Source organism: Motilimonas cestriensis (assembly GCF_021295315.1).
Classification (GTDB): domain Bacteria; phylum Pseudomonadota; class Gammaproteobacteria; order Enterobacterales; family CBDFNC01; genus Motilimonas; species Motilimonas cestriensis.
Genome location: NZ_JAIMJA010000011.1, coordinates 115,343 through 160,011, shown reverse-complemented (window position 1 = coordinate 160,011; position 44,669 = coordinate 115,343). Strand labels below are relative to the sequence as shown.

The window sequence follows — 44,669 nt, the reverse complement described above, 5'->3', positions numbered from 1 at the left end:
ACAGCCAGCGGATGCATTCATACCTAAATTATCAAAGTCCTAATGAATTTGAACGTATGGATAAGTCGGTAAAAGAAGTAGCTTAACGAACTTAACTAGGGTGACCGAATTCAGTTGACCAGGTCAGTCAGTTACTTTACAGGACAAGATCATGAACGTATTTCAAACAATTTGTGATTACTTATTAGACGAATATTTGCGGCATGGATGCAGCAACTAAGCCATCAGGGATGATTTTACGGCGATTCGTATAATAATTAATCACTCATGCGTTCACCCTGAGTTACTTTACTGTTGAATATTGCTTGAGGTTATAGCGATTAAATATCACTTTTCTTAGCCGTGGAAAGGTTTTTTTTCGATCCATTAGGCGCTTTTAGGGTGGGATTGCGATTAGCGACTGTTTTTTCTTCGTTGCTGGGCTATAGTAATCGGCTTTATTCTCATCTGAAAATCGTTATGTTTACAATCCCTGAGTTAAATCAACAGCTTGATGCTGAAATTCAACATTGCCTCAATAATAAAACTAAGCCACTTGGCAGTTTAGGCAGGCTTGAATCCATTGCTTTGCAAATTTGTCGTATTCAGCAAACGTTAAAACCTTGTTTATCGCAGCCACAAATGTTGGTTTTCGCTGCCGATCATGGGGTAGTGGCGGAAGGGATCAGTTTATTCCCTCAGGCGGTAACGCAACAAATGGTGCTGAATTTTATTCAAGGTGGCGCAGCCATTAACTGTTTTTGTCGCCAACACGGCATTGAATTTCGCGTGGTTAATGCGGGTGTCAATGGTGAATTACCAGAAGATAGTATCTTAATTGACGCATCGATAGCCAAGGGAACACAAAATTTTGTGACTCAGCCAGCCATGACAATGGAGCAATGTGAACAAGCATTAACGAAGGGGGCTGAGTTAGTGGATGATCGTCATAAGCGCGGTGCTAATGTGATAGGTTTTGGAGAAATGGGCATAGGCAATACCACGTCTGCCGCGGCGTTAATGGCAGCGGCGTTAGGATTGAGCGCGGCTGAATGCGCCGGCCGTGGCACTGGGCTGGAAAAAACTGCGGTAGAGCACAAGGCTAAAGTAATTCAAAAAGCCCTCAAGCGAATCAAAGGTGAGAAGCTCTCACCACAACAAATGTTGGCTGAACTCGGCGGCTTTGAAATTGTAATGATGTGTGGTGCCATGCTAAAAGCGGCAGAGTTAAAGATGCTCGTGCTGGTGGATGGCTTTATTGCTACTAGTGCAGCCCTTATGGCAAGTAAAATGCATCCGAATTTTATTGATTACGCCGTTTTTTGTCATAAGTCTAAAGAGCAGGGCCATAAAAAAATGCTTAAAGCCATGGGCGTTGAGGCACTACTAGACCTTGATATGCGATTAGGTGAAGGCTCTGGCGTCGCCGTTGCTTACCCTTTATTGGTGTCAGCTGTTACCTTTGTTAACGAAATGGCTTCTTTTGATTCAGCGGGTGTTGATAATGCCTGATGTAGCCGCGCCTGAGCCTTCTATTTTCGCTCGGCAATGGCGCCGATTTATTCATGCGCTGACATTTTATACCCGAGTGCCTTGGCCTAAAGGCATGGCATTTGACGGACAAGACTTGGTTAAAGGGAATGTTTATTTTCCGTTAGTGGGTTGGCTGGTTGCCGCTGTTGCCTGTTTAACCTACTGGGCTGCATGTTTAGTGCTGAGTGAATCGATTGCGGTAATTATCTCAATGGTGGCAACTATCTGGCTAACCGGTGCATTTCATGAAGATGGCTTTGCTGATACTTGTGATGGCTTTGGTGGCGGTTACGGTAAGCAAGCCATTATGACCATCATGAAAGACTCTCGGGTTGGCACTTATGCCAGTGTTGGTTTATGTTTGCTGCTATTACTTAAGCATCAAGCACTGTTGAGTGTGCCTGATATCTTATTGAGTCTTTGGGTTGCCCACAGTGTCAGTCGCTTGGTGCCGCTGGTACTCATGGCATCGCTTCCTTACGTGCGCGAACAATCAGACAGTAAGATTGGTCAAACTCAGTTAGGGCTGCCTATTGTTGAACTAATGATTGCCGCTCTATTGGCAGCGATACCGCTATATTGGTTACCAGCAGCAGTGATTCTTGCCATCATCGTTTTGCTGCTGCTCACTTTCTTTATATTGCGCCATTGGTTTAAACGCGTTTTAGGTGGTATTACTGGCGATTGTTTAGGTGCTAGCCAGCAAATAACTGAAGTATTGGTGTATTTGGTCTTGGGGGCATCGCTATGGAATGTTATCTGATACGTCATACCCAGCCTGATGTGGCCGTTGGGACTTGCTATGGCCGTTTGGATTTGCCTCTTAGCGCTCACTTTACTGAGCATGCGAAACCCCTTGAAGCGTTAGTTAACGATATTTCACCTGATAAAGTGTATTCAAGCCCGGCGCAGCGTTGTCTTTTACTGGCGCAAAAGTTGACAGACAGACCGCTCATTGAGTCTCGCTGGCTGGAATTTGATTTTGGCGACTGGGAAGGGCGTTTATGGCGCGATATCGCGCAAGTTGAAATAGAGCAGTGGAATGATAATCTCGTTCATCACCGTTTACCCAATGGTGAAAGTTTAAAAGTGTTTCATCAACGAGTTGTACAAGCTTGGTGGGCGCTTTTTAATAGCAAACAAGATGCAAATGAAAAGATCGTGATTGTCACCCATGCTGGCGTGATCCGCTCTATCGTTGCTTCTTTACTGGCAATGCCCCTTGAGAATAGCGTGCAACTGGGTTTGGATTATGGATCGGTAACTAAAGTTATTTGCCAAGGTCAGTATCGCAGACTTGAATACCTCAATCGCTTGGCTTGATGAAAAGATGGATTGCACCTAGGTCAGGGCAATCCAATGTAATCAAGCTTTATGGGTTTCAATTGGTGGCTTCGCATTTTTTATCTTAATCAAAAAATACACCGCATAAAAAGTGCATAGGCCAACTGTGGTGCCAATAACAGCCATAGATGCAAGTCCGATAGGGTTGCCAAAAAGTAGGTCCATCCAAAGTTCCATCACCATCCCCTTATATTTAGTTAGTAACGAAAGTGTAAAAATATCTCGTCCTAGATGTGATGATCCCGATCAAGCAAGGATGTAAAAACTACTTTAACCAACGAAAGGTAAAAACGGTTCTTTGAATGGACTGGAATAATTTATTAATCCTTAATATCCAGTGATTCTGCGTCTAGCGGTAATCTTGTTACTTGATACCCAGCCTGCTCAAGTAATTGAATTAAATTGGATTGGCCCGTGAGATGCAGTGCGCCGACGACAACAAACGCGTTATTTTCTACTGGTAATGCTATTAGTTGCTCAAACCAGTCTTGATTTCGCTCTGACATCATGGCTTGAAAAGCGTTTAGACTCGTTTCTGGCTGGTCCTTCAAAACTAGTAAGGCAGATAATTTAGATAAGTCACCTTCAGACCAAGCTTGCAGCAAATGTGGTGCAAGTTGGTCGATTTGCGCTAACTCTTTCATGCTTTGCTCAACAAATTGTTCACTCTCTTGCGCTAACTGTGACATATACCAGATTTGTTTTTGCATGTTTTCAAGTTGGATAATAGGTTTGTTAGCTTTATTAGCGTTTTGAATGAAATGTTGATCAATGCCCATTGCGGCCAAATAACCCATTTGCTCTAACTTTAAATGCATTGCTGAAATAATCACAAACCAAGGTTGTAACGCTTTTACTTCGGGACGATTTAAGCCGAGCGGTTTTAGCATTGCCTTTAAAGCGCGATATTGTTCAATAGGCATAACGTCAGCTAGTTTTTGCGGATTGGGTAAGTGAGTTAAGCGTTGTACTTCCTGTAAATCTGATTTGGTTACTCGGCTCATATCGACTTCTACAATAAGTTGAGAGGCATCGTTGTATGCTTGTTCGATATGATCCGGAAGAGGATAAAGCTTCGCACTGCCTACATGAATAGAGCCTAAAATATGCAGCGTTGCATGGTCTTTTTTGGTCAGTTGCCAGAACGCAGGGCTGTTGCTAGCAAAACTGAATTGGGATACGAGGGTTGCAACAATAAATAATGCTATCCGTTTCACATTAGTTTCCTTAAAAGAGTGTGAGGTAATTAATCGCTTTTAATCAATAAATAATCGAGCCAACGTGTTGGCAATACTCGACGCAGCAATGCAAAAATATAGGTTGGCAAGGTAACATAATACCGCGCTTTGGGTTTAGGTGCTTGAATGGCATGTTTTAGTGCGCGAAATACTGCTATGGGTTCGAGAGTGAATGCACTGTTGCTTTCTGAGGCACTCAGTCGAGCTATCGTATTTTCATAAGCCTGCTGGTGATGGCTATTAGCGATATTAATATGCTTGTGAAATGCCTGTAGCGCATTATGTCTAAATTGGCTTCTGATGGGGCCGGGCTCTATTAAACAAACATGGATCCCTGAGCTCGCTAATTCTAACCGCAGGGTATCGGTTAACCCCTCTAAAGCAAATTTACTGGCGTTATAAGCACCGCGGTATTTCATCGCGACTAATCCTAACACCGAGCTATTTTGTATAATGCGACCTTGCCCTTGGCGGCGCATTACCGGGATAATAAGCCGGGTTAATTCATGCCAACCAAACAAATTAGTCTCAAACTGCTCCCTTAGCGCTTGTGTGGGCAAGTCTTCAACCGCGCCAGGTTGCCCAAAGGCAGCATTGTTAAACAGAATGTCAAGCTTGCCATTGGTAAGGTGAAGTATTTCTTCTACTGCAACCTTTATAGAGTGTGGGTCTGACATTTCCATATAAATAGCATGGCAGCCGATTGCACGTAGGTGAGCTAAGTGTGATTCTTTGCGAGCGGTAGCAAAAACCTGATAGCCAGCTTGCTGGAGTTGGCTGGCGCAATAAAGGCCGATTCCGCTAGAGCACCCGCTAATTAAAACAGTAGAACGCATTATTTTCTCTACTTATAGATATGAAAAGCAAAATTAATGAGGGTTAACTTATGCAAAAAGTCGAGCTAACTCAAATACTCAAACATAATTTGTGTTGAAAAGTTGAACACTTAGTTAAGGACGTTATAATCAACGCATCAAAAAAAGCGCCAAAAGTTTGAAAGGTGTTTAGTTAATTGCATGCTCCATAGTTAACTCCTTGTTATTTATGTCGAAAAAAGTTGTTCCCAATATTCACGAAAGCGAACTACAACAATGATTCGTGAGCCAAATATCAGCTAAAAATCCCTCTACTAACCATTAAATCTATCTAACCTGTTGTTTTTTATCGGCTTGATAAAAGTTCAATGTTTTTTTGTGATCAAACTCTGTTTTCTGTTCTTTGTTTAGTAAATTGTATTGATAATTTGTAATGCGAAGGTAGTATGAAATTCCATAAGGCATTGGACAAATGATTTGTAACAACGCCAACTAAGAATTTGTAACCAATTTGGTTACATTTAATGAAGAAATAAAGTTCCAAGTGTATAGGATTTATACACACAGGAACTGACTTAAAAACGCTGAGTCTATATTCAAGGAGCGACAAATGTTTAAGAAAACTCTAGTAGCAGCTGCTTTAGCAACTGCATCAATGGGCGCAAATGCTTACGAAATCGGCCAAAACAACGACTTTAGTGTTGAAGTTTACGGTGTTGCTGCAATTTCTATGGTTGATTACGGTAAACTAGCTGGCAAGCAAGGTCCTGTTCTAGAAAACGAATCTCGCATCGGTTTCCGTGCTGGTAAAGCAATGACTGATAACATCGAAGTTTTCATGCAAATCGAAGGCGGTTACGTTGATAACATCGACTGGGCTCACGGCGGCGTTGCTGGCGGTACTCTAGGTCAACGTGATACTTTCATCGGTCTTAAAGGCGACTGGGGTAAAGTACGTTTTGGTCGTGTTCTAACTCCTATGTATGAACTAATCGACTGGCCATACGCTAACCCAGGTCTAGGTGCTTCTTGGGACTGGGGTGGCGACGTTGCATACTACTACGATCGTCAATCAAACACTGTACGTTACGACTCTCCATCTCTAGGCGGTCTTACTTTCGCTCTAGCTGCTGGTCGTGATGACGATTCTTCAAATGCTAAATCAACTTCTGGTTCAGCTACTAAAGATTCTTACTACTTCGGTGGTAACGTAAACTACACTATCGCTGACATGGTAACTTTACACGGTGGTTTCGAAACTGCTGATAAATTTGCTGGTAACGACGTAGATACTTTTGGTTACCTACTAGGTTTTGAAGCTAGCCTACCTGCTGGTTTCGGTCTTGCTGGTGCATTCAAATCTGGTGAGTCAAAAGACAACGTAACTAAGATCAAGAGCACTCAAGATTCTTACTCAGTTATCGGTCAATACTGGGCTGGTTCACTAGGCTTCAAACTAGGTTACACAGCTAACCTAGAGCATGAAGTTGGTGGCGTTAAAGTTAAAGACATGGAAGACAACATCGTCTCTGGTCAAGTAATGTACGTAGTAAACGGTTTCGTACCTTACCTACGTGTTGCAGAGCGTGATCTAGATGGCGGCTCTAAAAAAGATACAGTTGTACGTGTTGGTCTAGAATACGGTTTCTAATATTACCTAATATTAAAAACTTTGAACGCCGGCTTATGCTGGCGTTTTTTTTGTCTGTCATCTCTATGATGACATGGTAGAATAAGTTACTTGTTTTTAGATGCTTTATTGGAAAATACAATGATAAAACCTTTGCTAATGGCTGTTGCTGTTATTGGGCTGTCTGCATGTGCAGCGAACCCAGAGAAGACCAGTGCTAATGAGTTTGCCAGTAATACAGAAGTTGAATTAGGGTATAACTCGGTAAAAATTGCAGGGTCAAAAATTAGCCTAAAGCCAACAGCTGAGCATGGCGTAAAGGCTTCAAATACAGTTCTATATCTGCTTTCTGAATTGCCAAGAGATAATCCGCAAGATTCTTATTCTTATGTTTTTTTAGATGTGAGCTACTTTCAGACCTCCAATGAATTTACTCATGCAAAAATTAACTCACAGTTAATTGATTTAGAAGAGCGCAAGGTTAGCAGCCAAATGTGTAATGACAACTGCGTTACGAACCAATGGTTAAAGTTTCCTGTGGCCACGGCTGATATAATCGATGCAAGAGAGCAAGGTTTACCTTTCGAACTGCTATTCGAAGGCTCTAGTAAAGGCCTAAAATATGTCATTCCTGCTGTTTATATCGACGGTATGATGTTGCGATACAAGCAAGCAAATATAGATTTAAATACCATTAATGGCCAAGCAGGTAACGCTGCGGTAGTGGCAACACCGGTTGCTGCAAAAGCCAAGTCTCAACAAAGCACTGCCGTAGAAATGACAGAGTATTGGTTTGGAAAAGTTTCTTCTGCAGAGCAAGAATCCTTCATTTCTTGGGCTCTTAAGAACCGTAAGAAAATAAGTTCACCATTAAAAGCTGATAGCAAAGAAATGGAAATGTTGGCTTACTGGTTTGCAGAAGCCACTGTTGCTGAACGTTCAGAACTACTAACTTGGGCGGTTGAGAACATCAACTAGGCTGGTCGACATTTGAAAAAAGTCGCTTAAAGCGACTTTTTTTATGCCTGTAAATCGTGGTTAAGTGGCTAATAGTAAGTGATCTTCTTCACTTTCTTCGGCATACTTTGCATTTCATTTATATAGTAGAGTTGCTCGGTATCTAATTCTAATTCAGTAGCATATACCTCACCCATTGGATAGCTTTGCACTACTCTGGCTCCTTTAATCAAGCCATCAACTCTTGCCTTTACTTTGTCTGAGCCAATCACGTAAGTGTTGAGACTGTTTTGGCTACTAATTTGCAACCCATAAACTTGCTCGGCTAACTCTCGATAGGCATCCAGTTTAGATGCGCGAATAGCATTGAGCATTTTTTGCTGTTTAGTGGCGCCGGGTTGTAAATCAATCGGGGCGTAACCCACTGCAATTAGAGTGGGGAATTTATCGGGTTTGACGGTTTCATACTCGATATGGGTATTCGCCACCTGCGAGCAGCCACTCAGGAGTAATGCTGCGGCAATGAGAGATGTTTTGAACATAGCAATGACTCCTACTTATTTGACAAACTCGACGGTGCGGCCATTCACTCCTGATGGCACGCTAAACCTTTGGATGTAGGCATCGTTATTGCCAGCATTTAGGCTGTTTTTGGCACCGATTAACAATCGATTGGGAATAAAGGCGCGTCCAGTAGACTCTACAAGTAGTGTTTGCATATTAATGGTTCTAACGTTAACCACTACTCCTTCATCATTGCGTGACATGGTGCCGGTAAAAATACGATATACAGGTATTTTACTGCGCAATTGATCCCACTCACGGCTAAATACAAAGTCACCCTCAGGGGTAACTCTTATCTTTCCCGTGGTTTTAAAGTCGATCACCGGTACCTCGCGAATATGTAATTCATGAATAAACGCTTCAGATATAGCTTGCCCGAGCCAGTTAGTATTTTGCAGATCATCAATATTCGATAATGAGGTCACTGCTACTGGCGTTTTGCTAGCGTTAGGGTCGCGATTTAAGGCCAGTTGATCAGCCAAGGTGCGTATGATGTAGTCAAGCTCGCGAGCTCGGTCGCCTGGTAACATATCGGGCCTTTTTGGCTCAACTTGGCGCCAACTTCGGTATCCAGGTGATACGTAGCTGCCATAGTATTGCGATTTAGCCTCATTATCAGCATGGGTAGTGGGTAATGTCGTCGAGCGAACATAAACCGGATTAAGCGTGGTTAGTGAATCGGCAGTATATTGCCGGTTGGTAGTGGAAATATTTTTAGGCACGTTAGGATCAATGATGACGATGTCATTTCTAGGTTGGGTAGCACAGCCAGAAAGCGTTATAGCTACACAACAAAAACACCAAGCTTGTTTGTTCATTTTATTCCCTCTATCGATCCGTCTATAAATAGCTATATCGACTCAGATGTTCAATTCTTTAGCCCAAAGAAAGCCTCAACACCTCAGCTGTTCTCAGCGATGAATATGATGATTTTTGACCAAATTATTTTATCTTGACTAAATATGGTTAGTCAGTCCAAGGTCTTACTAACCCTTAAGGTGGAAGTAATGCAATAAATGCACCAATCGCTAACAATTTGTGTTTTATTAATTTGCAATAGGTAACTATTTGGCCTAAATATTGCTTTGCTTTGTAGAGTGGTTTGTCGAGTTAGGTGTTGTTTTCGTTGTCGTGGCCTTTATTTATTCTGGGCAGCAGTCAATGGTATTTATAGCGGCTTGTTTTATTTTTGCATTAGTGGGGCTGTGTTATGGCTAGGTTTATCTGCATTTGTTGGTTAGTTATATTTACATGTTCAGCACAGGCGGCTTGGTTTGAAGCGCAAGGGCAAGCGCCTATTCTCAACGGCGATATAGACCAAGCTCGGGAAAGTGGCGTGAAAGACGCAGTCAGGCAAGCTTTGCTTTATGCGGGCGCTTCTATTAAAAGCTTGCAGCAACTTGATAATGGCGTTTTAGCTAAGCAGCAGTTACAGCTGGCAGGTGAGGGTGAAATTCGAGGCTTGAAAGTCACCAGTGAGCGAATTGAAAATGATTTTATTTATGTGTCGGTGCAGGTAGATGTGCTCGCAAGTGAGCAACCAAGTTGTGCACAGCAGCAGTACGCCAAATCTTTGGCACTGGTTCGCTTTAAACTTAGAAACAGAGAGCAAGCGATTAATGGTGGTATATTTCATCTTGATGGTGAGTTTACCGGCAAGCTAAATAATTTACTGAACCTTAATCAAAGCGCCTTTGATGTTCGCCAATTCATTAATCAAAATGTTAATTTTAATCCTAATTTGCTTGATTCTAGGCACCATGCCGTTCGTGAGCAAGTGATGGTTATAGCAAGTCGGGCTGACAGTCAGTTTGTGCTAATGGGTAGTATTGATGACGTCTCCGTTGAGCGTGATGAGAAACAGCCCTATGACTTTTTCTTTAAAGAGGCGCCAAGAAATTTTTATCTTAGCACTTATTTATTCGATGGTTTATCCGGTGAGTTACTCGACGTAAAACACTACCGCCAACGTGCGATGTGGACTTATAAAGAACAAGACATCGTTGATCTATCATCGAAAAAATTCTGGGATGCACCCTATGGCCAAAGTTTGTTATCCGTGATGGATGATGTGTTGATTAATACAACAGCTGCGCTTGAGTGTGTCGATACGATGGCAAAAATTATTGCCGTTCATGATGAAAAGGTGCAGATCAACCTGGGCAGTAAAAATGGCCTGAAAATTGGTCAAAATATTCAGTTGTCACACAATGGCAGTTATACGGATCAATTTGGCATTCCGCGCTTTCGTCAAGAAAGCAGTGCCATTAAAACAACGGTGATAGAGTTATATCGGGATTCTGCGGTTCTTCAGACATTCGACTCGCTTCCTGCGAGCAATATTCAATTAAACGATTTTGCTAATATTCAATAACGTTAAAGCGTATCGTGTTGCAATAAAAAGTATATTTAATAAAAGGGTTTAGTATAATTGCGCCATGCTTCCTTAGCTCAGTAGGATAGAGCGACCCCCTCCTAAGGGGTAGGTCACAGGTTCGACTCCTGTAGGAAGCGCCATTCTTGTACCGAAATTACGCTTTAATACCTTTACCTAGCAAACTGCCGCCTCGCGCTTGCCCTTTCGCATCGTATGTTAATGAGTTAGCCGCTTTCGCCTGATTGAGTACACTGGCCAGATGCTGGGTAGTACGTAAGCTCATTTCAATTAACTCACCGTTAACGGCGTTTTGTTGCTGGCAGGCAACAAACTGCTTTTTAATTTCACTTAATGTATGTTGCACTTCTTGATCGGCTTGCTCTGTTAATAAGCTCGATTCAGGGTGTTGCTGTATGTCGCTGTCCTGCTGTTCTATTTGTGCTAATAGCGTTTGCTTTTCTTGTACCAGTTGGTTGATCGAATCAGAGTCACGCTTTATTAGCGCCTGATACTCATCATCGATAACTTTGGCGAGTAAGATAGTGCTATCTAGTTGCTGTTTCAGCAGAGCTAAAATTGGTTCTAATATTGAATTAGGCATTATACACCAAAGGATTGGCCGAATTTAGCTTCAAATTCTGTCATATTTTTAGCTAACTTGTCTGCATCAATTTTGTATTCACCGTTAAGAATCGCTTTTTTGAGCGTTTCAACACGCTCTCGATTCACCGCTGGCTCGGACGATTGTTTTTTTAAGCTGTTTAATGCTTGCGCCTGTGGTGTTAAAGAAACTGAATCTTTACTTGCCGCAGGTTTGTTAGGTGCTTGTTCATTAGCACGAGTTAATTGCTCTTGCTTTTGTTGTTTTTGTTCTACATGAAGGTTGGACCTGTTACCAACGTTGTTCATATTAATAGCCATAATAACAACCTATCTAGATGTAATAAAACCGGTATTAGATGTATCGGCAGCGATAGCACTAACTTTAGCAGAAATTATAATTTTACTTCCATTTCGCTTATGCCCGTTACTTTTCCTACCACAACCTTGTCTGTCTGGGCATTTTTGACGCGAATGGTATCACCGAGTGAAGCACTATTTATAGCAATACCATTGGTTTTTATTTCAAGGCCGCTCACCCTCGCTTTAATTACCACATTGTCTCCTTTACAAATAAAGCAAACATCACGCATCTTTATGGTACGGCCTTTCGGGATCCTGCGTTTTGCTTTTACTCCATACAGCTGCAATGGGTCGGCGACCACATTTCCTCTTAGTGTATGTAGCTCCACAAATGAAATAGTAATGTTTTGCTCTGAAAGGATCGCCCCGGAGGCCAGTAGTCGCTTAGCAACGACAACGGGTGTGGTTATTTTGACGCGAACTTGAATATAAGTGTGCCAAGGGGTGGCATCATCGCAGGTGACTTTTACTACCGTATTCTTTCTAACTTGCTCATTCACGATGGCGACAGTTAGCTGCGTCTCGCATGGCGTTAATGATAATCGACTATCTAATGGGGTCGCTTTTATGTCAACTTTCCCATTGGCCGGGGACTGAATTTGTGCAGCAACTTCATCTTCTGCCATCTTTTCTATCAATATATGGTAATTAGGGCTAGCAAAAGCCTGATAAATACCTAAACTGCATAATAAAATAAAAATTCGATTCAGCATTTTGCTCCCAGCGTCGATACAAAGTTTGGTGTAAAAAAATCAGCGTATTAGGTTTAATTTCTCAACCTAGTACGAAAATAAGGTTTAAACTTAACTCATGAAATTTGCTTATTGCAACTAAACACATTTAAGCATGAGCGTTTGGATGCACATTTGCAAACTTGCAATAGCGATGCCATTGCAGCGAGGCAGATAGAATGCAGAAGCCGATTGAACTATAAACGGAGACAGTTATGGCAGGATTACTTGATTCGGTAAACCAGCGTACCCAGCTAGTAGGTCAAAACCGATTAGAACTATTACTATTTAAATTAGTGGGGCGCCAACGTTACGGTATCAACGTATTTAAGGTAAAAGAAGTGTTGCAATGTCCACCATTGACTTCTATGCCAAAACTACACCCAGTCGTTCGAGGCGTGGCCCACATTCGTGGTAAAACTATTTCAGTTATTGATCTTAGTTTGGCTACTGGTGGCCGACCAATTGAAGATTTGTCTAAGTGTTTTATTATCATCTCTGAATATAACCGCTCAGTACAAGGGTTTTTAGTGAATTCCGTTGAGCGTATTATTAACATGAATTGGGAGGCGATAATGCCACCACCGCAGGGGGCAGGGCGCTTTAGCTACCTGACTGCGGTCACTGAGGTGGATAACGAGTTAGTGGAAATCATTGATGTTGAGAAAATATTAGATCAAATTTCTCCCGTTAACACCGATGTCAGTGAGTCACTCAAAACGCCTGACACCAGTGAGAAAATCCATGGTAGAAAAATATTGGTGGCAGATGATTCCAGTGTGGCGCGCAATCAAGTGAAAAAGGCTGTGACATCGTTAGGTGTTGAATGCTTACTCGCTAAAGATGGAAGAGAAGCTTTAGTGATGCTAAAAGAGATGGCGAAAGAGGGGCCTATTACAGATCAAATTGCATTGGTCATCTCTGATATCGAAATGCCAGAAATGGATGGCTATACCCTCACTGCAGAAATTCGAGCGACACCCGCATTAAAAGGATTGCATATCATATTGCATACCTCGTTAAGCGGCGTGTTTAACCAAGCGATGGTTAATAAAGTTGGCGCTAATAATTTTATTGCTAAGTTTAACCCTGACGAGCTAGCGACTGCAGTGAAAGAAGCGGTGAACAGTTAAATATTAAAAGGGCATTAATTTGACTGCAAAAATGTTGTCTGATGAAGTATACAAACAATTTTCTGACTTTTTAGAAGTGCAGTGTGGAATTGTTTTAGGGGCAAATAAACAATATTTGGTTAAGAGTAGGCTATCGCCTTTACTTAGCCAGTATAAGGTCGATTCTTTACCTGAATTGATTCAGCGTTCAATGAGTTTTCGTGAACGAGACTTAAGAGCCTCGGTTATCGATGCGATGACGACGAATGAAACATTGTGGTTTCGTGATACTTATCCATTTCAGCTATTAGTTGATAAGCTTTACCCAGATTTAAGCGCTAACAAGCGGCCACTTAAAATTTGGTCTGCTGCGTCCTCGTCTGGGCAAGAGCCCTATTCCATTGCCATGTCGACAATTGAATACCAAATGAAAAAACCTGGCGCGATGCCACAAGGTGTTCAGATTTTGGGTACCGATATATCAAGTGCGATGCTTGAGCATTGCAAAAAAGGTGAGTATGACTCTTTGGCATTGGCTAGAGGTTTATCACCTGAACGTAAACGGCAGTTCTTTGAGGCAGTTAACGACGGCTCTGGACGCATGCGTATTTCCGAAAGAGTCAAAAAATTGGCTTCTTTTCGTTCGTTTAACTTACTTGATAGTTACACTCTGCTTGGTAAATTTGACATTATTTTTTGTCGTAACGTGTTGATTTACTTTTCACCTGAAGTTAAATCGAAAATTCTTAATCAATTTGCAGGGGCGCTTAATCCCGGCGGCTACTTAATGCTTGGGGCGTCTGAATCATTAACCGGTTTAACCGACAGGTTTGAAATGCAACGTTGTAATCCCGGTATTGTATATAAGCTGAAGGCTCCCGAGCCAAGGCGTTAATCCCACCATAAAAAAAGCGGCAATTTGCCGCTTTTTTTATGGCAAACAATTTCCTCTGCTGCACTTTATTACCTTTCTATACCGCTAATCACTAACACTTGCCCTCTAAAGGTTGAGAAATCTATCGCTATAAACTTGGCACACGAATTGCTTTGTATTTCTTTAGTAAGGCAGGAGGATATATGGCCATTAATTTTGAAAAAGCATTAGGCATCCATCAGTACACCTTAGGTATTAGATCTAAGCGCTCTGAGATGCTGGCAAGCAATATTGCCAATGCAGATACACCTAATTATAAGGCAAGAGATATTAGTTTCTCTGATGCCCTTGCTGCCGCTAAATCAGGGAATCAGTTTTCACTTGAGAAAACGAATACTAGGCACTTTACCATGCAATCAGATTTACAGCCGGGTATTAAATTCAGACAGCCGAATCAGCCTGACACTGGCGATGGCAACACCGTAGACGTTCAAGTAGAGCGCAATCAATTTATGCAAAACTCGATGGAGTACCAAGCGAGTCTTAGTTTTCTAAACAGTAAGATCGCCTCTCTCAGAAAAGCCATTAAGGGACAATAATTATGAGCTTATTTAGAGTGTTAGATGTTTCTGCTTCGGGGATGAGTGCACAATCTGTACGATTGAATACCACCGCGAGTAACTTGGCGAACGCCAATAGTGTGAGTAGTAGTGTGGATAAAACCTACCGAGCTCGCAACCCCGTTTTTGCGGCTGAGTTAAGTAAGGCTCAAGGCCAGCAAAGCGCTAATGTTAAAGTAAAGGTGCTTGGCATTGTTGAGAGTGACGCACCATTAACGCGTGAATACTTACCAAATCACCCGATGGCAGATGACAACGGCTTTATCTACCGCTCCAATGTTAATGTTGTTGAAGAGATGGCGAACATGATGAGCGCTTCTCGTTCATATCAAACCAATGTACAGATAGCGGATGCAGCAAAGCAAATGCTATCCAAAACCCTTCAACTTGGTAAGAGTCAGTAAAGGAGACATTAAATGAGTAGCGTAAATAATGTCTCGACCAGCAACTTATATTGGGAAGAGAAAAGCCTTACTGATAAGGCCGCAGAGGCGAATAAAAAAGAACTTGATCAAGAAGATTTCTTTTCGCTTTTATCACAGCAGCTTGCTTATCAAGATCCTTTCAAGCCTGTCGATAATGCACAAATGGTCGCGCAAATGGCGTCGTTTACCACTGCAGAAGGTATTGCAGATATGGGTAAGCAATTTGAGAATATGAACTCCATTATGAGTTCAACTCAAGCATTGCAGGCCTCCGGTTTAGTAGGGCGAAATGTGTTGGTACCCACCGATCAAGGTCATTTGGCTGCGAATAAGCCAATGGAAGGGGTGACCATCTCAGGTGAACCAATGCAAAACCTAACAGTACGTATTGAAGATGAAAAAGGTACTTTAGTTAAGGTTATTAAAATGGATGACCAACCAGCGGGAAATGTACGTTATAGCTGGGATGGTAAGAATGAAGCTGGCGAGTTAATGCCACCTGGCAATTATAAAGTAAAAGCCAATGCTCGTATTAATGGCAAAAGTACTGATTTACCAACAGCAAATTATGCTCATGTAGAAAGTGTTAGTTTAGCCGGCGGTGCTAACGGTGTGGTATTAAACTTGCAAGGTATTGGCAGTGTGATGTTGTCCGATGCTCTTGAGGTATCGCAAGTGGCGGGTAATTTACCCGTGGCCCCCCCTAAAGCACCCACGGATCCTGATGAAAATTCAGGGGAAAGTGTAGAGCAGGTAGCAGCAAGACTTAAAGAGCAATTGGGCGGCTAACAATGAAAACTCAATTGCCATCAAAGAATGATAAAGGAGAGTAGTTATGTCTTTTAATATTGCACTAAGCGGCATTAATGCAGCGCAAAAAGACCTTGATGTTACCGCTAATAACATAGCTAACGTCAATACATTTGGTTTTAAAGAGTCACGGGCAGAATTTGCCGATGTGTATGCCACATCGATCTTCTCTAACGGCAAAACAGCGACCGGTAACGGCGTTAAGACGGCACAAGTTGCCCAGCAGTTCCATCAAGGTAGTTTATTAACCACGCAGAACTCTTTAGATATGGCAATTGGTGGTGAAGGTTTTTTTGTAACCGCAGAAGATCCCACAACATTAACCCGAAACTTCACACGTGCAGGTGCGTTTAATTTAAACTCAGATAACTTTGTGGTGAATGCCAGTGGGCAGTATTTACAAGCTTATCCAGTTGATTCAAATGGCAGTCCATCTTCTGTGAGTATGGCGGCAACGCGTCCACTGCAAATTAGTACAAGTGTGGGCTCTCCAACTCCGACTGATCAAGTTGATATGACGTTCAATTTACCCTCTGGCGGCACAGAGCATGATATTGCTGACTTTAACCCAGGTAACCCTGATACTTATACTTCATCAACTTCTGTTACAACTTATGACTCGTTAGGCGAGCCACACGTTGCGCAAACCTACTTTATTAAAAGAACAGCCGATCCGGTTGGTCCTCCAGTAATAGCAGAAAACTCTTGGGATATATTGACGTATGTTGATAACAAGCCGGTAGATATTGCTGGTGGTTCAGCAAATACTCCTGCAGCGAGTAATCCAAATACAACGATTCCTCGATCTGCGCGAATGGTATTTGGCACTGATGGTCAGCTTGCGCCAGCGACGGCTCCAGCAACCAACCCGACGCCGCTGCCTATTACAACAGTTCAACTAGGCTCTACAAACGGGGCGGATCCAACCCAGACGGTAACCTTTAATTTTAATAATCCGACACAGTTCGGTGCTGCTTTTGAAGTCTCTGCACTGTCGCAAAATGGTGCTACCGTCGGTAAGTTGACAGGGATTGATATTGCAACCGATGGCTTAGTTAAGGCCACTTTTAGTAATGGCTCTACTGTATACATGGGCAAAGTCGCGATTGCGAAATTTAACAACACCCAAGGGTTAGCGCAAATTGGTGACACCTCATGGCAAGCGACGCAAAACTCAGGTGAGCCTATTGCGGGTGAAGGTAACTCGGGTACCTTTGGTAAAATCAATTCATCGAACGTAGAGCAATCTAATGTTAACTTATCGACCGAGTTGGTGGACCTGATAAGCGCACAGCGTAACTTCCAAGCTAACTCAAGGGCGCTGGAAGTAAATAGTACCTTACAGCAAACCATCCTACAGATCAGGTAACTAGAAAACCTCTCCTTTATTAGGCCACGTCAGTGGCCTTTTTTTATTCTATTTTGCTTACTGCTTACTTTTGGCATTGTGCTTGCATTAACCTAGATAAGGCATCAGTGCCAGAGAATTGACTAAGGTAAGCAGATGGACAATTTACTGTATATCGCCATGTCAGGCGCCAAAGAAAACATGAATGGGATTGCCGTGCGCGGTAATAACCTTGCCAATGTTAATACCACCGCGTTTAAATCGGATCTTGAGCAAGCTCGCTCGATGCAGGCTTTTGGCCCTGGTTTACCGAGCAGGGTATTCTCATTAACGGAAGTGACCTCACAAAATTTTGAGCCTGGGCCACTGCAAACCACTGGTAATAACTTGGACTTAGCAATCGATGGTCAAGGCTGGATTGCAGTGCAAAACCCAGCGGGTGAAGAAATGTACACCCGTAACGGTAAATTGACCATTGATGTCACTGGTGAACTAAAAGACATGAAAGGTAATTCGGTGCTCGGCATTAATGGTACACCGATAATATTTCCCCTTCCGTTAGAAAAAATTGAAATCAGTCGTGATGGCATGGTGGAAATTCGCCCTGAAGGTGCGCCGCCAAATGCGATGGAAGAATTAGGCACCATTAAAACGGTCAACCCAGACGTTAAAAATCTAATGCGCGGTGAGGATGGTTTTTTCCGTCGCGCAGATGGTCAACCTGAGCCAGCGGCATTGGGTGTCGAAGTGGTACAAGGTGCGCTAGAGGGCTCCAATGTTAACGCCGCCAGCGAAATGACCAGTTTAATGAACTTACAGCGTCAATTTGAAATGCAAATCAAAATGATGAAAACAGCAGAAGACATTGACCGCGCGTCAGACAGCTTACTGCGCATTATCTAATAATTTTTACTAGGAGGCTTTATGCATCCCGCGCTATGGATAAGTAAAACAGGGTTAGATTCGCAGCAAGTAAACGTTGCGACCATCTCTAATAACTTGGCAAACGCCAGCACCATCGGCTTCAAAAAAAGCCGCGCTGTGTTTGAAGATTTACTGTATCAAACCATTAATCAGCCTGGTGGTCGTTCGTCACAAGACACTAAGTTGCCTGCTGGTTTAATGGTGGGCTCTGGCTCAAAAGTAGTGGCAACACAAAAAAACTTTGACCAAGGCAATATTTTAACCACTGACAACTCTCTTGATATGATGATTGATGGTCGTGGCTTTTTTGAAATATTAATGCCTGATGGCACCACTTCTTATACCCGAAACGGTCAATTCATGCTCAATGATGAAGGCACGATTGTGACACCGGGGGCGGGTTATCCGCTGCAACCTGAAATTCAAGTGCCACAAGATGCACAATCCATTACCGTGTCACAAGATGGTGAAGTGTCGGTACAAGTACCGGGGCAAGCAGAGCCACAAGTCGTTGGCCAGCTTAACTTGTCTGATTTTGTCAACCCATCGGGGCTTGAGCCAATCGGGCAGAACTTGTACTTAGAAACGGGTTCAAGTGGTGCGCCATTGCAAGGTATTCCGGGTAATGATGGCATTGGCTCTGTTGTGCAAGGTGCACTGGAAACATCAAATGTCAATGTCACCGAAGAGCTGGTTAACCTAATTGAAAGTCAGCGAGTTTATGAAATGAACTCGAAGGTGATTAAATCCGTTGACGAAATGTTGTCATTTGTTAGTCAGCAGTTGTAAGGAGAGAGTCATGAATCTATCAACCATAAAGCAAATCACAGTATCTTTATTTGTCTTATCTTTGGCAGCTTGTACCTCTTTGCCTAATGATCCGGTTAAAAATGATCCTGAATTTGCGCCAGTTATCCCAGAAGATCCCGAAACACAAGTGGTGCAAACGGGCTCTTTGTTCCAAGACAAATACGCTAATAACCTTTATTCCGATATTAAAGCGCATCGTGTCGGCGATATTATTACGGTTAATTTAGAAGAGTCAACTTCAGCGAAAAAGAAAGCTAAATCTGGTTTAGATAAAAGCAATAGTTTTAACCTTGACCAGGTTACGATCCCAGGTGGTGTAGCTAAAATTGGCGGTAATCCGATTGAACTCGGACTTGGTCAAACCAGCGCCTTTAGCGCGCAAGGACAAGCTGACCAAAGTAACAGCTTGAACGGTAATATTTCCGTTAATGTGGTGAAAGTACTTAGTAACGGTAACTTGGTTGTTCGCGGTGAGAAGTGGATCATGCTTAATAACGGCGATGAGTTTGTTCGCTTAACCGGTATTGTTCGGGCAGAAGATGTCGCCAGTGACAACACGGTATCATCAATGCGCATTGCCAACGCACGTATTCAATATGGCGGCACCGGTGATTTTGCTAACACTCAGCGTCAAGGTTGGTTAACCAAATTCTTCAACGGCCCATTTTGGCCGCTATAAACGAGTGAAGGGATAGATTATGAAACGCTTACTTGCAATATTTACCTTCAGTGCACTACTACTTAGTTTTAATAGCCAAGCGGTACGGATAAAAGATGTTTCGTCTGTTGAGGGAGTTCGCTCGAATCAATTAGTAGGCTATGGTCTAGTGGTGGGTCTACCTGGTACAGGTGAAAAAAGCAGTGCGTTTTCAGAGCAGTCTTTTGCCACTATGCTGCGTAACTTTGGTATTAATGTGCCTCAAGGGGTGAAACTTAAAATCAAAAATGTCGCGCCAGTGGCGATCACAGCCGAGCTTCCGGCTTTCACTAAGCCCGGTCAAAAAATTGACGTAACCGTGTCAGCGATTGGTGAGGCTAAGAGCCTGCGCGGCGGTGAATTATTGCAAACCTTTCTAAAAGGGGTGGATGGTAACGTATATGCCCTTGCACAAGGTAGCTTAGTGGTCGGTGGTTTAGGCGCAGAAGGTGCAGATGGTTCAAAAGTGGTTATCAACACGCCAACCGTTGGCCGAATCTCTAATGGCGCGATTGTTGAACGTGAAATTGCGTCTCCTTTTGGTAATGGCGACTATCTTACTTTCAACTTAAATCGCCCTGACTTTAGCACCGCTAAACGCATGGCTGATACTATCAACCAATTAGTTGGCCCAAATACTGCAAAGCCAATGGATGCAACATCGATTCGAGTTTATGCGCCAAGAGATATTTCTCAACGAGTGTCTTATCTTGCGACGTTAGAGAACTTGGATTTTGAGCCTGCGTCAGAAAGTGCCAAAGTTATTGTTAACTCACGTACTGGCACCATTGTCATTGGTAAAGATGTTCGTTTATTGCCAACCGCCATTACTCACGGGGGGATCACGGTGACAATCGCAGAGGCGCAAACTGTGTCTCAGCCAAATGCATTAGCGGGTGGCGAAACAGTAGTAACAGATAACAGTACAATTAATGTCACCCAAGAAGACAGCCGTATGTTTAAGTTTGATACTGGCGTCAGTTTAGATCAGCTCGTTCGCGCAGTGAACCAAGTCGGTTTAGCGCCAGGTGACTTAATGGCGATTTTAGAAGCCTTAAAGCAAGCAGGTGCGCTGCAAGGTGAGTTAATTATTATCTAGGCGGTAACATGGATAAATTAGGCGCAAGCAATTTACAACCCAGCTCATATTATGATGTGCAAAGCTTAAACTCATTGCGTGAAGCCGCGCAAAAAGATGAGAAGGGTGCATTATCGGAAGTAGCTAAGCAGTTTGAAGCTATGTTCACTGGGATGTTAATCAAAAGCATGCGCCAAGCAAACGAAGCGTTTGAAACCGACAGTCCGTTTAATAATCGCCACACGAAGTTCTATCAACAAATGCAAGATCAGCAGCTATCCCTAGAATTAAGTCAGTCGGGGACCATGGGGTTAGCTGAAGTGCTGACACGACAACTTGACCCTACTTATGGCCATACTCAGCGTGAAGAGGGTGAGCCACTCAATATGCCCGGGCGTCAAACTTTTGCCACCGTGATGCCAGATAGTAACCCCGAAGCTTTTAGCGTGCCCGCGCGCCGCAGTGTTTCTAATCACGGACCACAGCAGCTGTCATCGCCTTCCGTTTTACCAGCCTCGCAACAAACTGATGCCCCAGCGGGCTCAAGTCGTGCATTAGAGCTGGCACTATCAGAAGCTGATCTGCTAAAAATCGAGGCCAGTAAGGCCGTTAAATTTGAAGATCCTGAGTCTTTTGTTCAGTCATTATTACCTTTTGCTAAAAAAGCGGCGCAAGCACTTGGTGTAAGCCCAACTATTTTGGTGGCACAGGCGGCCCTTGAAACGGGCTGGGGTAAAAAGGTTATTCAAACTATGAATAATGACTCAAGCTTTAACTTGTTTAATATTAAGGCGGATCGCCGTTGGGAAGGAAGCCACACTAATAAAGATACCTTAGAGTACTATGATGGGATTGCAGTAAAAGAGCGTGCTAAATTTCGCGTTTATCAAGATTTTGAACAAAGCTTTAGCGATTATGTGCAGTTTTTACAGCAAAACCCTCGTTACCAACATGCCCTCAAAACCACCGATGATCCCGAACGTTTTATGCGCCAGCTACAAAAAGCCGGCTATGCCACCGATCCGCGCTATGCCGATAAAGTGATGAGTGTACTAAAACGAGTCGAATCACATATCTAATGCCGATGCGGCAAGCGGTTGCCGCTCTTTTCCTCATCCACTTGATAACTCACCAAATATAATTGGCATATTTAATGCATTGCAATAACAAGTGATTGTTTTCCGTCGGTGTCCGTTTCGGGCCTGGGAAGAAACAGAGGTTGTTATGGCAGATCTATTACAAATTGGCACATCTGGTATTAATGCGTTTCAGCGCATGCTGGCGACCACAGGTAATAATATTTCAAATATTAATACTGAGGGTTATACGCGTCAGCGCAATATTGCCGTGTCAGACCAATTTAATGCCGGTGTATCAGGCATTGTTGATCGCCGCGTGTTAGATCAATTTGCTCAAGGTGAAATGCGCCGCGACACCAGTATTAATGCCTATGCCCAAGCGTTGAGCTTTGAGCTGCAGCGCACCGACGCCATGATGAGTGATAAGGCCAATAACTTAGGCACAGCCTTTGATTCGACTTACCAATCAGTTCATACCGCTAATGACGACCCCACTTCTCTCGATACGCGACAGCTCATGCTAGGCGAGCTGAAATCGCTGATCAGCACTTATAATATGCTGGCTAAAAATTACAGTGAGCAAGAAAAAATCGTCAATAAAGAGATTGGTACCGAAGTGTCTGAAACCAATGCTTTGATTAAGAACTTGGGCGAGCTAAACAAAGAAGTGATGCAAGCCAATAATTTACCGGGCGGCGCTTCGGGGGCTTTATTAGATCATCGTGACGAAGCGCTTCGCTTATTAGCTGAAAAGGTTGATATTTCGGTTATCGACGGTAAGAGTGGCGCAGTGCAGGTGATGCTTCGCAATGGCGAACCGTTAGTGATGGGTATTGAATATTCGCAATTTAAAGTTGTTCCGGGAGATCCAGATGGCCGTAAAAGTGATTTAGAGTATTCTATCGCCGGCGTCAGCGTTGGCATTAACGGTACCACCGCTGGTGGTAAGCTGGCCGCTTTGTTTGATTTTCGCGATCAAGAAATAGGCAAAGTTAGAAACAGTATGGGCCAGCTAGCCATTGCAATTACCGATGCGTTTAATACCCAAAACCGGTTAGGGATGGACCTAGATGGTAATATTGGTGGCGATATTTTTGAGTTGCCTACCACAACGTCTCACAATTACTCTGGCAATTCAGATTCTTCAAAAGGGATTACCAGTAGTTTTTTACCGGGCCTAGGCAGTGCTGTTACGGCTGCTGACTATGAAGTTAAGATGACAGGGGCTAATACCTTTGAGGTTTATGCATTAGAAAATGGCCAACGTAGCCTTATCCCTGCTGGCGATATAGTAGGGGCATTGCCCGGCAGTATTGAAATTCCAAGTCACGGGCTTAAATTTGATTTTGATCCGCCGCCGTATGTGGCAGGTGATCAATTTTTAGTTCAGCCAACCCGGGATGCCGCTGATTTAATTGATATCAGCATGGTGCGCCCTGAAGAGCTCGCGCTGGCGTCACCTATTCGAGTGGATACGACTTCTACCAATACCAGTAAAGCCCATATTGAGTTAGAAGGGGTAACGGCAACCGATACCTATGCTTTTAACGCAACGACGGGGCTAACTGCTGCTGCGCCACAGCAAGTATTGATAAATACCTCTGGCGGTAACATCGTTTATGAAATCTATGACGGCAATAGCCCCGCAAATTTACTGGGTAGTGTGACGAGTCCTCCTGGCAGTGGAGAGAACCTATTAGCGAACGCTGTGCCTGCTATCACAGATCCCGGTTATGAAATTAGCCTAACGGGCAATCCGCTCCATGGCGAGACATTCTCCATTGGATTTAACGACAACGGCTTTGCCGATAACAGCAACGGCCTAAAAATGGCAGATTTACAAAACCAAAGCTTAATGCGTAAAAATGTCGTCGCATCAGGCGACAATTTAATGACGTTGCACGAAGGCTTCTCTCGCATGCAATCGAGCATTGGTGAGCGCACTGGTAATGCCATTGTTGCGGCGCAAGCCTCGGTGGCCAAACTGGATCAAAGCACTAACTGGCATGAAAGCGTATCAGGCGTGAATCTTGATGAAGAAGCTTCTAATTTATTGAAATTCCAACAATCTTATAGTGCTGCAGCGCAAATAGTCAGTGCTGCTAGAGCCACCTTTGATACCTTATTGAATGCGGCGAGGTAATATTCATGCGTATCTCAACTAACCAAATTTTTTATGCTAGTACGGCCAACATGGCCAGTAGCACCAGCAATATAGTTAAGACTCAGCATCAACTTACTAGTGGTGAGCGCTTTCAATTGGCGTCTGAAGACCCAACCGGTTTTGCCAAAACCAATCGTTTATCAGAAGTGATTGAAGCGAATAAGCAATACATCAAAAATTCGACACTGGTAACAGGTGGCTTAAGTGTCGAAGAGTCGACACTAGATAAAATTCAGCGAGCGATTGATAGGGCGCGTGTATTAGCTATCGCTGTTAACAACGGCACCTTATCTGCACAAGAACGAGCATCAACAGCCACAGAAGTTGAAGGCTTGCAAAGTGAAATATATGACTTGATGAATGCACGTAATGCTAGCGGTGACTTTATTTTTTCCGGCAGTCAGTCAGGTACTCAAGCTTTTGCGAAAAACCCAGCAACTGGCCGCTATGAATTCCAAGGTGATGGTGTAACGAACCAAATTCAAATTTCGCCCAGTGTATTTGTACAGCAAGGCGATTCTGGATTGGACATTTTTGAAAAAGTGCCTGCACGTTATACCGCTAACGGCGTTCCTTCTGCAGGTAGCATCACCGTTGAGATTACAGCACAAGAGCAATTTGATAACTATCACAAGGGGAGTTATGACTTTGCTAACCCGAGTGCTAGTAGGTTGAACATAGTTACAACTGCTGGGACGCCAGATACTTTTATCATTCAGGATGCTGCAGGTGTGCCATTATCTCCAGCCGTTGGCGGCAACTATGTGCCAGGTGAGGCAATCAGTTTTGCCGGTATGAAAATAACCATGAATGGGGCTGCTGGTACAACGGCTCAAATTAACTTAGACCCTCCTAGAAATGAAAATGTGCTGAACCACTTGGAAGACTTTAAGAATGCTTTATTGAATCCCACCATAGTGCAGGCTGATTTACAGCCAATTCTAAAGGATGTCTCAGTTGGTTTTAAAAACACGGCTGACTCAGTACTGGGGGTCATAGGGCAAATTGGTTCTCGCATAAATACAATGAAACGGGTTGAAGCGTCAAACACTTCATTTGATATTTTAAATCAAGAAGCTAGGGCAGGGCTGTCTGAGACCGACTATGCAGAGGCATCGGCTAAGCTAGCCCAGCAAGAAATGGCGATGCAAGTCGCCTACTCAACCTTTAACAAAGTAACGAGTTTGTCTTTGTTTGATTATGTTTAGCTGATTTTTTAAATAAATGGCACATATGTTGCTTGTTTATTAGTGTTGGAAATTATGGAGATAAAAAAATGGCACTATATGTAAATACCAACGTTGCGTCTCTGAACTCGCAACGAAATTTAACTAAAGCGAGTAATGAATTAAGCACTTCTTTTACTCGTTTATCCTCTGGTCTTAGGATTAACAGTGCAAAAGATGACGCAGCAGGCTTACAGATAGGCACTCGTCTTCAAACACAGGTTAATGGCTTAAATCAAGGTGCACGAAATGCTAATGATGGCATTTCATTGGCTCAGACGGCTGAAGGGGCATTAGAAGAAACAACGAATATGCTACAGCGTATGCGGGTGTTGGCTTTACAATCGGCAAATGGTTCGAATACTTCTGCTGACCGTGCTGCGTTGAATAAAGAGTATACTCAGCTACAAAGTGAAATAGATCGAATTTCATGTACCACCACATTTGGTGGCGTAAAATTGCTAGATGGTACATATTGTGCGGCGTTCCAAGTAGGTCCAGATGCTAACCAGACTATTGATGTAAAAGTTACTTCAGCGATGCTAGTTGCGAATTTAGGCGTTGCAGCTGGAATTTCAACTGCCTCTAATGCCCAAACTGCAATATCCGCATTAGATGGCGCATTATCTGAAGTTAACGATGTACGGGCAGAGCTTGGTGCGAAACAGAACCGGTTTTCTTCCACCATTCGTAACTTAACGAACGTTGCGGAAAACGTTTCAGCATCAAAATCACGTATCATGGACGCTGATTTTGCTCATGAATCTGCAGCGATGGCAAGGAACACTGTTATGCAGCAGGCCGCGAGTACTATGCTTTCTCAAGCAAATCAGCAGCCGCAAATAGCACTATCTCTTCTAAATGGGTGAGGAGTGATCCTCAGCCCCATTTTTGGGGCTTTCCCTTTTTTCTTTTTATTAAATTCCGTTAACCCCTCCCCCTCAATAACTTTTATAGAGCTAATATTCTTTTATTTATCAATGGTATATATTTAATTTAAATAAAGTGATAAAAAATGTTCAAGGATTTTTCCGGCAAGCCGATACAGTTTATGAGCACGAAATAATGGTGCAAACAAACACAAAGGGCTGTGGCAACATCAAGTTTAAGCAGCAGACCCTAGATATCAAGGCTTAATAGGAGAAATACCATGGCTCTTTATGTAAATACCAACGTGCAGTCAATGAACTCACAACGTAACCTAACTAATTCAACTAATAACCTATCACAATCATTTCAACGTCTATCCTCTGGCTTACGTGTCAATAGTGCCAAAGATGATGCTGCTGGTATGCAAATTGGCTCTCGCTTACAAGCTCAGATCAACGGTTTGAACCAAGGTGCGCGTAACGCCAATGATGGTATTTCACTAGCACAAACTGCAGAAGGTGCGCTTGAAGAAACAACCAACATGTTACAGCGTATGCGGGTTTTGGCTCTTCAATCAGCAAACGGATCAAACACATCTGCTGACCGTGCTGCGTTGAATAAAGAATACACTCAACTGCAAAACGAGATTGATCGAATTTCAAGCACGACTACATTTGGTGGCGTAAAACTACTCGATGGTAGTTACACTGCGGCCTTCCAAGTCGGTGCCGATGCTAACCAAACTATTAGTGTGTCAGTTAGTTCTGCTATGACTGTTGCAACTCTTGGTGTTGATGCTGGTATTTCAACATCTGCTAACGCTCAAACCGCTGTTGCTGATTTAGACACGGCATTGGCTACAGTGAATGATGTACGTGCAGAATTAGGTGCGAAGCAAAACCGTTTCTCTTCTACTATACGTAACTTATCAAACATTGCTGAAAATGTTTCAGCGTCAAAATCTCGTATTATGGATGCAGATTTCGCGGCAGAGTCAGCTTCAATGGCAAGAAATACAGTAATGCAACAAGCAGCAAGTTCGATGTTGGCTCAAGCTAATCAACAGCCACAAATTGCGCTATCATTAATTGGTTAATAGTTATACCAATGAAAGTACCCGCGCTAGCGGGTACTTTACGATCTAGAGGATGAGTATTATGAAAACGACCAATCAGATTTACGTTGCAGATCCCTCTTTATTGACTGGTGCTTCTTCATTTAAAAATGATCCTCGAAAATCAGATAACTCAACAATTCTATCCAAAGACACAACTGGAATTGACAGTTCAGTAAGCGCAAGTGTTACCTCAACGAAGCGCGTAGAGGATACAGATAAATTAAAGGATCATAACAACGTTGAGAAAGTGGATAAAGTTGACGTTGAAGACGCAATTTCAACAGTACATAAGTTCATCGATAGTAATAAGCGTGGCGTCAGTTTTTCAATTGATGATTCAACTGAAAAGATGGTTATAAAGGTTATTGACAAAAACACTAACGAAACCGTAAAGCAAATGCCGAGTGAGGAGTTTCTCAAAATAGCTGAAAAAATTAAGGCCCTCGAAACAGATTTTTCCAGCAAAATAGGGATGTTGATTGACGGTATTGCATAATGTATTAGTATGATAATTTTATATAGAGTGAGGTCTAATCATGGCAACTATAGCAGGTATTGGTTCGGGCTTAGACCTTGAAAGTATTATTAACACTTTTGTTCAGGCTGAAAAGTCGCCAAAAGTGCAGAGGCTTAATCAAAAAGAGCTAGATCTTACCGCTCAATTATCAGGAGTCGGTACTCTTAAATCCGCATTATCAAATTTTCAGAAGACCTTATCAAAAATAAGCGATCCAGAATCGTTTTATCAAAACAGTGCTAGCTTTCGCTATCAAGGTAGTAGTTCAGATTCGAGTTCGCAATTAGGCGTAAAAACTGATGGTGTTGTATCGGGTGGTACCTTTAATGTTGAAGTTAATGCATTAGCACAAGGCTCACGCCTTGCTAGCAATTTAGGTGTAGGTACTAATGTTAAGACTGATACTTTAGGTGCAGGGTTTCTAAAATTTTCAGCTGGCTCTGAAGAGTTTGTTGTTGAGGTTGAAGCCGGAGATACTATTGAAAATATTCTGAACAAAGTAAACGATGCTGATAGTAATTTTGGCGTTAAAGCAAATATTATTAATTCTGATGCTGGACCTGTTTTAGTATATAACTCGGAGCTCACTGGCAGTGGGAATACTTTAAACGTTAGTGAAGTTGGCGCTTTAGACGGAACTGGTGTCGGCAGTGGCAACTTGGCATCATTAGCAGCCTCTCTAGATCCTGCTCTCGAGCCTGCAGATCCAGCTGCGGCTGCTGCAGCAGGTTATGCAACGAGTGCGAAAATTTCAGTGGATGGTCAAACCATCACTAGTAATACAAACACATTTGAAAACGCTATTTCTGGTATTACCCTTAACACAACAGAATTAACAAACGGTAGCGCCATAAGTTTGACAGTGGGTACTGACACTGAAGCTATAAAAGAAGTCATCAATGAATTTATAGCGGGTTATAATAAGCTACAAGATACGATGTCAGCTTTAAGTGAACCAAAGAAAGGGGTTATGGCGTTTGACTCTAGTTTGCGCCAGCTTGAATCGACCATGCGAAGCGTTGTTGGTGGCTCAGTAAAAAGCCTAGTAGAAGCTGCAACGGATACCAATGGTGATGGCATTAAAGACCCAACTATGAGTATGCTTTATGATATGGGCATAACCATGAATGAAAGTGGCAGATTGGAAATATCATCAATTGGTTTGGGTGGACAACCCAGCGGACAGCAACGTTTAGATGATGCGATAAAGAATAATCTTTCGAATCTTGGCAAAGTTTTTGCAGGTGGAGATGGTGTTGCGACTAAGCTTAGTAGCCTAACTGGGTCCTATTTGGCTTCAGATGGTGTTGTTAAGAAACGAGAGCAGGCACTAAATGATTCATTAAAAGATATTTCGGATGACCGTATTCAGTTAGATCGTTATATAGAAGACTATGAATCAACACTAAGGAAAAAATACACCGCATTAGACGCAACTGTTGCAAAATATAATGCCACAGGAGCATATCTAGAAAGTGTGCTAAATCCACCTAAAAAAGATAAATAGATCGGAGAGTAAAGATGCGAGCTAATGTTAGGGCTTATAGCCAGATAAGCAAAGAATCAGGAGTGATAGCTGCTGATCCCCACCGAGTTATCCTTATGTTAATGAAGGGATTATTAGACTCTGTAGCAACAGCAAAAGGCTGTATCCAGAGAAAGGATTTTGAGGGAAAGGCAATTGCAATAAATAAAGCCATTAATATAGTTGCAGGTCTTCAAGATGGCATCAATATGGATGTTTATCCAGAGATAGGTAACAATTTTTATCAACTTTACGATTATGTAATCCGCCGGCTAAGTGAGGCTGACTCATCGGGTACTCAACTTGATGAGGTCTATCAACTGATCTCTCCTTTGAAAGAAGCTTGGGCAAATATTTCAGAGTCAGATAAGCAAGAAGCCGAAGAGTTAAGAGCAAAAATGTCAACACCAGAAGCAAAGCATGGCGAATGATCCAAACAGCTTACTTGCTCAAATTGCTTTTTTTTCAGAGCAATCAGAGCAGGCTGTCGAAAAAGGAATGTTTGATGATGCCACTCGCTTACTGGAGTTGCGTCTAGTTGAAATAAAGTCATTTTTTCAAAGCCTCCCTGCTGATACATCTAATCAACACTACGATTTTTTTGTTGCTTTATTAAAAAGCGATCGTAAGAACTTAAAAAAATTAGAACTGCATAAACAAGCCTTAAAAGCACAAGAGCTTAATACTAATAAAACATATAAAGCCATTAATAAGTATATCAATATAAAAGGCTTGTAAGTTACAATTTTAAGGATAGATAATGGAACAGACAGTCCATGTGTCAATTGAAGAAAAAATAGCTCAGATTAAGTATCAAGCACCTGACTACCATGCTCGATTCCAAAAAAATATAGCTGCTTTTGCTGATTATATTCCTGATATCGCAAAATGCTTTGAGCATTACCAGCCGACCAACTTTGAAGTTGCTCTGACAAAAAGTAGCGTAGACCTTGTAAATATTCACAATGATGAGTTACTGTTTCAAGGCGATGCGTATAGAGCTGCATTGATGGATTTTGAGTATTTTCGGGAATTGCCAGAAATTAGTAATTTTACAATAGCTCAAAACGCTTGGAACCCAGCTAAATTTATTCATGTTGATCAACTTTTTAAGTTGACAGAGCTAGAAAAAGATCACTGGCAAAGAGTGGGTAAGCAGCGTAATCCATTACCTGAATCTTTTGGTTTATTGATATGCTTCGGGTTAGGAACGGGGTTTTTCCTAGAACCACTAATGGCAGATCACAAAGCTAAACGTATTTATATTTATGAACCTAATCAGGATTTTTTCTACTCTTCTCTATATCTAATTGATTGGGCATCTATTTTAAAACAACTTGATGAGCAGGGGAGCTCTATACACTTATGCTTGGGGGGTAATGAAAATGAATTTTTCTCAGACTTGGGCAATGAATTATTTGTGAAGGGACGTTATGATTTGTCCCTTAGCTTTTTATATAAGCATTATCAAAGTGTGGAAATTGATAAAGCGTTTAAACTCTTTCAGCAAAAATCTTACTCACTCGTTTATGGCTTTGGTTTTTTTGATGATGCCCTTATTGCGGTTTCTCACTTCTATCACCTGCTCGAACAAGGCGTATCTTGTATAGAAAAAAAATCTCCAATTGAGGACAATGTAAATATTCCTGTATTTATTTGTGCCAATGGGCCTTCACTTGATAAAAATATTGCTTTAATTAAAAAATTCAATTCTCAGATTATAGTTGTTAGCTGTGGTACTGCCCTAAGGGCTTTATTGAAAAATGATATCGTACCTGATTTTCACATTGAGCAAGAGCGAACCGCGACTACTTACGGTATTGTTAGCGCTTTACCGCATGATGTCTTAAAACAAATAAACTTCCTCGGCAGTAGTATTTTATCACCAGATGTCCCTAGCTTATTTAAGCGGAGCATGTTTTCACTTAAGGTTGATGAACCATCAACTATATTGGCTAATCAAGTTGGTGGTGAGGCTGCTAAAATACATCAGATGTTATTCAGCAACCCAACAGTAACGAACTGCGCTTTAAGTGTTCTTCATGCCGTTGGTTTCAGAACCTTCTATTTTGTTGGCACTGATCTAGGGTTTCCAAAAGGTCAGCATCACAGTAAAGACAGTATATATTACGACCAAGAGGGTAAAGAGAAAGGTTTGTTCAATATTAAGAATAAAACTTCTATAACCGTTCCTGGCAACTTTGGTGGGGAAGTGGAAACTAGTAATGTTTTTGGTTATTCGATGGAGTCTCTCAGTGGGTTTATTCGATTGGCTGGTGATGTTCGTTGCTATAACTTGAGTGATGGGGCATACATTCATGGTGCCAACCCTATGCGAGCTGAAAATGTGTACTTTGAACCTGTCGCATTAGACAAACAGCAGTTAATTGATAATATTTATGAATATTATTCTTTGGCACCTGAAGGAATTGCGCAGGCGATTAAAACGAAGTTAGATACTCTTGATTTTGAATCGTTTGTTGATGATGTTATTGCGTATACAGAGGTTGAGGTAAATGATCGTTTTGAAGCTATAACTAATATGTATAGCCAATTCTCATATGTCGTTGCAGGTGGCCGTGACAAGAATATTTACTTTAGAGATATGATGCGCGGTAGTTTATTATATACTCACACCCTTATTTCTCGAATGCTTATTTCAGCCGAAGACCAAGACGATGGTTTAGAGTCTTACAAAAAAGGCATGAAGATAGTTGCTGAATATATGCGAAAAGCTAAAGCTAAGTATAAAGAAGAGTTACTTTCAGTTGACCAAACTCCGGTCCATGAACTCTGGCGTAAATAATAGTAGGAATTATATTTTGCCTTTTTTAAATCATGAATTATTTGTGATTGCCGAGTTATCCGGCAATCACAATCAAGATTTTGATTTAGCCATCCAAATGGTCGAGGCGGCGGCGCAAGCTGGCGCTGATGCGATTAAGTTACAAACTTACACCGCAGAAACCATGACCCTAGATTTACGTCAAGGTGAATTTGTTATCCAAGAAAAGGATAGCCTCTGGTCTGGCCAATCTTTATATGATCTTTATGGTAAAGCTTCTACACCATGGCAATGGCATAAAGCCTTGTTTGATAGAGCACGTGAACTGGGCATGCTTGCCTTTAGTTCACCCTTTGATAGTAGTGCGGTAGATTTTCTCGAATCGCTAGATGTCCCTTGTTATAAAATAGCGTCATTTGAAAACACCGACATTCCGCTGTTAAAAAAGGTCGCCGCAACGGGCAAGCCTATTATTTTGTCAACTGGTATGGCTAGTTTAGCCGAAATAGATGAAGCAGTTAGCTGTTTACGCCAGCATGGTGCGGGCGAAATAGCCTTATTAAAATGCACCAGTACCTATCCTGCAGCGGCGACTGACACTAATTTGCTGACTATTCCACATATGCAGCAAGCCTTTGCTTGTCCTGTTGGTTTATCTGATCATACCCAAGGCATCGGCGCAGCAATAGCATCTGTTGCCTTAGGTGCAAGGATTATCGAAAAACACTTTGTGCTGGATCGTAGTCAAGGTGGTGTTGATGCAGAATTTTCCATAGAGCCTAATGAACTTAAGAGCTTAATTATAGAAAGCCGCCGCGCCATTGATGCCCTTGGCCAAGTTACTTATGGTGGTACGGCAAAAGAGGAAGCGGCAAAACGTTACCGTCGCTCTATTTATGTGGCAAAACCGATCAAGCAAGGTGAGCGTTTTAATGAGCAGAACTTGCGCATCGTTCGTCCTGGGTTAGGCCTTGCTCCCAAATATTGGGAGCAAGTGCAGGGTAGAGTAGCCGCCCAAGATCTTGAGGTGGGAATGCCACTTGATTGGACTTTGTTAGACTAAGGATATGGCAAACCTGCAGATATTAGTTCGTGTCGATGCTAGTCATGAGATAGGCTTTGGTCACTTAATTCGCTGTCTTGCATTAGCTCAGGTATTAGTACAACAAGGTGAAAAAGTCAGCTTTACTGGTCATTTTTGCCTGCAAGCCAAGGAGTTACTAGCAAAATACTCAATTCTTCCCTTCGCCGATGAAGCGACAGCTATCTTGCTAGCAAAGCAATTTGATGGCGTCGTCTTAGATAGTTATCAACTGACAGGCCAACAAATTGCCGCTTATGGCCAAGCAACTGTAAGCCTACTACTGGATGATGAGGATAATCGAGGGGGCCTTTCCGCAAGTATGTTGACTAACCCTATTGCTGGCAAGGCTTACGCTCATTTTACTGGGGATAAATTGATCGGCTCATCATTTGCCATATTAAGGCAGCAATTTTGTTTAACTCCATTTGTTGAAGTAACCAGCCGAGACCGGATATTAGTTATGATGGGCGCGAGTGACGTTGCCAAGTTGACGTTACCCGTTTGCAAATTATTGCAAGCTTGGAGCTATGCTGAGTTATTGGATGTCATCATAGGACCTGCGATATCTAATGCCGATGAAATAGTTAGTTGGTGTCAACGTCATCAGGTTAGCTATTTCAATAATGTGGAGAATATGGCGCAGCGTATGCAAAATTGTCGTTTTGCTGTGACCGCAGCTGGCGGCTCTTTATTTGAATTGGCCAAAGCGGGCATACCTTGTTTTGCGTATGCCGTTACGCCAAATCAATTGCCGGCAGTGGAGCAAGGCAAACAGCAAGGTTGGCTCGACTTTCAAATGGTTGAAAATGCAGAGCAATTAGATCATGTAAGGCTGAAATCCTTTTTAGAAGATACCTTAAATAGCCCAAGTGAGTTGCTACAACGTAGTCAAGCTGCGAGTGCTGCCGTGGATGGCCAAGGTGCGATGCGCATTGCAACCTTGCTTATCGAGCAAATTCTGGTGACAAAAAGGTAAAAACTTTAGTGCTAGCGCATATTGCTTGCTTGCTAACCTTCACAAAGCAGTGAAAACATCTCACAATAGCTAGCATAGATAAATCAATGGATTAGCTGGTCATGAAACAAGCAATCTCAGCATATAAAATGGTGCTTCGAGACATTGCCGCAGACGATATCGAAACGTTGCGGCAATGGCGTAACCAGCACGATATTCGCAGCCAAATGCTAGATCAGCAATTAATTACAGTGCAACAACAGCAGGTTTGGTTTAAAGGGTTAGCTCAGCAAAAGTCGCAGCAACATTTTGCGCTGGAATATAAAGGGCAATTGGTTGGTTATGCCAATATAAAATCACCAACTAAGATGCCTTTACAGCAAGCTGGGCAAATTCTGGAAACTGGCTTATACCTAGGCGCGGCTAAATACCGGGGCACATTTCTTGCTTTTTGTGTTGCCTTGGCCTTAACCGATTATTGTTTTGATGAACTCAAGGCGAAGCAGCTGATCGCCACTGTGTTGCCCAGTAATCAGGCGGCTTTAAATTTTAATCAGCAATTGGGCTATGTGATAGATAATCAAGATAATGAGCAGGTTTCAATGACGTTGGCATTAGCTGACTATGAGGCCAGCAAAGCGAAATTAACACGGTTTATTAGATAATGACAAATAACGAAAAATTAGTGCATTTATTCAGTGAAGCCTTAACCATAGCGCCAGAGCTGGTGGTTGATTCATTACAATACAACACTATCCCGCAGTGGGATTCAACGGCACACATGGTGCTGATAGCGCAGCTTGAGGCCGAGTTTGAAATCATGCTCGATACCGATGACATTATCGACATGAGCTCGGTAGCCAAGGCCCGCGAAATTTTAGCGCGTTACGATATCGAATTTTAATATGCAGCGCCTTGTTAATAAAACCGTTGTTATCATAGGGGCCAGTCAGGGTATAGGTTTAGCCATGGCTGAGCTGATGCTAAGCGAAGGCGCAAAAGTGATAGCTGTTGCGCGCAGCAAAGACAAACTTGAACAGCTAGCTCAGCGCTTAGAAAAGTTAGACATTTATCCTCTGGATATTACCCAAACCGACAACATCAAGCCGTTTTTTGTTTGGCTGCAAAAACAAGGAGGGCTTGATGTGTTAATTAACAATGCGGGTATCATGGAGCCCAAGGGGTTTGGCTTTATCAAGAGTGATAATCTGCAGCAAAGCTTTGCCACTAATCTGTTTGCTTTATTTCCCCTTAGCCAATTTGCCGCCAGATTGATGAGCAAAAAAGGCGGCAGCATTATTAATGTAAGCTCGGTGCTGGCACAAAAAGCCACCTTAGGCCAAGCCGTTTATAGCGCTAGCAAGGCAGGTGTTGAAGCTTTGACCAAAAATCTTGCCCTTGAGCTGGCCGGTCAAAAAGTACGCGTCAACGCCATTGCCCCTGGCAGCATAGACACATCGTTACTGGACAATTTAACTGAGCAGACTTTGGCGCAAACCTTAGCCGACATTCCCATGCAGCGTTTGGGTTTACCTCAAGAGGTCGCACAATTGGCACTATTTCTTGCCAGTAATGAAAGCCAATATATCACTGGGCAAGTGATCGCTATCGATGGTGGCTGGAGTTTATGAGGTATCTTGCCCCTCATTTTCAGCACCAAGGTATTGCATTGATTGACAATGAGCTGCAGCTGAAATTCAGTGAGCTGACTAATCATTTTGCGCACTGCCTTTTGCCACTTCAAGGCAAGCCTAGGCAGCTAATTGCCATTGAAATGGATAACTCGTTAGCTGCAACCTTGATGTATCTTGCCTGCCTTGATGCCGGCCATGTTGCGTTATTGCTCGATGCCAAACAAGCCCGCGAACAAAAAGCGGCGACGATTGCGCATTTTCAAGCCAATTACTGTTATTCAAGTGCTGCAGGGCTGGAATTACAAAGCGAACTCACTCATAGCTTGGCCAATGAACTAGCCCTGATGCTAGCCACCTCGGGCTCAACAGGGACGGTAAAATACGTCTGTTTATCGCTGCAAAATATTATCAGTAACGCCCAGTCCATCATTGAATATTTAGACATAACGCCAACAGAGCGCGCGATCACTAGCTTGCCCTTGCATTACTCATATGGTTTATCTGTGTTGCATTCCCATTTATTCGCTGGGGCGCAAACGGTATTAACCAGTGAGTCGGTCATGAGCAAAGGCTTTTGGGCGTTAATGAAAGAGCAGCAAATATCCCATTTGGCGGCGGTACCCGCGCAATACCAAATGCTCGCTCGGCTTAAATTAGAACAAATGGACTTACCCCATCTAACCACGCTCACCCAAGCAGGTGGTCGCTTAAGTGATTCATTAGCTAGCCATTTTGCGACTTGGGCCAAACGAAGCCAAAGACGCTTTTTTATTATGTATGGCCAAACCGAAGCCACGGCGCGTATAGCGTATTTAAATCCAGCTAAAGCAGGCACTAAACCGGGTTGTATTGGCCAAGCGATCCCAGGTGGTACTTTGAGTCTGCGAGGGGATAATGGGGAGTTAATAACAGTAGCCAAACAACAAGGCGAGCTGGTTTATCAAGGTGGTAATGTTATGCTGGGGTATGCAGGCAGCCTGTCTGACTTGAGTCATTTTCCCCCTCTGGAGCAACTGCATACGGGGGATCTTGCATATCTGGATGACGACGGTGATTTTGTTATTAGCGGCAGAATTAAACGCATCATTAAATTACAAGGCGTGCGCTTTAGTCTGGATGAGTTAGAGCAGAGGCTGCAACAAGACTGTTATTCAACTCTGGTCACCTTGGGTGAAGATGAAAACCTGCTGGTGGTGAGTGTGGGTGATGTAAGCCAACAAGAGATAAAACAGTTTTTGCGGTTAACCTTTGCCATCCACCCGAGCTTGGTTCGGATCAAACAAGTCAGCGAATTGCCGTTACTCAGCAATGGCAAAATAGATTATCAAACCCTGTTGCTAAATAGCAAAGTGGACACTTGAGCATGATTGAGATTGATTTTGATGCCATTTATAGCCAAAGCAAGGAGCAAAAAAATGCGACTTTGTTGGCGCAGTTCAATCAATTGACCGAATTTCATTATCAGCACTGCCAGCTATATAAAAATATTATTGATACCTTAGGATTAGCGCCCACCAATGGCTGCCTAGAGCTGGTGCCGTTCTTAAGTACTCAGTTGTTTAAAGAGTTAGAGCTGGTGTCTGTACCTAAATCGCAGATCATTAAAACCTTAACGTCATCGGGTACGACTTCTGCCAAGGTGGCTAAAATTTATCTCGATGCTGATACCGCGAAACTGCAAGCTAAGTCTTTGGTTAAGATCATGCAGTGCTTTAGCGGTAAACAGCGCTTGCCTATGCTGTTTATGGAGCCGAGTAACTTGATTGCTGATCGCCGTGGCTTTTCGGCGCGTGGCGCTGGTGTGCAAGGGTTTGCATTATTAGGGCGCGATCATCACTATGCGTTGAACCCTGATATGTCAATTAATTGGCAGCAACTTGAGCAATTCTTTACTAAGTATCAAGGCCAAAAAGTCCTTATTTTTGGCTTTACCTTTATGATCTGGCAATATTTTTACCAAGCTGTTAGCGCCAGCGGCAAAACCTTGCCGCCACTTGATGCTATTGTCTTTCATGGTGGTGGTTGGAAAAAACTTGCTCATTTAGCGGTTGGTAAAACGCAGTTCAATCAAGCCATGCAGCAGTTATTTGGCAAAGCCAAGGTACACAATTTTTATGGCATGGTGGAGCAAACCGGCTCCATCTTTGTGGAATGCGAACATGGCCACTTGCATGCCCCCAATTGTGCCGACATTATTTTGCGTAGCGAACAAGATCTCTCTGTGATTAATGATTTTGGCCAACAGGGCATCATCCAAGTGTTATCGGCATTACCCCACAGCTACCCAGGCCACAGTATTTTAACCGAAGACTTAGGGCGCATATTAGGTGAAGACACTTGCTCCTGTGGCAGAAAAGGGCGCTATTTTGAAGTGCTAGGCAGGATTAAAAAGTCGGAAAACCGAGGCTGTAGCGACACTTACCAAGAGGTGAGTCATGACTGACGCCGCTATATTACAGCAAGTAAGGGCCTGTAAAACTCAGCCGATCTTAGCCCCGTTTTCCCCTTTGATTATTGAGTTTTTGCAAACTCTAAGTCAGCGTTTATTACAACAGCGAGATAAGCCTGAGGTGATGAGCTTAGGCTTTTGGCTGCGCCGCGCACAAGTGATGCAAATGGCAAAAGATTTGCCGAACAATGCCAAAGCGCGCGGGTTAGCATTTCATATCACCCCTGCGAATGTAGATACGCAATTTGTCTATTCTTGGGCGCTTTCATTACTTTGCGGTAACCTAAATGTCGTCAGGCTAAGCCAGCGTCGCGGTGACGTGGCGTTTTTACTTGAACGTATTATTAAGGAAACGCTAGCGAAACCTGCTTATCAAGCTATTGAGTCGGGCAATATATTTGTTGAGTATCCCAATAACAGCCCACTGACCGCCGAGCTCAGTAGTTTTTGTGATTTAAGGATCATCTGGGGCGGTGATGAAACCATCAAGCGGATCCAAAGTTTCCCGATACCTGCCCATGCTCACGAAGTCAGCTTTGGCAACAAAATATCCGGCGCTTTATTGGATGCAAAAACTATCTTAGAGCTTGATGACATAAAGTCCTTAGTGCACAACTTCTATAATGATGTGTATTGGTTTAATCAACAAGGGTGCTCATCACCTAAATTGATATTTTGGTTGGGGGCCGACGATAATATTGCTAAAGCAAAGGTGAAATTTTGGAGTAGCTTAAATGCATTGTTTATAAGTAAACAAACGAGTTTCATTGCCTCTGTCACGGAGCGCTATGCATTAAAGCAACAATTTGCTGCGGCGCATATCCCTTGTCCAGACAACATAGATTCAATATTTTTGCGCTTTGCTTTAGTGAATGGCGTTCAATATCAGGATATACCACGTCATTTAGGTCAAGGCTTGTTCTATGAGCGAGATATCAACACCATCGATGAGTTAGAACAATACCTGCCAGCTTATTTCCAAACGTTAATAACCAATGTTCTAACTGATTCTGCGTTAACTTGTGTGCGGCAAGATAAAGCTATCTTGAGGTTAGCCGATATTGGCCAAGCCTTAGCATTTTCCCATCACTGGGATGGGATGAACTTGCTAGAAGAGTTTTGTGACAGGAATTGATATCAAAAGCCTTAGGCTAGTCTTGCCAGTTATGATGCCAACTGGGTAGCTTGACCTTTGCTTCATAAAGCGCCGCATCCGTTGGTGTATCCACCTCAACCCAGCCACCATCTATAGCAACGGCACCGACTTGAACACCGATGGTAATAAGCTTGGAAATGAGGGTTGTCATGTCTAGCAGATTAAGTTTGTTTTCACTTAAACTGAGCAAATAGCGTTTAATTCTTTGCCATGCAGGTGGCGTTATTAACATTAGCCCCATATATTGACCTTGAATGTCGTTAAGTTGGTCAGTTTTATTGCCTATTTCGGTTACTAACCCTTGCTGCTGTATAAAGGTTTCGGCATCGGAAAGAGGATCATCAAATCGCTCTGCCCATAAAGCGTGCCAAGCAACGTCATAGCTAATTGCAAACTCATGGTGGCAATTCATCAAGGCACTGACTATTTTTGACTGATAGGCTATATCACCATAGGAAATAATAGTAGGCGCTTGGCATAAAACTTCATCTCCACAAAGCAAACTTCGCACCATGTTACTGGTTTGCCAGTTAGGGTTTTCAATCATGTTATCGCCATAACCCAAAAGGTGGTGGGATTGATATCCGCCAATGAGAGTAATATGTTTAACGCTGGCAGTTTTTAGTGAACTGATCTGCCACTCAAGTAATGGCTTACCGGCTAACTCGGTAAGAGGCTTAGGTTTGTCCTTGGTCATTGAGCCAAGGCGTGAGCCTCGCCCTGCAGCTAAAATAATGGCTTGCACATTAACTCCTTAAGAAAATAGCCAGTTAAAAAGGTGGCGATCAAATTCACTTATTCTGTCATCGCGCTCTGGATGCCACATTATACCTACAATGGGAAGACCTTTGTGACGAATGCCTTCACATTCTTGCTGACAGTATGCAAAGCCGATGAGTTCCTTTGGGAGCGGCGCAGCGAGTGACAGACCATGATAAGAATTAACCTCGTGGAGGCTATTACACACCCATGGAAAAGCCGAGGTGATATTGATTGCATGGCGTTTCGCTATATGAATAGCGGGATCCGCCTGAATTAGCTTACCTGAAAAATAGTGGTGGATTAGCTGTGCGCCTCGGCAAATGCCAAGTACAGGTAACTTGTGCTTGATACAGTGTGCAAGCAGTGCGAGCTCTGTTTCATCACGCAGGGGATCATCACCGATGGAATCTCCTCCAGACAAAATAAGCCCAGCCAATTCCCATTGTTGAAAATATGCCACTGTTTCTTTGCCTAAGCTCGGGAGCAAAAGCCAATTATGGTTATCATTTAATTGGTTAAAAAACGTATACCAATCGCGTGCTAAACCATCGCGAGGCTCATGATATTGGCTGGCATTACATGTTCTTAGCGTGATCCCTATTCGTTTCATGGTTACAGTTTTACTCTAAAATTTGACTATGGTCTTGTCACGGCAATTAAGTGAAACTTTGCCACCCGTATTGAGACGTTGAAATAGTTGCTCGCCACAACCAATTGCCGCGGCGATGGAGAACTCGGCACAGCGGATCGCCATATGTGAGTTCGTACCTCCATATTGGGTGATTAAGCCTGCGATATTTTTAGTAAAAATCCAATCATAACCAGGATCAGCATTCTCGATACAAACTATTTTTCCAGTTAGTTCAACAGATACAGGTGTATGTTGGTTTAATCGAAACACTTCGGCCTCAACGACATTCGCAGTGATGAAGTTAGGTTGTGCACGATGTTGTGGTATCACATAGATATCATTAGGGTGGCTGATAATGTGCCCTAACTTTAGGTAAGCGGATTGCTGATACAGCTGTTGGTTTTGATTAACCAGATTAAGCCAAACCCTGTCTGCATCATCAAGAACAGGGGCATAGAGTGAATCGACTATGGTTCGTATGTCTAAAAATGACAAATTATCACGAGATAGGCCAACGCGGGCTCCCCAAAGTGTTAGGCTAGCTAATGCATCGGATAAATCGCGAGTGAAGACAAATTTGGCATATTCCCTAGCTTGGATGGCCTTTACTGCATACTCAATGAGTTGATTAGCATTGATCGGCCAGTTTTTTTCTGACAACAATTTTTGTAACTTTGATAATTCCTCTGGCTGCCAATGCTGACTTATTGCTTGCCTCGCAATAGTCTTTGCATCATGGTGCTCAAACAGATCACTACGTTCATCGTAACGAAGGGAGGTGATGTCATAGGTACCAGGGCGAAGGTGGCCAAATTTTTTCAAAAATGATACTTGAGAGCTAGAGCCTGTGGTGACTTGGCTATAAGCAGTGGTTAGTTCGGTAGAGATTGTATGTATAGAACGCTTCCATTGCTGCAGTTTGTCATACGAGATGACTGTTTTGCGACTTGCGGAGCGGAGTATGGACTCGGCAATGAAGGCATGACGAGCTAAAATAGCAAAAAAGTGCGCGCCCGTTTTAGCCATATCTAAGCGTGTTTTAATATCGCTAAGATCGACAGTGATTGCGGGGTCTTTTTTCAACTGTTGTTGTTTTATTTTGTTGATCTCATTTAGCGCGTGCTCAAGTGTTCCTAAGCCTCGCCCTTGAATGCATTTAAAGGTTAATGCACTTAATGTATTAAAGTATGTTTCTTTTTCATCGTTTGAGAGAATATTTTGGTAACGGGAGTCGAATTCTTCCAAGCTACAAAAATCGAGGCAAGTTTGAGCTATTTCAAATTCAACTTTATCGTGCCATTGTGGGTGTTGTTGCAATCGGGCCAGCCAAGCATTTACCAGTTTTTCACCGATTTTGCTCGGTAAATTGGCGGGTAAAAATGAATTAAAGCTTAACCTAACATCCACGTAAGGTTGATGTCCAAGCATTACCATCAGTGGTTCATTGCGTGGTTGATGGTAGCCCATGTTATGTCTAGCGACCCGCCATGTTTCATCAGTGATCAAGTAGCGATAAAGTGAGCTAGCTAAGGGGTTTGGACTCGTACCTATGATCTCCGCGGGGTTCCAATCAGGCATATTGGCTAACATGCCTTGCTCGCCATACACCCCCTGTTTAGGGCTTAGCCGCTGTTTGAGGTAATCTTTAATGTGTCCGAGTTGCCTTTCGACACAACGCTCAGACAATGGGTGCCATGTCTTATATAACGAGATTCGCCGAACTTGCAGTACATACACTTGCTCCTGACTGTCAACAGCAAACTCAATATCTAATGGCACATGATTGAACGCCGATTCAAGTTCTTTACAGGCTTCGATTACAGCGATAAGACGCGGTGACTTTAATTGAGATAACGGGGTATTACGATATATGTGTACGGTTTTTTGGATACCAATACCACCGGTGATGGTATCAGTAAGGCCACTTTCATCATCGTAGTTAACAATATAGTAGGGGGCGCCGTGTTGTAAATCATGGGTCATCACCACACCACTCATTTGGATATCAAGCAGCATGGGCTGAATCAAAACCTGATTTTGGCTATGAGGGTGATGACGGAATGAGTCAATTACTTGTTCAATTGCGTGACGCAAAGCTTGGCTATCTGAAGCACACACATTGAGTACGCTGACAAATGCACCAGCCATTGAATGTTCAGCACCATCTTCATTTTGCGCGCTGCTGCGCACGACCAACTCTTTAGAGGCTGGTAGGCGGGCAATCTTAGCTAAGCATTGCTGTGGCGATGCTAACCATTGTTGCTCGGTGAAATACACTAAAGGCAGCACCTTCGATTTATCGACTCGTTCAATGAGTCGCTCAAGGGTTTCTGACTTAGTGCCAAAGTGAAGTGGACTGTTTTGCATCTATGGCTCCTGCTCATCTATACGTTGCAAGGCTAAGTGTTTTAATAATGGATGAATAATGTAGTATGCCGGATAAGTTGTAGTTTGTTCTACAGGGACTATCTCATTGGGGCTAAGCTGCCAGTGTAGTAGTGTTTCAACTAAAAGATCTGCTCTGATAGCATTGTCATACAAGTAATCAACATCCATATTCGCAGGCGGTAACGGATACTTTTTTCTTGCAAGGATTGGACCTGTGTCTATTTCTTGACGCAAATAAATAGCGCTAGCGGCACAAGATTGGTGCTCTATTACCTCATGATACAAGGTGGTACTGCCGCGATATTGTGGCAGCCAGCCACTGTGTATGTGTAAAACTTGGGTTAAATTAAGTAGCTCATTTGGCACTATTTGGCCACCGTAACCTGAATAGACCCAAACTTCTGAATTTGAGTCTTGTATCTCTTTAATCAGTGAAGATGACTTTAAACTTGTTTCAGATACGCTCACAACGGGGCAGTTGAACTCCTTGGCAATATCAAATCCATTTAAGGTGAGATTAGGGCAGTACACAGAGCCTAGAGCTCGAAGCCCTAAATCACGATTTGAGCTGATTGGTTTTGTTATCTGGCCATAAAAAATGATCTTTTCGGGGATAAGGTTTGCCTTGAGCAGGGCTTGCAAATAGGCTGACGATCTCGCTGTATGGGCACATAGCAGGCTAAATTGTTTCATCTTTATTTCCTGTCATGAGTTGCAACACCATCGCTTGCTCTTTTTCGAGTAACCATGCGAAATGGCAGGATTGTGAAGAGTCCATTAGAGCTAACTGGCTTGTTAAGCTATCACATAACTTGAGTAAGCAACTTAATAAGTAGCTAGCTTGAGTTTGTTGCCACTGATGCACCAAGGCTTCACCCAATAATAAATAGCAAGTAAGTGAATGATAGCCCGCGCCTTGAGACGGGCGAAAAGGAAGTGAAGTTTCATACTCAGTAAATAAACGCTTACTCACCTCAAATTTTTTAATAAAAATGACGAGCCAATCTTCATTTTTTTGGCATATCTTCCCTTGTCTGAGTTCTAAACAGATATTTGTAAGTAGTAACTCACTTGCATAGTTTGCTTGATTAGTTAAGTTAACAGGCTTGACTAAAGATAATGGGCGTGGATTATCTAACTGCTGAAGAGTGCTTTGCCGAGCCCGTTGCCATTGTGCTAAGAGATCGGGTTGATAAGCTGAATATTGGTAGCTTTGCGGTTGGTCAAATAAATTTCCCTGATCATAGGGGTAAGTCATCGTTAAATCCTGCATACATTTCTTATTTTTTCTACATATTCGTCAAGTCGCTGCTCTTCAAATGTATTAGATATTATTAAATCTGGCATGTTGGGTGGGGTGTAGGGAATATCAATTCCAACGACATTACTTTCTTGCTTGTTTATGGCTTTTTCGTAAAGCCCTTTGTTATCACGTTCAATTAGTGTTTCTATGGGAACGTTGATAAATATTTCTTTATAATCAGTAAATAAGCTTCTG

48 protein-coding genes and 1 tRNA gene (1 of these 49 cut by a window edge) are annotated in these 44,669 nt (G+C 42.8%); 35 read left to right on the top strand and 14 right to left on the bottom strand.

The window, feature by feature from the left end:
- Positions 1-459 precede the first annotated feature (459 nt).
- The 3 genes from cobT to cobC are packed head-to-tail and all read left to right on the top strand — an operon-like array spanning position 460 to position 2,835.
- On the top strand, positions 460-1,491 hold the full coding sequence (gene cobT / locus K6Y31_RS12450; RefSeq protein ID WP_233053135.1) for a nicotinate-nucleotide--dimethylbenzimidazole phosphoribosyltransferase: 1,032 nt from the start codon (positions 460-462) through the stop codon (positions 1,489-1,491).
- Positions 1,484-2,275, top strand: a complete 792-nt coding sequence (gene cobS / locus K6Y31_RS12445) for an adenosylcobinamide-GDP ribazoletransferase (protein WP_233053134.1) — start codon at positions 1,484-1,486, stop codon at positions 2,273-2,275. Before cobT ends, cobS begins: the two co-directional genes overlap by 8 nt.
- Positions 2,260-2,835 (top strand): alpha-ribazole phosphatase, encoded by a 576-nt coding sequence (gene cobC / locus K6Y31_RS12440; RefSeq protein ID WP_233053133.1) that lies wholly within the window; start codon positions 2,260-2,262, stop codon positions 2,833-2,835. Before cobS ends, cobC begins: the two co-directional genes overlap by 16 nt.
- Before the next feature lie 42 nt (positions 2,836-2,877).
- Here the strand turns inward: cobC and K6Y31_RS12435 are convergent, their stop codons facing one another.
- The 3 genes from K6Y31_RS12435 to K6Y31_RS12425 all read right to left on the bottom strand — a co-directional run bounded on the left by K6Y31_RS12435 (position 2,878) and on the right by K6Y31_RS12425 (position 4,930).
- Positions 2,878-3,033, bottom strand: coding sequence for a DUF3149 domain-containing protein (locus tag K6Y31_RS12435; RefSeq protein WP_233053132.1), 156 nt, complete (start codon positions 3,031-3,033; stop codon positions 2,878-2,880).
- Positions 3,034-3,176: 143 nt separating this feature from the next.
- Positions 3,177-4,073, bottom strand: a complete 897-nt coding sequence (locus K6Y31_RS12430; protein WP_233053131.1) for a TraB/GumN family protein — start codon at positions 4,071-4,073, stop codon at positions 3,177-3,179.
- A 29-nt stretch (positions 4,074-4,102) separates the two neighbouring features.
- Positions 4,103-4,930, bottom strand: a complete 828-nt coding sequence (locus tag K6Y31_RS12425) for an SDR family oxidoreductase (protein WP_233053130.1) — start codon at positions 4,928-4,930, stop codon at positions 4,103-4,105.
- 589 nt (positions 4,931-5,519) lie between these two features.
- Between K6Y31_RS12425 and K6Y31_RS12420 the strand changes: the two genes are divergently transcribed.
- Positions 5,520-6,560, top strand: coding sequence for a porin (locus K6Y31_RS12420; protein WP_233053129.1), 1,041 nt, complete (start codon positions 5,520-5,522; stop codon positions 6,558-6,560).
- A 120-nt stretch (positions 6,561-6,680) separates the two neighbouring features.
- A complete protein-coding gene (locus tag K6Y31_RS12415) occupies positions 6,681-7,517 on the top strand; it encodes a hypothetical protein (RefSeq protein WP_233053128.1) in 837 nt (278 codons plus the stop codon).
- Positions 7,518-7,585: 68 nt separating this feature from the next.
- Here the strand turns inward: K6Y31_RS12415 and K6Y31_RS12410 are convergent, their stop codons facing one another.
- Both K6Y31_RS12410 and K6Y31_RS12405 read right to left on the bottom strand, forming a co-directional pair.
- Positions 7,586-8,038 (bottom strand): LPP20 family lipoprotein, encoded by a 453-nt coding sequence (locus K6Y31_RS12410; protein ID WP_233053127.1) that lies wholly within the window; start codon positions 8,036-8,038, stop codon positions 7,586-7,588.
- A gap of 15 nt (positions 8,039-8,053) precedes the next feature.
- Positions 8,054-8,878, bottom strand: coding sequence for a FlgO family outer membrane protein (locus K6Y31_RS12405; protein WP_233053126.1), 825 nt, complete (start codon positions 8,876-8,878; stop codon positions 8,054-8,056).
- A 392-nt stretch (positions 8,879-9,270) separates the two neighbouring features.
- Here K6Y31_RS12405 and K6Y31_RS12400 point away from each other — a divergent pair, with 392 nt between their 5' ends.
- Together K6Y31_RS12400 and K6Y31_RS12395 are read left to right on the top strand one after the other, a co-directional pair.
- Positions 9,271-10,434, top strand: coding sequence for a flagellar assembly protein T N-terminal domain-containing protein (locus tag K6Y31_RS12400; protein WP_233053125.1), 1,164 nt, complete (start codon positions 9,271-9,273; stop codon positions 10,432-10,434).
- A 66-nt stretch (positions 10,435-10,500) separates the two neighbouring features.
- Positions 10,501-10,577, top strand: a tRNA-Arg gene (locus K6Y31_RS12395).
- Between the two features lie 14 nt (positions 10,578-10,591).
- On the opposite strand, the gene K6Y31_RS12390 is transcribed toward K6Y31_RS12395, so the two are convergent.
- The 3 genes from K6Y31_RS12390 to flgA form a co-directional block, all read right to left on the bottom strand.
- Positions 10,592-11,038 (bottom strand): flagella synthesis protein FlgN, encoded by a 447-nt coding sequence (locus K6Y31_RS12390; protein ID WP_233053124.1) that lies wholly within the window; start codon positions 11,036-11,038, stop codon positions 10,592-10,594.
- Positions 11,038-11,358 (bottom strand): flagellar biosynthesis anti-sigma factor FlgM, encoded by a 321-nt coding sequence (gene flgM, locus K6Y31_RS12385; protein WP_233053123.1) that lies wholly within the window; start codon positions 11,356-11,358, stop codon positions 11,038-11,040. The genes K6Y31_RS12390 and flgM overlap by 1 nt, the downstream gene beginning before the upstream one ends.
- 74 nt (positions 11,359-11,432) lie before the next feature.
- Complete coding sequence (gene flgA, locus K6Y31_RS12380; protein WP_233053122.1) at positions 11,433-12,113, bottom strand: flagellar basal body P-ring formation chaperone FlgA; 681 nt, start codon at positions 12,111-12,113, stop codon at positions 11,433-11,435.
- Positions 12,114-12,346: 233 nt separating this feature from the next.
- Between flgA and K6Y31_RS12375 the strand changes: the two genes are divergently transcribed.
- From K6Y31_RS12375 to K6Y31_RS12240, 28 genes are all read left to right on the top strand, one after another.
- Positions 12,347-13,264: a chemotaxis protein CheV gene (locus K6Y31_RS12375; RefSeq protein WP_233053121.1), complete on the top strand. Its 918-nt coding sequence runs from the start codon at positions 12,347-12,349 to the stop codon at positions 13,262-13,264.
- Between the two features lie 19 nt (positions 13,265-13,283).
- The gene (locus tag K6Y31_RS12370) at positions 13,284-14,138 is read left to right on the top strand and encodes a CheR family methyltransferase (protein WP_427901898.1); all 855 of its coding nucleotides are present in this window, start codon (positions 13,284-13,286) and stop codon (positions 14,136-14,138) included.
- 182 nt (positions 14,139-14,320) lie between these two features.
- Entirely contained in the window at positions 14,321-14,716 is a 396-nt protein-coding gene (gene flgB, locus K6Y31_RS12365; RefSeq protein ID WP_233053120.1) for a flagellar basal body rod protein FlgB, read from the top strand.
- Positions 14,717-14,718: 2 nt separating this feature from the next.
- Positions 14,719-15,141: a flagellar basal body rod protein FlgC gene (gene flgC / locus K6Y31_RS12360; RefSeq protein WP_233053119.1), complete on the top strand. Its 423-nt coding sequence runs from the start codon at positions 14,719-14,721 to the stop codon at positions 15,139-15,141.
- 12 nt (positions 15,142-15,153) lie between these two features.
- On the top strand, positions 15,154-15,951 hold the full coding sequence (locus K6Y31_RS12355) for a flagellar hook assembly protein FlgD (protein WP_233053118.1): 798 nt from the start codon (positions 15,154-15,156) through the stop codon (positions 15,949-15,951).
- Between the two features lie 46 nt (positions 15,952-15,997).
- Positions 15,998-17,341 carry a flagellar hook protein FlgE gene (flgE, locus tag K6Y31_RS12350; protein WP_233053117.1) on the top strand — a complete coding sequence of 448 codons (1,344 nt, stop codon included), beginning with the start codon at positions 15,998-16,000 and terminating at the stop codon, positions 17,339-17,341.
- A gap of 135 nt (positions 17,342-17,476) precedes the next feature.
- Positions 17,477-18,223, top strand: a complete 747-nt coding sequence (flgF, locus tag K6Y31_RS12345; RefSeq protein ID WP_233053116.1) for a flagellar basal-body rod protein FlgF — start codon at positions 17,477-17,479, stop codon at positions 18,221-18,223.
- Between the two features lie 21 nt (positions 18,224-18,244).
- Positions 18,245-19,033 (top strand): flagellar basal-body rod protein FlgG, encoded by a 789-nt coding sequence (flgG, locus tag K6Y31_RS12340; protein WP_233053115.1) that lies wholly within the window; start codon positions 18,245-18,247, stop codon positions 19,031-19,033.
- Positions 19,034-19,058: 25 nt separating this feature from the next.
- Complete coding sequence (gene flgH / locus K6Y31_RS12335; protein WP_233053142.1) at positions 19,059-19,733, top strand: flagellar basal body L-ring protein FlgH; 675 nt, start codon at positions 19,059-19,061, stop codon at positions 19,731-19,733.
- A gap of 19 nt (positions 19,734-19,752) precedes the next feature.
- On the top strand, positions 19,753-20,850 hold the full coding sequence (locus K6Y31_RS12330) for a flagellar basal body P-ring protein FlgI (protein WP_233053114.1): 1,098 nt from the start codon (positions 19,753-19,755) through the stop codon (positions 20,848-20,850).
- An 8-nt stretch (positions 20,851-20,858) separates the two neighbouring features.
- Entirely contained in the window at positions 20,859-21,908 is a 1,050-nt protein-coding gene (gene flgJ / locus K6Y31_RS12325) for a flagellar assembly peptidoglycan hydrolase FlgJ (RefSeq protein ID WP_233053113.1), read from the top strand.
- A gap of 145 nt (positions 21,909-22,053) precedes the next feature.
- Entirely contained in the window at positions 22,054-24,051 is a 1,998-nt protein-coding gene (gene flgK / locus K6Y31_RS12320) for a flagellar hook-associated protein FlgK (protein ID WP_233053112.1), read from the top strand.
- Positions 24,052-24,056: 5 nt separating this feature from the next.
- Positions 24,057-25,280, top strand: a complete 1,224-nt coding sequence (flgL, locus tag K6Y31_RS12315; RefSeq protein ID WP_233053111.1) for a flagellar hook-associated protein FlgL — start codon at positions 24,057-24,059, stop codon at positions 25,278-25,280.
- A 68-nt stretch (positions 25,281-25,348) separates the two neighbouring features.
- Positions 25,349-26,167: a flagellin N-terminal helical domain-containing protein gene (locus K6Y31_RS12310; RefSeq protein ID WP_233053110.1), complete on the top strand. Its 819-nt coding sequence runs from the start codon at positions 25,349-25,351 to the stop codon at positions 26,165-26,167.
- A gap of 281 nt (positions 26,168-26,448) precedes the next feature.
- On the top strand, positions 26,449-27,264 hold the full coding sequence (locus K6Y31_RS12305) for a flagellin N-terminal helical domain-containing protein (RefSeq protein ID WP_233053109.1): 816 nt from the start codon (positions 26,449-26,451) through the stop codon (positions 27,262-27,264).
- 61 nt (positions 27,265-27,325) lie between these two features.
- Positions 27,326-27,781 carry a flagellar protein FlaG gene (locus tag K6Y31_RS12300; protein WP_233053108.1) on the top strand — a complete coding sequence of 152 codons (456 nt, stop codon included), beginning with the start codon at positions 27,326-27,328 and terminating at the stop codon, positions 27,779-27,781.
- Positions 27,782-27,821: 40 nt separating this feature from the next.
- Positions 27,822-29,309: a flagellar filament capping protein FliD gene (gene fliD, locus K6Y31_RS12295; protein ID WP_233053107.1), complete on the top strand. Its 1,488-nt coding sequence runs from the start codon at positions 27,822-27,824 to the stop codon at positions 29,307-29,309.
- A 14-nt stretch (positions 29,310-29,323) separates the two neighbouring features.
- Positions 29,324-29,758, top strand: coding sequence for a flagellar export chaperone FliS (fliS, locus tag K6Y31_RS12290; protein WP_233053106.1), 435 nt, complete (start codon positions 29,324-29,326; stop codon positions 29,756-29,758).
- Positions 29,748-30,065, top strand: a complete 318-nt coding sequence (locus K6Y31_RS12285) for a hypothetical protein (protein ID WP_233053105.1) — start codon at positions 29,748-29,750, stop codon at positions 30,063-30,065. Before fliS ends, K6Y31_RS12285 begins: the two co-directional genes overlap by 11 nt.
- 22 nt (positions 30,066-30,087) lie before the next feature.
- Entirely contained in the window at positions 30,088-32,133 is a 2,046-nt protein-coding gene (locus tag K6Y31_RS12280) for a motility associated factor glycosyltransferase family protein (RefSeq protein WP_233053104.1), read from the top strand.
- 16 nt (positions 32,134-32,149) lie between these two features.
- The gene (gene pseI / locus K6Y31_RS12275; protein WP_233053103.1) at positions 32,150-33,175 is read left to right on the top strand and encodes a pseudaminic acid synthase; all 1,026 of its coding nucleotides are present in this window, start codon (positions 32,150-32,152) and stop codon (positions 33,173-33,175) included.
- A 4-nt stretch (positions 33,176-33,179) separates the two neighbouring features.
- Positions 33,180-34,172 (top strand): PseG/SpsG family protein, encoded by a 993-nt coding sequence (locus K6Y31_RS12270; protein ID WP_233053102.1) that lies wholly within the window; start codon positions 33,180-33,182, stop codon positions 34,170-34,172.
- A 101-nt stretch (positions 34,173-34,273) separates the two neighbouring features.
- A complete protein-coding gene (locus K6Y31_RS12265) occupies positions 34,274-34,816 on the top strand; it encodes a GNAT family N-acetyltransferase (RefSeq protein ID WP_233053101.1) in 543 nt (180 codons plus the stop codon).
- A complete protein-coding gene (locus K6Y31_RS12260) occupies positions 34,816-35,055 on the top strand; it encodes an acyl carrier protein (RefSeq protein ID WP_233053100.1) in 240 nt (79 codons plus the stop codon). The genes K6Y31_RS12265 and K6Y31_RS12260 overlap by 1 nt, the downstream gene beginning before the upstream one ends.
- A gap of 1 nt (position 35,056) precedes the next feature.
- Complete coding sequence (locus K6Y31_RS12255; protein ID WP_233053099.1) at positions 35,057-35,782, top strand: SDR family NAD(P)-dependent oxidoreductase; 726 nt, start codon at positions 35,057-35,059, stop codon at positions 35,780-35,782.
- Positions 35,779-37,146, top strand: coding sequence for an AMP-binding protein (locus K6Y31_RS12250; RefSeq protein ID WP_233053098.1), 1,368 nt, complete (start codon positions 35,779-35,781; stop codon positions 37,144-37,146). Before K6Y31_RS12255 ends, K6Y31_RS12250 begins: the two co-directional genes overlap by 4 nt.
- A gap of 2 nt (positions 37,147-37,148) precedes the next feature.
- Positions 37,149-38,228, top strand: coding sequence for a LuxE/PaaK family acyltransferase (locus tag K6Y31_RS12245; protein WP_233053097.1), 1,080 nt, complete (start codon positions 37,149-37,151; stop codon positions 38,226-38,228).
- Complete coding sequence (locus K6Y31_RS12240) at positions 38,221-39,369, top strand: acyl-CoA reductase (RefSeq protein ID WP_233053096.1); 1,149 nt, start codon at positions 38,221-38,223, stop codon at positions 39,367-39,369. Before K6Y31_RS12245 ends, K6Y31_RS12240 begins: the two co-directional genes overlap by 8 nt.
- A gap of 16 nt (positions 39,370-39,385) precedes the next feature.
- Here the strand turns inward: K6Y31_RS12240 and K6Y31_RS12235 are convergent, their stop codons facing one another.
- The 6 genes in view from K6Y31_RS12235 to K6Y31_RS12210 are tightly spaced (at most 15 nt apart) and all read right to left on the bottom strand, a layout consistent with a single transcriptional unit that may run on beyond the window.
- Positions 39,386-40,135, bottom strand: coding sequence for a phosphocholine cytidylyltransferase family protein (locus tag K6Y31_RS12235; RefSeq protein WP_233053095.1), 750 nt, complete (start codon positions 40,133-40,135; stop codon positions 39,386-39,388).
- 9 nt (positions 40,136-40,144) lie between these two features.
- Positions 40,145-40,762: a gamma-glutamyl-gamma-aminobutyrate hydrolase family protein gene (locus K6Y31_RS12230; protein WP_233053094.1), complete on the bottom strand. Its 618-nt coding sequence runs from the start codon at positions 40,760-40,762 to the stop codon at positions 40,145-40,147.
- 15 nt (positions 40,763-40,777) lie between these two features.
- Positions 40,778-43,150 (bottom strand): PEP-utilizing enzyme, encoded by a 2,373-nt coding sequence (locus K6Y31_RS12225; protein WP_233053093.1) that lies wholly within the window; start codon positions 43,148-43,150, stop codon positions 40,778-40,780.
- Positions 43,151-43,864 (bottom strand): formyltransferase family protein, encoded by a 714-nt coding sequence (locus tag K6Y31_RS12220; protein WP_233053092.1) that lies wholly within the window; start codon positions 43,862-43,864, stop codon positions 43,151-43,153.
- Positions 43,851-44,429: a hypothetical protein gene (locus K6Y31_RS12215; protein ID WP_233053091.1), complete on the bottom strand. Its 579-nt coding sequence runs from the start codon at positions 44,427-44,429 to the stop codon at positions 43,851-43,853. The genes K6Y31_RS12220 and K6Y31_RS12215 overlap by 14 nt, the downstream gene beginning before the upstream one ends.
- A 2-nt stretch (positions 44,430-44,431) precedes the next feature.
- A protein-coding gene (locus K6Y31_RS12210) for an adenylyl-sulfate kinase (RefSeq protein WP_233053090.1) crosses the window boundary here: on the bottom strand, positions 44,432-44,669 show its 3' portion. The gene runs 278 nt beyond the window's last position; only the last 238 of its 516 coding nucleotides appear in the window; its start codon lies beyond the right edge, outside the window; the stop codon is at positions 44,432-44,434.

Coding starts and splice junctions, on each gene's coding strand:
- K6Y31_RS12435 (WP_233053132.1), bottom strand. CDS start 3,033: ATGGAACTTTGGATGGACCTACTTTTTGGCAACCCTATCGGACTTGCA.
- K6Y31_RS12255 (WP_233053099.1), top strand. CDS start 35,057: ATGCAGCGCCTTGTTAATAAAACCGTTGTTATCATAGGGGCCAGTCAG.
- K6Y31_RS12270 (WP_233053102.1), top strand. CDS start 33,180: ATGGCAAACCTGCAGATATTAGTTCGTGTCGATGCTAGTCATGAGATA.
- fliD (WP_233053107.1), top strand. CDS start 27,822: ATGGCAACTATAGCAGGTATTGGTTCGGGCTTAGACCTTGAAAGTATT.
- K6Y31_RS12300 (WP_233053108.1), top strand. CDS start 27,326: ATGAAAACGACCAATCAGATTTACGTTGCAGATCCCTCTTTATTGACT.
- K6Y31_RS12215 (WP_233053091.1), bottom strand. CDS start 44,429: ATGACTTACCCCTATGATCAGGGAAATTTATTTGACCAACCGCAAAGC.
- cobT (WP_233053135.1), top strand. CDS start 460: ATGTTTACAATCCCTGAGTTAAATCAACAGCTTGATGCTGAAATTCAA.
- K6Y31_RS12280 (WP_233053104.1), top strand. CDS start 30,088: ATGGAACAGACAGTCCATGTGTCAATTGAAGAAAAAATAGCTCAGATT.
- cobS (WP_233053134.1), top strand. CDS start 1,484: ATGCCTGATGTAGCCGCGCCTGAGCCTTCTATTTTCGCTCGGCAATGG.
- K6Y31_RS12400 (WP_233053125.1), top strand. CDS start 9,271: ATGGCTAGGTTTATCTGCATTTGTTGGTTAGTTATATTTACATGTTCA.
- flgL (WP_233053111.1), top strand. CDS start 24,057: ATGCGTATCTCAACTAACCAAATTTTTTATGCTAGTACGGCCAACATG.
- K6Y31_RS12405 (WP_233053126.1), bottom strand. CDS start 8,878: ATGAACAAACAAGCTTGGTGTTTTTGTTGTGTAGCTATAACGCTTTCT.
- K6Y31_RS12420 (WP_233053129.1), top strand. CDS start 5,520: ATGTTTAAGAAAACTCTAGTAGCAGCTGCTTTAGCAACTGCATCAATG.
- flgG (WP_233053115.1), top strand. CDS start 18,245: ATGCATCCCGCGCTATGGATAAGTAAAACAGGGTTAGATTCGCAGCAA.
- K6Y31_RS12305 (WP_233053109.1), top strand. CDS start 26,449: ATGGCTCTTTATGTAAATACCAACGTGCAGTCAATGAACTCACAACGT.
- K6Y31_RS12425 (WP_233053130.1), bottom strand. CDS start 4,930: ATGCGTTCTACTGTTTTAATTAGCGGGTGCTCTAGCGGAATCGGCCTT.
- K6Y31_RS12355 (WP_233053118.1), top strand. CDS start 15,154: ATGAGTAGCGTAAATAATGTCTCGACCAGCAACTTATATTGGGAAGAG.
- flgA (WP_233053122.1), bottom strand. CDS start 12,113: ATGCTGAATCGAATTTTTATTTTATTATGCAGTTTAGGTATTTATCAG.
- K6Y31_RS12230 (WP_233053094.1), bottom strand. CDS start 40,762: ATGAAACGAATAGGGATCACGCTAAGAACATGTAATGCCAGCCAATAT.
- K6Y31_RS12240 (WP_233053096.1), top strand. CDS start 38,221: ATGACTGACGCCGCTATATTACAGCAAGTAAGGGCCTGTAAAACTCAG.
- flgB (WP_233053120.1), top strand. CDS start 14,321: ATGGCCATTAATTTTGAAAAAGCATTAGGCATCCATCAGTACACCTTA.
- flgE (WP_233053117.1), top strand. CDS start 15,998: ATGTCTTTTAATATTGCACTAAGCGGCATTAATGCAGCGCAAAAAGAC.
- fliS (WP_233053106.1), top strand. CDS start 29,324: ATGCGAGCTAATGTTAGGGCTTATAGCCAGATAAGCAAAGAATCAGGA.
- K6Y31_RS12225 (WP_233053093.1), bottom strand. CDS start 43,150: ATGCAAAACAGTCCACTTCACTTTGGCACTAAGTCAGAAACCCTTGAG.
- K6Y31_RS12285 (WP_233053105.1), top strand. CDS start 29,748: ATGGCGAATGATCCAAACAGCTTACTTGCTCAAATTGCTTTTTTTTCA.
- flgF (WP_233053116.1), top strand. CDS start 17,477: ATGGACAATTTACTGTATATCGCCATGTCAGGCGCCAAAGAAAACATG.
- flgK (WP_233053112.1), top strand. CDS start 22,054: ATGGCAGATCTATTACAAATTGGCACATCTGGTATTAATGCGTTTCAG.
- cobC (WP_233053133.1), top strand. CDS start 2,260: ATGGAATGTTATCTGATACGTCATACCCAGCCTGATGTGGCCGTTGGG.
- flgM (WP_233053123.1), bottom strand. CDS start 11,358: ATGGCTATTAATATGAACAACGTTGGTAACAGGTCCAACCTTCATGTA.
- flgJ (WP_233053113.1), top strand. CDS start 20,859: ATGGATAAATTAGGCGCAAGCAATTTACAACCCAGCTCATATTATGAT.
- K6Y31_RS12310 (WP_233053110.1), top strand. CDS start 25,349: ATGGCACTATATGTAAATACCAACGTTGCGTCTCTGAACTCGCAACGA.
- K6Y31_RS12410 (WP_233053127.1), bottom strand. CDS start 8,038: ATGTTCAAAACATCTCTCATTGCCGCAGCATTACTCCTGAGTGGCTGC.
- K6Y31_RS12415 (WP_233053128.1), top strand. CDS start 6,681: ATGATAAAACCTTTGCTAATGGCTGTTGCTGTTATTGGGCTGTCTGCA.
- K6Y31_RS12220 (WP_233053092.1), bottom strand. CDS start 43,864: ATGAAACAATTTAGCCTGCTATGTGCCCATACAGCGAGATCGTCAGCC.
- K6Y31_RS12250 (WP_233053098.1), top strand. CDS start 35,779: ATGAGGTATCTTGCCCCTCATTTTCAGCACCAAGGTATTGCATTGATT.
- K6Y31_RS12390 (WP_233053124.1), bottom strand. CDS start 11,038: ATGCCTAATTCAATATTAGAACCAATTTTAGCTCTGCTGAAACAGCAA.
- flgC (WP_233053119.1), top strand. CDS start 14,719: ATGAGCTTATTTAGAGTGTTAGATGTTTCTGCTTCGGGGATGAGTGCA.
- K6Y31_RS12265 (WP_233053101.1), top strand. CDS start 34,274: ATGAAACAAGCAATCTCAGCATATAAAATGGTGCTTCGAGACATTGCC.
- K6Y31_RS12330 (WP_233053114.1), top strand. CDS start 19,753: ATGAAACGCTTACTTGCAATATTTACCTTCAGTGCACTACTACTTAGT.
- K6Y31_RS12375 (WP_233053121.1), top strand. CDS start 12,347: ATGGCAGGATTACTTGATTCGGTAAACCAGCGTACCCAGCTAGTAGGT.
- K6Y31_RS12260 (WP_233053100.1), top strand. CDS start 34,816: ATGACAAATAACGAAAAATTAGTGCATTTATTCAGTGAAGCCTTAACC.
- K6Y31_RS12245 (WP_233053097.1), top strand. CDS start 37,149: ATGATTGAGATTGATTTTGATGCCATTTATAGCCAAAGCAAGGAGCAA.